This is a genomic window from Actinoplanes subglobosus (genome assembly GCF_042650585.1).
GTDB lineage: Bacteria > Actinomycetota > Actinomycetes > Mycobacteriales > Micromonosporaceae > Actinoplanes > Actinoplanes subglobosus.
This window is the reverse complement of sequence record NZ_JBHSBL010000013.1, coordinates 1-56,343: the sequence shown is the minus strand read 5'-3', so window position 1 is coordinate 56,343 and position 56,343 is coordinate 1. Positions and strand designations below refer to the sequence as shown.

Sequence of the window (56,343 nt, the reverse complement as noted above, 5' to 3'; positions counted from 1 at the left end):
TCCGCAGCCGCCACACGATGTCCTCGCTGAGCAGCACGTCGATCTTGCCGCTGCCGTTCTCGGTACCGTCGGGTTCGGCGCTGACCGACAGCGTCCCGTCCTTGAAGTCGGCGTCGACGTCGAGACCGGAGTCCTTGGGGGTGGTGACCTTGAAGTTGTCGCCGTTCAGGTCGGCGGTGCGGACATCGAGACGGGTGACGCCGGAGGTCAGTTCGAACTTCGCGGCGGTGATCGCCGGCCGCGGTGGCGTCGTCGTCTGCGCCGGTGGCGGCGCCGGTGCCGTGGTCGTCGGCGCGGTGGACGGTGCGACGCTGACCGGAACGGTGGTCGTCTCCGCGACCGGGGGCGTGGTGGTGACTGCGGGCGCGGCCAGTTCCTGCTGGTCACGGGGCGGCTCGGGCCGGGTCAGCAGCAGCGTGCCGGTGATCACCAGCCCGGCCAGCAGCCCGGCCGCGAGCACCGGGCGTTTGCGGTTGCGGGGTTCCTGGGGTTCGATCTCCGGTGGTCTTCGTGCCCGGTCGGGCCAGTAGTCGGAGATGTTCGGCAGCCGCATCGGCATCGGGCGTGGTGTCGGCCCGGGTTCGGCGACCGGGACGGGCTCCTGTCCGTCGACGGGTTCGGCGTGGCCGGACACGTAGCCGGCGATCCGCAGTCTCGGGCGTTGCCCGTCGTTCCGCTCCATCACGCCGGTCTCCCCATCGATGTGATTCCCCGTGCAAGATACGGACACGTAGCGTCGACGGTTCAACAGCGCTATCAGTTAATAACCCTGCGTGGAGATCGCCTAGTCCTCGGCGGCGTCGCCCAGCGCGGGGAGGAGTCTCCCGCAGGCTCGCGATCGCGGCCGCCGTCACCTCCGGTGGTACGTCCCGCAGCCGGGCGGCCTGGGCGGCACTCGCGGCCCGGACCGCCTCTTCGGCCTTCTCCGCCCCGGCGGGGGAGAGGCGCCCGCCCCACCTGCCCCCGAACGTGGACGTCACCGGTGCGGTGGTCACCTGTCTGGGTGTCCCGGATGTGCACACCGTGATCGTCGACGGCACCGTGGTCAAACGCGACGGCCAACTGACCGCTCTCGACCTGCGCGAACTCCGCCACGCCACCCGCCGGATTCTTTCCGTGACGAGTTGAACCTCACACGGTGTGACGATTACCCGGATTCTCCCGCCGTCGCCGGGTAGCGTCTCATCCTCGTGACCAGCCGCCGCCTCTTCCTCGTCCTCGGTGCCGTCGTGGCCGTCCTCGCCACGGTCAACGTCGCCAACAAGTTCGGCCCGCACGGCACCGGCCTGATCGCCGGCCCGCTGGTCGCACTGGGACTGGTGCTCTTCGCCCGCCGGGCCGGCCTCACCTGGCACGATCTGGGACTGTCCCGCCGTACCCTGCTGCCCGGTTTCAAATACGCCGCCGCCGCGGTCGCCGCGGTAGCCGTCGTCTACGCCGTCGGCGCGGCCATCCCGTTCACCCGGCCCGCCTTCCAGGACGTCCGCTACCACCTGCACCTGAGCGCCGCCCTGCTCACGGCGTTCGTGGTGGTCCCGTTCGGGACGGTCCTGCTGGAGGAGGTCGCCTTCCGGGGCGTCCTGATGGGCCTGGTCAACCGTCATCGCGGCGCGGTGTGGGCGAGCGTCACGTCGTCGGCACTGTTCGGCCTGTGGCACATCCTGCCGTCACTGCGCCTCAACAGCGCCAACTCGGCGGTCGGCTCGATCCTCGGCACCGGTGTGACCGGCCAGGCGCTGGCGGTGGCGGGGGCGGTCGCCTTCACCGCACTGGCCGGCTTGCTGCTGTGCGAACTACGCCGCCGCAGCGGAAGCCTCCTGGCCGCCGCGGCCCTGCATTGGGCCACCAACGGCCTGGGCCTACTGATCACCGCCGGCCTGGCCGCGGCCCAGCTCACGTAGCCCGCATCCGAGGCGATCCCGGTCGGGGCGCTCGGCCGGCAGACCCAGGTACCGATGACCGGCTGCCAGAGGCACCACCTGCGCACATCCCAAGGTCATGGGATGCCTGCTGGTGCGGTGACCGTGGACGTCTGCCGGGTTGGTCCTGGCCAATCTTGACCGGTTGACCACCGGAAGCGGTGGAAAAATCGTCAAGATCCGGCGGGGCGACCGGTGAAGGTCGACAGTCACCGCACTCGCGGGTACGCGGAACCTCTTGAGCGCGCGGCATTGCGCTAAGGCGACGACAGGAGCACACGGTGGGTGAATGGTGTTCGCCGACCACTGCTGCCTTGATTCCGCGCGCAGTCAGGTGGCCGCCATCGAGGGCATCGGCACGATGACCAGAGAGCTCATCCGTCAGGGAGGAGGCGTACCCGGCGGGTGGTCAGGCCATCGTAGAGGGACCGGCTCGACGGGAGAAGGATGACGATGGCTGTTGATACTTTCATGGTCTACGTCGGTGTGTATTCCAGCGTTGCCGCCGCGGAGGCGGATTACGACCTGGTGAAAGACCTGCACCGCAAGGTGGGGCTGATCGACGCCTATGACGCTGCGGTGCTCGAACGCCGGTCCGGAGGGAAGACCCGGATAGTCAAGAAGCACGAGACACCGACCCGGGTGGGCGGGGTGCTGGGCGGCGGGTTGGGCCTCGCCACCGGTCTCGTGGTCGCGCTGTTCCCGTTCGCCGCGATCGGGGGCGGTCTGCTGGCGGCGACCACCTCGGGCGGCGCCGTTCTCGGGGCGCTGGCCGGCCACGCGGCAGCCGGGATGAGTCGCCGGGACCTCAAGGAACTCGGCGAGCACCTCGACACCGGAGACGCCGGGCTGGTGGTGATCGCGGTCGCCGACATGGGTGCCAAAGTGGAACGGGCCATGCGCCAGGCGGCCAGGATCGAGGCCAAGGAGCTCAAGGCCGACACTTCACAGATCGAGCAGGATGCCAAGACGGCCGGCGCGTGACGACATGATCGAGGTCCTCGCCGATCTGCGTGGGTCGCCGGCCGAAGCTGTGTGACGCGCGAAACGGGCGGCCCCGGATGGGAGGCCGCCCGTTTCGTCGTGGCGCGTCAGAACCAGACTTTTCGACCACCCACCGGCCGACCGACCGCACCGAGGATCCAGAGCACCGCGCCGATCACCAGGAGGATGACGCCGATCGTGTACAGGATCGACACGTGCAGGAGGTAGCCCAGGAGCAACAAGATGAGACCAACGACCAGCATTACTTTCTCCGTCCGTCCGCGGGGGGATTTCCCGCCGACGCCCTGATACCCAAGGCTTCCGGCGAGCAATCCTCGTCTATCCTCCGTCCGGGTGAGACGAACCCGACTCAGTCCTTGCGCCCGGTGACGGCGACCGTGACACCCAGGTGGACCAGGGAAGGCCGCCGTGGCGAGCGGGCGAACCAGTCGAGTGCCGGTGTCAGGTCGCTGCCGGCAGTGGTGCGACCTCGCGCAGTTCGGCGGTCAGCCGCGCGGCCATGTCCAGCGGCGACTCGGACGGCGACGACGGGGTGGGTTCGAAGAAGGTCACCTTCAACCGGGGGCGGCGCGGGAAACGGGCGATGTCCACGGTGCCGGAGACGGCCGCACAGATGACCCGCGTCTCCGGGACGGCCTGTGCCAGGCGCCCGACACCACTGCGGGCCCGCAACTGCTTCCCTTGCGAACGGGTGCCCTCCGGGAAGATACCGAGACAGCCACCATCGCTGAGGCACTGAACCGCGGCGTCGAGCGCGTCCGTGTCGGCCTGCCCGCGCCGGACCGGAATCTGCCCCATGCCGTCGAGCACCCACCGGAGCGCCGGATTCTTCCAGAGTGACGCCTTGGCGAGGGCCCGGATCTGCCGCTGACGGCGCGCGGCGACAGCGATGACCACCGGATCCCAGGCGCTGTCGTGGTTGGCGGCGACGATCGTCGCACCCTCCAGCGGAACGTCGGCCAGCCCCACCACTTCCAGACGGCCCCACCAGCGGACGATCGGCCCCGCCGCCGTCATCACCGCCCGGTAGACCGGCGAGATCCGCTCATGGTGACCGGCCCCGGCAGCAGAACGATCGCGTCCCATGACCCACTCTCAACGCTCGGAAACGACAGGCGGCCGGGTCACCGGTCCCTCGACCGTTCGCGGCCCTGCCAGCTTAGGTCGTCTCTCCAAGCCGCCGCGCTTCCGCTTCTGCGCCGTCGGCGATCCGGTCCCGCGCGCACCGGTTCACAGCCAGCTTGCGGGTCGGTCCGAGCGGCTCAGCAGACCCTCGACGGCCGTGTCCAGGGCGGCGGCGGTGAACGGCTTGGCGAGGAAGGCGCCGGCGCCGAGGCCGCACGCGTGAGCGTGTGGATCGTCCCGGTTCTGCCCGGTCACGACCATGATCGGCACGTCGCTCACCGGGCGCAGGTGCTCGATCACCTGCCAGCCACTCCATCCCGGCGGATTCACGACTCCGGTGAGCACGAGGTCCGGGTGGGATGCGACGGCCGCGTGTACGCCGCTCTCGCCCTCGAACCGGACCACGACGTCGTGCCCGGCCCGGGCCAGCATGCGCTGAATGATTTCGGTGGTGTTGAGGTCGTCATCGATGATCAGGATCAGCGCCCCGCTGGCCGTGCGGGCGACGACCGGTTCGGCCGGTTGCGCCGCCAGGAAGTCGTCGGTGACGGCGACTGCCGCCTCCGGCGCCCGCGATCCCAACTCCTGCATGCTGTGTTGCCAGTGGGCATGACCGAGGGCCTCGACGAGGTGTCCGGGTAGGGCGGCCAACGTCGCCGCCCGGAGCCCGGTGTCGGTGATCCGCCTCGCGTGTGCGGCGCCTGCCGGGCTGATCCGGGCCAACTCGGCTCGTAATTTGTCCTGCTCTCGTGCGTCGGTGATGGACGTGATGTCCAAGTCGGCGCTCATGATCAGATCCGGAGCGCCGATGCCGACCGCCGCCTCGACCCGTGTGCTCACCGAATCGATTGCGGCGACCACACGGCACACGGCCCGGACGTCGCCCAGACGGTGGTAGGCCTCCGCGACCGACTGCAGGGCGTGGTCGCGGCCGAACCCCTCCGGGAGCGCTCGCGCGGTGCGTTCGGCGGTCGCCGCCCAGCCGGCGGCCCGTGCCGGATCCTTCGCGGCGATCGTCGCGGCCATCCGTGCATGGATCACCGCCCGATTGTCGGCGTCGGCGACATGCCCGGTCACTCGTTCGGCTGCCTCCGTCATCCCGGCCTCGGCCAGTGCCTCGGCGAATCCGTACCGATGGGTGTCCTCGGTCATGCCGGCCTCGATGACGGCGGCCAGTCCCGGCGTGGGCGCTGCCCGGAATATCTCCACCTTCGCGAGCTGGCGTTGCCACTCCTCAGCCTGCTGCTCGGCCAGAGCGAGCGCTTCGTCTACGTTGCCGAGCGCGGCGAGCGGGGCGAGGGTGTCGGCGTCGTTCCACTCGCGGGCTGCCGAGCGGACGAGCCGGGCCGCGGATGCCGGGTCGTGTTCGCCAATTGCCTTGGCCAGGGACAACGCGGCCGCGGCCCGATGGTGGTCGGCATCGAGCCGTTCGCAGAACCGGACCGCCGTGGTGATGTCGAGCGCGGACATCAGCGCGGGTAGTCCGGTCAACAGCTCGTCGCGGCGGTAGGTGTTCGGGTGTTCGTCGTCCAGCGCGGCGTCGGCGAAGGCGCAGCCCCGGGCGAGGTCACCGGCGTGCAGATGTGCGGCAGCGAGCCGAGCGAGCAGGGCACCGCGTTCGGACGGTGGGGCCTCGCGGGCCAGGCGTTCGGCGCGGTCCAGATCGCCCGCGTCGATCATCGCCTCGGTCAGGATCCGGAAGTGATGCTGGCGGGCGTAGACGTCCACGGCGCCACGGGCGGCGGCGCCGGACTCCTCGGCCAGTTCGGCGGCGGACTCCATGCCGTGCCGTGCGGCGGCCTCGGCCAGGGTGGCGAGTGCGTTCGCGCGCCGGTCCGGATCGGCGATCGTCCGGGCCTGGTCGGCGGCTTCGTCGAGGTAGCGGTGTTCATCGGTCGCGTCGGCGAGCACGACCGCCATCGAGGTACGCCAGCATGCGCGCACCTGCCGGGCGGTGTGCCCGGCGAGTTCGGCGTGCCGCGCGGCTGCGCCGGGGTCGCTGGCTCGGGTGGCCGCCGTGCTGATAGCCGCATGCGCCCTGGCCAGGTCGTAGGCGGTACCGGGCGGGTGCGCCCCACCCATCCGGTCGACGATGGCCTCGGCGTCAGCCAGATGGTCGGCTCGCGCGAGGGCGTGGGCGCGGTGCAGTGGGTGGGGGATCTCTTTGGCCAGAGCCGCGGCGTCCTCGGGCGAGCCGGTGTGGGCGGCGACGGCCGCGAGTGCGTAACCGCGCCGGAGCGGATTGGTGATCTCCCTGGCCAGTGCCGTTGCGGCAGGTAGGTCGCCGTGACGCGCGGCGGCTTCGGCCAGGGCCACCAGTGCCTCGGCGCGGTAGAGGTCGTTCTCGATGCGGTCCGTGATCGACCGGGCCCGCATGTGATCTCCAGCGTCGGCCATCGCCCGTGCCGCGGCGGCAAGCGCCTCGGCCCGCCGGAATCGGTCGGCGATCGTCTCAGCAGCGTCCAACGCGGCCTCGGCCGCAGCCCGCGCAGGCTCGGAGCATCCAAGTTCAGCGGAAGCGGAAGGAGAAGGGGAAGCGGCCGCGGAAGGTGACGACAAGGCGGCTGCGGAAGGGGAAGCGGAGGCGGACGGTGAAGAGTCGACGGTGGAGGACGCGGGAGCGGCGGCGGGAGTGAGGTGGCGGGCGACGGTCGAGGCCAGGGCGGCGTGGGTCAACGCCCGGCAGTGACTGTCGGTGATGCCGTCGGCCATGGCGGCGGCACGAACCTGATGGCCGAGCAGAGCCCAGACCGCCGGCAGCCGGACCGGTACGGCGAGATTGCGGGCGGTCAGGGCGTCGCGGTGGAACGCCAGCCGGGCGGCGACCACCAGGTCCGGAACCGGCTGCCGGGCGACCAGGTGCTGTGCCGCGGCGATCTCGGCGAGAGCCGCGGTGTCACCCCCGGTCACCGCGAGCATCCGGTCGTGCCTGGCCCGGTCGGTGCCGAGCGCGACCAGGCCGGGCAGGTCTCCGGCGTCGGCGAGCATCAGCTGATAGGAGCGGAGCAGGTAGTCCGGTGTCGACGGCGGCCAGCCCCGGTCCCGGAAGGTCGACGCCCACGCGGCCAGACGGTCCCGGTACTGGCCGAGCTTGTGGTTGCCGAACCGGTGGACGGCCTGCTCACGGAGTGTCTCGTGGGTGTAGTGGAATACCGAGCCGCGTTCGGCCAGGGTGCGCCCGAAGACGCCGTGCAACAGGGTGTCCAGTTCGTATCGGGCGCGTCCGGTCAACTGCTCCACGTCGTCGCCGGTCAGGCCGCCGCCGGCCGCGGTGACCAGGCCGAGCACCTCCTCGTTCAAACGGTCCGGGCCGGCCAGCGCCTCTTTCAGTTCTTCGGCGGCGAGCAGGGCGACCCGGCGGGCGTACGGCGACGGGGCCAGGTCGCGCACGACGGCGTCGTGCAGCAGATGGTCCGCATCGACGTCGGCGGGCAGTGGGGGATCGGGGCGGCCCGCGACCAGCACCCGCAGGTGGGGTTCGGGGCGTCGGGGCAGTAGCGACGCGATGCTGGCCAGGCCGGAGCCCGGTCGGACGCCGCGGTCCTCGTCGAGGCCGTCGACCAGGATCACCAGGCGGCGCCCGGCGGTGGCCGCCCGTCGCAGTGCGACCCGCAGTAGCTGGCGGCGCATCCCTTCACGGGCGCCGGCGAGTGCGCCCGGCGGCACGGTCTCGCCGGTCAGCGCGGCCAGCTGATCGAGCATCGCGTCACTGAACGCGGTGCTGTCGGACTGTCCGGCGAGCCGTGCCGTCACGAAGAACGACAGCACCCAGGTGTCCGGTGGTGGGTGCAGTGCGAACCAGCTGAACAGGGCGGTCTTCCCGGCCCGCGCCGGTGCCTGCCAGCGGGCGCAGGCGATGTCGCCGCCGCAGAACTCCGCCAGGGTGTCCAGTTCGGTGTCGCGGCCCAGGAGTTCACGGGGCGCGAGGTCGCGTACCCGATCAAGGTATCCGGAACGCTCCCACCAGGTCGGCGTCTCGGTCCGGTCGTCCTGGTGCGCCGCGGCCTTCCGATAGAGGCGCAGCCCTCGGGCGGCTTCGTCGTCGAGGCCGCCGAGCGCGGTCTGCAGCGAGTGGGCCTGGGCGGTGTCGGCCGGGAGGGCGCGGCCGCCGACCAGGAGACCGACCCGGGTCGGTGAGGACAGGCCCATCGCCTTGGCGATGTCGCGCTGACTGCGGAGGCCGTTGTCGCGGTGGATGCGGTCGAGGTGCCGCAGCCAGTCCAGCATCGGCCCGGTTGTCGGCCAGGCGCTCTGGCTGATCGGCTTTCCCCTGCTCACCGCGTCACCACCGTCCCACGATGGCGCAGCCGTCGGGCACCTGTCCGGTCTCGGCCGGAATTCACCCGCCCAGGGGCCCCGCCCTGCCGGGCCACGGGTGATGCCGGGCCGCGGAGTCGCCGGCGTAACGCGGAGGCCAGCGTGAGTGCCGCCGTCAGTGCCTGGCACACCGCTGCGATCACACCGGCGATCACCAGAATGTCGTCCCACATGTCCTGCCTCGTCTCTGTCGGAGCGTCCTGCTCCTCAAGATTCGGGGCGGGCCGCGGGCCCGGGTGTCCACCGCCGTCCTGTCCGCGGCCCGGAGGCCCCGGCGAGTGGGTCGCGGTGGACGGGGACGGGACGGGCGGTGGTCAGATGCTGACGGAGTCGCCGGCCAGGGTGGCCTCCACCAGGGGGCCGGCGCCCAGCGGGAACTCCAGGTGGGCGGCTCCGGCCTTGATCACCAGGACGTGCACGCCCTCGTAGCGCTCGTGTGGGCTGACCTGGATGTCGGTGATCCGGGGGCGGGACAGGACGGTTCGGGCCAGGGACAGGTCGTCCCGGTTGCCGGTGAACCAGTTGCGGCGGTGGATGATCTGGATCTCGCGGTCGTCGGCGACGGTGATCGAGGCGTGCAGGATGGTGGGCCACGCCTTGTCGCGTACTCCGTCGGGGTTGGGAAGAGGGTTGACCACCTGGCGGCCGGCGACGTTGACCAGGCGCATGCCCGGTTCGTCGGCGATCATCCGGTGGTAGTCGGTGAGCAGGCCGATGTCGGCGCGGTCCAGCCGCGGGTCGGCGTGGTGCGGCTCGGCCGCGGTCAGGTTCCGGGCCGGCAGGTAGGAGCGGCGCAGCAGGTACATCAGCTCGCGGACGTGGGGGTTCGCGGCGGCGTTGTAGGCCACCGTGACGATCGGGCCGTCGACGGTGTGCACGGTCATCCGGCCGCTGAGCAGGCGCACACTGTCCGTGATCGCGGCGATGTGGTCGAGCGGGACCAGGACGGTGTCGAAGGTGTCGTCGCGTCGGGCGAGAACCGTGAGGTACTCCTCGTCGAGCGCGATCAGGTAGTCGTACAGGTGCATGGTGGGGTTGGCGTTTCGCCGTTCGATGTCGCGGGGGACCTTGAGCACCATGCGGCATCGCAACGGGTCGATGCCCGCGTCGCGGTAGAGGCGGGGGAGGTCGTCGACGGTGCGGACCTCGTCGATCCACGGACCGAAGCGGTCGAACTCCGGAGTGTTATCAGCGCTGGTCACAAGGGGCGAGCCTAACGCCTCAACGCTTCGCCGACCGGCAGTCCGGCAATCAGGGGGCCGGTGCGAGGACCCAGACCACCTCGGTGTCGCCGGTGGTGGCGTTGGACCAGGTGTGCGGCTCGCGGCCGGGGAAGGTGAAGGCGTCGCCGGCGTCCAGCAGGACGGTCTCCTCGGAGAGCCGGATCTCCAGGCGGCCGCGGACCACGTAGACGAACTCGACCTCGCAGTCGAGGGTGTAGAGCTCCTCGCCGCCGCTGCCGCCCGGCTCGACCGTCGAATGGATCACCTGGAGCTGACTCTGCGTGCCGGGCGTGAGCAGCAACTCGTGGACGTCGTTGCCGCCGAAGTTGATCGGGCGGCCCTCGCCGGCCCGGACCAGCGACGTCGCCGGCGGCTCGAACAGCTCGCCGACGCGGATGCCGAGGACCTCGCAGATCGACACGAGCGACGCCACCGACGGGGAGACCTCGTCGCGCTCGAGGCGGCTGATGAAGCCCTTGTTGAGGGTGGTGGCGTCGGCGACCTGCTGGAGGGTGAGGCCGCGGGCCTGCCGGGCGGCACGCAGCCGCCCGCCGATCGCCGCACCGGAGGCCGGTGGCTGGGCCACCCGCCGGACCTGGCCTGCCATCAACCCTCCAGCTGCATCGCGACCGCCCGCACGGGCGCCCCGTCTGCATTCTCCAAGGCGATCGGGAGGCAGGACACCAGGGGGTCGGGGAAGTCGATCAGTTCCAGGTTGCGGAAGTTCTCCCCGATGACGCCGCCGGCCTGTGCGATCAGGTGGTGCACCGGATAGCCGATCTCCGACGGCGTCTCGTCGATGTTGATCGCGTCGACGCAGAACGTGCGTACGCCCAGGTCGAGCATCCGGCGGCAGGCGTCGGCGTCGAGGAACGGGTGGTCGAAGTAGGCGTCGGTGCCGTAGAACCGCGACCAGCCGGTGCAGATCAGGGCGATCACACCGGGTTTCAGGCCGGCGGGATCGAGGCGATCCCAGGTGATGGGGGTACGGGGTGCCAGCCCCCGGACGTCGAGGACCACGCCGGGCCCGATGAACCGGCTCAGGTCGAGTTCGTGCAGGCGGGGCGCGTCGTCGCGGAAGTGGTAGGGGGCGTCGACGTGTGTACCGGTCTGCGAGCCCATGTCGACGTGCAGCAGGTTGAACCCGTCCCGCGCGATGGTGGCATGCGCGTTCAGCCGGGGTTCAGGGTCGCCCGGATATACCTGTGTCCCGGGGCCGACCGGCACGGACAGATCGACGATGCGGCGGACACGCATGTTTTTCCCTTCGTTAACAGCATGGCAAAACGAGTAGCCCTACATGCAACAGCCGTTGCGTGGGATGAAACTTACGCCTACTCTCCCCGCAACAGCGTTCCTCGGCGAAGGACAACCGCCATGACAGACATACAGCGCCCCAGGGTCACCGAGGTCGAGCAGCACGGCATCGACACCATCCCGGCGGCACACCGGCACTCCCGTCCCCTCGACCTGTTCCGCATCCAGTTCGGCGGGGCCAACACGTTCGCCACCGTCATCCTGGGCACCTTCCCCGTGCTCCTCGGCCTCTCGCTCTGGCAGGCGGTCGCCGCGACCGTGCTCGGCGTCCTGGTCGGGTCGGTCTTCCTCGCCCCGATGGGCCTGTTCGGGCCGCTCACCGGCACCAACAACGCCGTCGCCTCCGGCGCCCACTTCGGCGTCCGCGGCCGGGTCGTCGGCTCCTTCCTGTCCCTGCTCACCGCCATCGCCTTCTACTCGATCTCGGTCTGGGTCAGCGGCGACGCCGTCGTCGGGGCGCTGGTCCGGCTGGCCGGCGTTCAAGATTCCGACCTGCTGCGCGGCGTGGTCTACGCGCTTCTCGGCGCGATCGTCATCGTCGTGGTGATCTACGGCTACGCGTTCATGCTGCTGGTCAACAAGATCGTCGTCTTCGGCAACACCGCGCTCATCCTGCTCGGCATCCTGGCCTACAGCGGCACCCTCGACCTGGGCTACAACCCCGGCCCGGAGGCCTATGCTCTGGGCTCCTTCTGGCCCACGTTCGTGCTGTCGGCCCTGATCGTGATGGGCAACCCGATCTCGTTCGGCGCGTTCCTCGGCGACTGGTCGCGCTACATCCCGGCCGGCACCAAGCCGTCCCGCCTGCTCGCGGCCACCTTCGGCGCCCAGTTCGCGACGCTCGTGCCGTTCCTGTTCGGCGTCTTCACCGCCACCCTGGTCGCCGGCGAGGCCGACTACATCGTCGCGCTGATCAACATCTCACCCGCGTGGTATGCGTTGTTGCTGATCGTGGTGGCGTTCCTCGGCGGCCTGTCCACCGGCATCACCTCGCTCTACGGCACCGGCCTCGACTTCTCCTCGGTGTTCCCGCGCCTCAACCGGGTGCAGGCGTCACTGTTCATCGGCAGCCTCGCGTTCGTCTTCATCCTCGTCGGGCGGCTCGCCTTCGACCTGCTGGCCAGCGTCAACGCGTTCGTCGGCGCGATCGTCATCTGCACCACCCCATGGATGATCATCATGACGATCGGGTATGTGGTGCGCCGCGGCCACTACCGCGAGGCCGACCTCCAGGTGTTCAACCAGGGCCGGGTCGGCGGCGCCTACTGGTTCGGCAACGGGATCAACTGGCGCGGCATGGCCGCCTGGATTCCGGCCGCGATCCTCGGCCTGCTGTTCGCCAACTACCCACCGCTGATCGAGGGCCCGTTCCGCAACGTCGCGGGCGGCGTCGACATCAGCCTCCTGGTGTCGATCGGGACGGCCGCGGTCGCCTACTACGCCCTGATCCGACTCTTCCCCGAGCCCCGCTACGTGTTCGGTCCCGACGGACCCCGCGGCGTCCCGGCCGCCGACGGCGAGATGCCCGGCATCGTCGACGACCACGCCGCCTCCGAGCACCGTGTCAAGGCGCGCACCGGCGCCACCGAGTAAGGAATTCCATGTCCTCCGTTCCCCGTATCGTCCAGGACGGTCGCGTCGGTCAGGTCGACGCGACCGTCGTCCCCCGGTTCGCCGGCCCGGCCACCTTCGCCCGCCTGCCGCGCATCGACGAGGTCTCCGACGTCGACGTGGCGATCATCGGCGTGCCGTTCGACGCCGGTGTCTCCTACCGGCCCGGCGCCCGGTTCGGCCCCGCCCATGTCCGAGAGTCATCACGGTTGCTGCGGCCGTACAACCCGGCTGCCGACGTGTCGCCGTTCGCCAGCCAGCAGGTCGTCGACGCCGGTGACCTGGCCGTCAACCCGTTCTCCCTGGACGAGGCGATCGCTCAGGTCGAGGCCGGTGCGCGGGCCATGCTGGAGCGGGCCGGGCGCCTGGTCACCATCGGCGGCGACCACACCATCGCGCTGCCTCTGCTGCGGGCCGTCGCCGCCCAGCACGGGCCGGTCGCGGTCGTCCACTTCGACGCCCACCTGGACACGTGGGACACCTACTTCGGTGCGGCGCACACCCACGGCACCCCCTTCCGGCGCGCCTCCGAGGAGGGTCTCATCGACCGTTCCGGGTGCCTGCACGTCGGCACCCGCGGCCCCCTCTACTCCAGCCGTGACCTGCACGAAGACCGCGAGCTCGGCTTCCACGTGGTGCCCGGCGTGGAGATCGACGACCTCGGCGCCCGGGGCGTCGCCGAGCGCATCCGCGACCGCGTCGGCGACCGGCCCGTCTACCTCTCCATCGACATCGACGTCCTCGACCCGGCCTTCGCCCCCGGCACCGGCACCCCCGAGGCCGGCGGCATGACCAGCCGCGAGCTGCTCGCCACACTGCGTAGTTTCAGCGAGCTCAACCTGGTCGGCGCTGATGTCGTCGAGGTCGCCCCCGCCTACGACCACGCCGAGATCACGGGCATCGCCGCAGCTCACACCGTCTACGAGATCCTGTCCGCCCTCGCCCCCCGGAAAGACTCGTGACCGTTCTCGACGCGGCCGCCCGCATCGTGGCCGCCTTCGGCGCCCACGACACCGTGGCCTACTTCCGCGGCTTCGCCGCCGACGCGACGTTCGTCTTCCACACCACCGCGCAGCCCATACGGTCGCTGTCCGATTATGAGCAGCTGTGGTACGGATGGGAACGCGACGGTTTCCGGGTGCTCTCGTGCGAGTCCACGGACCAGCACGTGCAGCATCTCGGGGACGACGTCGCGATCTTCACCCACCGGGTCCGCACGGCCGTCCGCATCGACGGGGCCGAGCAGACCCTCGACGAGCGGGAGACCATCGTCTTCCACCAGCGTGACGGACAGTGGCTGGCCGTCCACGAGCACCTGAGCGGAGCCCCCGAGTGAGCCTCTACCAAGTAGTCGACCCCGCGACCGGCACGGTCGTCGCCACCTACCCCACAGCCACCGACGCCGATGTGACAGCGGCCGTCGCCCTCGCGCACGACGCCTACCGCACGTCGTCGCTGACCGTCGCCGAGCGGGCCGCCCTCATCGCCCGGGTCGCCGAGCTGCACATCGAGCGCCGCGACGAGCTGGCCAAGGCCATCCAGCAGGAGATGGGCAAACCCTTCGAGGACGCGCTCGGCGAGGTCGACTTCAGCGCGTCGATCTATCAGTACTATGCCGACAACGCCGCCGAGTTCCTGGCCGACGAGGAGATCAAACTGCTCGACGGCGACGGGTCCGCGGTCATCCAGCGGCGGCCGGTCGGCGTGCTGCTCGGGATCATGCCGTGGAACTATCCGGCCTACCAGGTCGCCCGGTTCGCCGGCCCCAACCTGGTCGCCGGCAACACGATCGTCCTCAAGCACGCGCCGCAGTGCCCGTCGTCGGCCGCCCGGCTCGCGCAGATCTTCGCCGACGCCGGCTTCCCGGACGGCTCCTACGTCAACATCTACGCGACCAACGAGCAGATCGAGCACGTGATCGCCGACCCGCGCGTGCGCGGCGTGTCGCTCACCGGGTCCGAGCGCGCCGGCGCGGCCGTCGCCGAGATCGCCGGCCGCCATCTGAAGAAGGTGGTCCTCGAACTCGGCGGTTCCGACCCGTTCATCGTCCTGGGCAGCGACGACCTCGACGCCACCGTGCAGGCCGCGGTGACCGCCCGCGTCGACAACAACGGGCAGGCCTGCAACGCCGGTAAGCGGTTCATCGTCCACCAGGACCTGTATGACGATTTCGTCAGCCGGTTCACCGCCGCGGTGCTGGCCACCACGGCCGCGCCGCTGTCGTCGGCCGCCGCCGCCGTCCGGCTCGAGGAGCAGGTCACCGACGCTGTCGCCGCCGGCGCGAGCCTCGCCACGGCCGGCGAGCGCGACGGCGCGTGGTATCCGCCGGGCGTGCTGACCGGGGTCGAGAGCTTCCACGACGAGCTGTTCGGGCCGGTCGCCGTGGTGATCCGCGCGCGCGACGAGGACCACGCCGTGGAGATCGCCAACGACACGCCGTACGGTCTTGGCTCCTACGTCTTCACCGGCGACCCCGAGCAGGCCCGCCGGGTCGCCGACCGGCTCGACACCGGCATGGTCTTCATCAACGGTGTCGGAGCCGAGGGCCCGGAGCTGCCCTTCGGCGGTGTGAAACGGTCCGGTTTCGGGCGGGAGCTCGGCCGCTACGGCATCGAGGAGTTCCTCAACCGCAAGCTGATCCGCACCGTCGCCTGACCCCCGCTGGCGCGCAGCCCGGCCCCCTGGGGCTGCGCGCCACCGGCTACGGGGATTCCGCCGGGCCGTGGACCCGGTTGCGGCCGGCCCGTTTGGCGGCGTAAAGGCGTTCGTCGGCTCGCCCCAGGACCACCGTCGGGTCGGTGGACTCGTCGCCCAGGGCCAGGCCGATGCTCACCGTGACCGCGAGGCCCTGCGCCACCGCGGTCCAGTCGTGGGCCGCCACCTGTGCCCGCAGCCGCTGGGCCGTCGTCGTCGCGTCGTGCAGGTCGGTGCCGGCGAGCAGCACCGCGAACTCCTCCCCACCGAAACGCACCACCGCGTCGTCGCCGCGGCAGGCCGAACGCAGCAGACCGGCCAGGCGGCGCAGCACCCGGTCGCCGATCAGGTGTGAGTGCTCGTCGTTGACCCGCTTGAAGTGGTCGACGTCGACCAGCAGGATCGCGTGGCCGGCCAGCCCGTCGGCCATCAGCTCGTCGAGGTGGCGGCGGTTGGCGAGCCCGGTCAGCGGGTCCTCCAGGCTCTGCCGCAGCAACTCCTTGTTGGCGTGCTGCAGCGCCTCGACCCGGGCCCGTTCCTCCTCGGCCGCCGCCTTGGCCTGCGCCGTCTCCAGCCGCACCACGGCGATGCTGCCGCTGCGCTTGGCAGCCTCCGACGCCACCTCCTTCGACAGCGCGTGGAACATCTTGTACGTGTCCAGGGCGCCGCGCAGATCCCCGTGCCGCTCGTAGGCGTCAGCCAGGTGCTCCGCCGCCACCATCGCGCTGTTCTTGCTCTCCGCGGCGGCCAGGGAGGCCCGCAGGTGGACGATCGCCTCCTCGTACCGTCCGGCGGCCAGGCACGCGCTGCCCTGCGAGTCCAGAAGGTGCGTGATGATCGACGGCGAGTCGCGGGCCGGGTCGATCTGCCAGCCGGTGAACAGCTCCAGCGCCTCCTCCACATGGCCGGAGAAGGACAGGCTCTCGGCGAGGTTCCCGAGCGCGATCACCTCGTGCCGGCGGTGGCCCAGCCGCCGGGCGACGACGATCGCCTCCCGGGACTGGCTCTGCGCGAGAACGCTGAGGGCCCGCGCACCGGTCTCGTCACCGGCCGACCGGGCCGCCTCGGCCAGGCACATGTTGGCGCAGGCCATGGTGTCGATCATGGCGCCGTTGGTGACCTCGTCACCGAGGATCCGTGCCATCTCGGCGGCCCGCTCGCTGAACTCGATGCAGACGTCGAACTGCTCCAGGTAGTAATAGACAGTCGCGGCGGTGCCGGTGGCCGTCATCCGCGCGGTCAGGTCACCGCTGGCATCAGCCACCTCCAGCGCCGTGATGATCTCCTCCATCGCGCTCACCGGGTCACCGGTGAACGCGAGGCTCCGCCCGACCGTCGCGTGCAGAATCGCCTCGCTGGCCCGGTCGCCGATTCGCCAGCACAGGTCGAGTGCCTCCCGGGCCAGCGCCAAGGCCTCGACGTGCTCGTCCAGGACGAGATGACAGCGGACGAGCAGGGTCAGGGCCCGGGCCCGCAGTACCGGGTCGTCGCCGTCGGCGACCACCTTCGCCAGCTCCTGAGCCGCGACCGGGTCGGACCGGTCGTAGTGGGCGATGGCCTGCCCGAGCAGGACGTCCGCGCGTGACTGCGCGGGCAGGCGCAGGCCGGTGCCGCCGGCGGTCACGACCGGGCCTGCCCGGCCCGGCCGTCATCGCGGCGTGGGATCCACGGCTGCGGCATCGGCACCCCCGAAGATTCGACGTTTCCCTACCGTCGGCGCGGCCCGGCGGAAGCTGAGGGATGTGTGCGGCCCAGGCCGTCGAGTATCGCGCTCGGCGACAGCGCAGTCCACGCCGAACAGTGAGCCATTTCAACCTGATCTTGCAGGTCAGCTCGGGTCGGCAGGGGCCGGTGATCGATGAGGGCGAGGCTCCAGGTAGGACAGTAAATCGACCGAACCCGTTGCCCCAGCCGGTAGCGCCCACCGCCTGGATGCCACGCTGATCCTGAGCACCCACACCATCATCGAGGGTGCGCACACCGTTCAAGCGGCGGCGGTCCCGTCCGAAGCTGTCACGTCGGCAGTAGGGCGGTCAACCGGGCGCACGCCAAGATCCGCGCCATCGGCAAACACGCCGACGACACCCTCAAGACCTGGAAGATTCTGGCGAAAATCCGCTGCAGCCCGCGCCGAGACCCCGATCATGCAGGCCATCCTCGTCCTGCGCCACGTCGAAGCGAACCGCTGTGCAGGATGAAAGGCTCACTGCTATTGCTGGAGCGGTGAGGTGTGGTTAAGCATCCAGATTATCCAGCCGCACATCACGATGAGGGTAAGTATCGTGCCAAGGAAAAGGACCATAAGTAGCGCGAACTTAAACTTTCCGGGCGGATCTTCCTCAAATCGAGGGTGGTCCTTGTAACTGGCTCTAGTTTTCTCGTTCTCGCGTCGAAGTCTCGCCAGTTCTCCCCGCAGGTTGGCGTGCCACTGCCGACGTTGTCCGTCGTTCATGGGCATGGTGGGGCTCACCTCCGAGTCTCTCAGCTTCTTACAGCTCAAACACACGGCTTTGCGGGACACTCTGTCACGAGTGCTGGCGTTCCGCATGTGAGCGCGACTCTCACGCCAGACGCTCGGAACCTGTCAGTCAACCGAGCGCCGGGTCCGGAGGGCACGGACAAGCCTTCGACGTAGGCCGCCGCGAACGGACATGACCGAGCCTTTTCAACCTGCGTGGCGGTGGGCTTCGATGCGGTGCAGGACGAGGATGGCTCACACGATCGCGGTTGCGCGGCGGGCGAGCAGTGCCTGGCGGCCGGGGGTTCCGTCGGCGCCATCGGGATTTGCGCCCGGCGATGTCCCGGCCGTCGTTGCGGTCCTCGATCATGCCGCGGCCCGGCTCGCGGCGGCCGGGATCCGGCGGTGGCCGCGACGTTTCGATCCGGATTGGGTACGGCCGGCAGTCGACCGTGGGGAGACCTGGCTCGTATGGATCGGGGATTCGGTCGCCGGCACGGTCACCCTGGACTGGCAGGATCGGTTGTGGACCGATCACGCGGTGCGGGCGGCGTACGTTCATCGTCTGGCGGTCGAGCGGTGGGCCGCCGGCGCCGGGATCCTCGTGCTGGACTGGGCCGCCGGCCGTGCCCGCGATCGTGACGCGACCGCGGTGCGGCTCGACTGTGTGGCCGCCAACGCCGGGCTGCGGGCGTACTACGAGCGGGCCGGCTTCCGGCATCGTGGCGATGTCGAGGTCGGGGGCGCGCCGGGGCAGCGCGACGACGGCGGGCCCCGGACGGTGGTCAGCCGTTACGAGCGGAGCGTCCGGATGTCACCGGATGCGGTGGGCGGGGACGCCGGCGGCCGTCAGTAGCAGGGCGATGCCGGCGGAGGTGTGGTCGACGTGGACGGTCACGTGATGGTCGTCGCCGAGGTGGCAGGCCGCGGCCAGGGTGCCCAGGTTGATGGGGTCCAGTTCGCGGACGCCGGCCAGGTCGAGGACCAGGTGGGGCGGGCGGACGTGCCGGATGGCGTGGATCAGGGCCCGTCTCAGCTCGGCGGCGTCCTCGGCGGCCACGAGGGGGCGGAGGTGGATGACGAGGGTTCCGTCGGAGGGGGTGGTGACGTCGAGCGTGCTGGCGGTCATGCCGCACCTCCAGTTACCCGAATGTTTCCGGGCCGTCCACGGTAGGTCTTTCTGCCGTCGACGTCGACCCATGGCGCGTCCGATTCACCGCAGACATGGGGAATTCACAGGGTCCGGGTCGCGCGGTCAGGTGACGACGGGGCTGCGCCGTTCCAGGAGTACCACGTCGCGCCATCGGCCGTGCAGCCGGCCGACCCGTTCGCGGGTGCCGATGACGCGGAAACCGCATGTGGTGTGCAGGGCGAGGCTGCCGGTGTTCTCCGGGAAGACACCGGACTGGATCGTCCAGATCCCGGCCGCCTCGGTGGAGTCGATCAGGGCGGTCAGCAGGGTCCGGCCGATCCCGCGGCGGCCCGCGCCCGGGTGGACGTAGACGGAGTGTTCGACGACGCCGGCGTAGGCGGCACGGTCCGAGACGCGGCGGCACGCGATCCAGCCGGCGACCCGGCCGGTCTCGTCGAGGGCCACGAACCGGTGGCCGGGCAGTTTGCCGGCGGTGAACCGCGCCCAGTCCGGGACGTCGGTCTCGAAGGTGGCGTCGCCGGTGCCGATGCCCAGGCGGTAGATGTCGAGCACCTGGTCAGCGTGGTCGTCGGCCATCTCGGCCAGGCGGATGCCAGTCATCGGGCCATCACCTCCGATGCCATGATCCCGCCGGGGGAGTGGTCATGACAAAGCGGTGCCCGCTCGCATCGAGCGGGCACCGCCGGGGTGGGGACGGAACGTCAGATCTTGCCGGTGCCGGCTCCGGCGACGACCGTGGCCTTGACCGTGTTGTTGGCCTGCGGAGTGTAGGAGTAGGGGATCGCGGCGACGCTGGCGCCGTTGCGCACCTGCTCCGTACCCGAGTTGACCTTGTAGTTGTTGAGGACCTTGATGTTGCCCGGGTCCGAGTCACCGGTCTGGGTGACAGTGGGGTTGGCGACGTTCTCGAAGTAGTTGCGCTCGACGTAGACGCCGGCGTTCATGGTCGACGCGACGCCGTACGACCCGATGTTGCTGTAGTAGTTGTTGAGCACGTGGACCGGGTTGGCGAAGCGGACGCGCGGGTGCCGCTGGCCGGTGCCCTCGAACCAGTTGTGCTTGTAGGTGACGCGCAGTTTGCCGAGGTCCTGGCTGGAGTTGCCGTCGTCGTGGCCGAGCAGCATCGACTTGTCGTGGTTGTGCAGCCGGTTCCAGGAGACGGTGATGTAGTCGGAGCCGCGCTTGATGTCGATCAGGCCGTCGTAGCCGCTGGCCAGGTCGTTGTGGTCGATCCAGATGTTGGTCGAGCCCTCCTGGACGTTGATCGAGTCGTCGCTCGCGTTGCGGAACACCAGGTTGCGGATGATCACGTTGCGGACGCTGGAGAGGTTGAGGCCGCCGCCGGTGATGCCGGAGCTGGAGCCGACGCCGATGACCGTCTTGTTCGAGGCGACGCTGTACATGCCGGAGATGGTGATCAGGCCGGACACCCGCACGGTCTGTGACGTGCTGGAGCTCAGTGCCGACTTGAGCGCGGCCGCGGTGGTCACCGTGACGACCGTCGACGACGAGCCGCCGCTGGTGCCGCCGTTCATGCTGGCGTAGCCGACCGGGGTGGACTCGGCGGCCCACGCCGGGGCCGGGGTGGCGGCGACGAGACCGCCCGCGGCCAGGACGCCGACGGACATTGCGGAGAGGACGGTTCTCCGAGTGGACATGGGGGATCCTCCGTTGGGGGGACGGATGCCGCCCGGGGTGGCGGCACTGGGGTGGACGGCGCCGACCCTGGCCCTGGGGAATGGCGACCTGGCGTGCGGCCGGATCGGTGGGTCCGGCCGTACGCTGCGGGTAAGCGCTTTCCTCGGCTGACGGTAAGCGCTGCAATCGAACTCTGTCAATGAGTGTTGCCGACGGACACTCGGCGCTCAGGTCCCTGCGGTACTGTGTCCGGCACGAAGCCGGGCCGATCGGGGGAGGACAGGCATGCCGGTGCTCACGCATCGCCGCGTCGCCCTCATCGCCGCGATCATGGCCCTGTTCCTGCTCGCCGTGAGCCAGCTGTCGCCCGGCAACGCCGGTCTCAGCTTCGGGCCGGTCGTCGACAGTCCGGTCGTGGTCGCCGTGCAGATCTCCTGCGGCCACGAGCACGACGGTGATCGATCGCAGTCACAGGAGCACAAGCAGGGCGACGCGTGGACACCGGCGGCCGCGCCGTTCCTGCGCCCGCCCGCCGACACGATCGGCGTCCTCCTGCCCGCGCTGCGGACCCTGCCGGCCGTCACCGTCGTCGCCGCCTCGGCGGCCGACGTCACGCCGCTGCCCGACGCGGACCCGGCCCAGCCGGGTGTCCTGCGCATATAACAGCGCGCGCAGATAACAGCGCGCCACCTGCTGTTTTGCGGTAGCCGGCCGGTCGCCGGCTACTGATCTCCGGCCCCACACCACACCACGCGTCGATCGACGTCGAGGGTGTGCGGCCGCCTGTCACCACATCACCGTTCACAGGGGAGAGGACTCGCCATGTCCGCAAAAAAGACCATGAAAGCCACCCGCGCGCTGACCAGAGCACCGGGCATGAGCACCAACCTGAAAGTCACCCTGGGTGTGCTCGGCGCCGCACTCGCCGTACTGCTGCTGATCGTCGCCGTGAACCTCACCGAACCGGAACCGCGCGCCGGATCCGCCGAGGTGGTCCGCGCCGACAGCCACCGGCTGTCCACGGCCGCCGACGGCAAGGTCACCGTCGTCGAGTTCCTCGACTTCGAGTGCGAGGCCTGCGGCGCCGCCTACCCGGGCGTCGAGAGGTTGCGCGCCGAATACGGTGACCGGATCACCTACGTGGTGCGCTACTTCCCGATCGCCAGCCACCCCAACGCCTACAATGCCGCGCACGCCGCCGAGGCGGCCGCCCGCCAGGGCAAATTCGAGGAGATGTACGTCAAACTCTTCGACAACCAGGCGGCGTGGGGGCACACCGAGGAGTCCCGGGCGACGGTCTTCGCCGGGTACGCCAGCGAGCTCGGCCTCGACATGACGAAATACGCCAGCGACGTGACCAGCGCCGACGTCGCCGAGCGGGTGGAATCCGACGCCGCCGACGGCACCGCACTCGGAGTGCAGGGCACGCCGACGTTCTTCGTCAACGGCGAGCGGTTCACCGGCGAACCCTCCTACCAGGGCCTCAAGTCGGCCGTCGACGAGGTGCTGAACTGATGATCACCGACCGGATGATCGGCTGGATCCTCACCGTCACCGGCCTCGGTGGCGCACTCGCCGCGTTCGTGCTGATGGTCGAGAAGGTGGCGCTGCTCAAGGACCCGTCCTACACGCCGAGTTGCTCGATCAACCCGATCCTGTCCTGCGGCTCGATCATGACGACCGCCCAGGCGGAGGTGTTCGGCTTCCCGAACCCGCTGATCGGCGTGGCGGTGTTCCCCGTGGTCGCGGCGACCGGGGTGGCGGTGCTCGCCGGGGCGCGCCTGCCCCGCTGGTGGTGGCTGTCGTTGCAGGCCGGAGCCCTGTTCGGGATCGTCTTCGTGCACTGGCTGGTCGTCCAGAGCCTCTACCGGATCGGGGCGCTCTGCCCGTACTGCATGGTGGTCTGGGTCTTGATGATCGTGATGTTCTGCTATCTCACGCTGCACAACGCCGATCGTGGACACCTGCCGGTGCCCGGCCGGATCGTCCGCCCGCTGCTCGCCGTGCACAGTGCCGTGCCGCTGGCGTGGGTGCTGATCCTCGTCGCGCTGATCGGTGTCCGATTTGCCGACTACTGGCGCACATTGATCTGACCCGCGGAACTTTTTCCGCCCGGGCGGCGACCACCCGGGCGGAAACCAACTGACAATCCTGGAGTCACCCCTGTGTTGAGCGGGATCCTTCCGCGGCGCCCGGCGACGGTCGCGGTCTCCGCGGCCCTCGCCGTCGGCCTACTTTTCGGACTGCTGTGGTACGGCGGAGGCGTCACCACCGAAACCATCCCCGGCCTGCCCGAACCCGGCTGGACACGGTGGCTCCTGCCGGCCGCCGAACTGGCCGGCGAACTGGCCGCCATCGCCACAGTCGGGCTGTTGCTGGCCGCCGTCGTCCTGTCGCCACGGCACGGCCGGCAGCTGTCGGCCGAGTCCTACCGGCGGCTGCGGGCAGCGCGATGGACGGCGCTGCTGTGGGCGGCGGCGACCGGGGCACAGATCTGCCTGACCGTTTCCGATCTCATGGGTCTACCGGTTGCGGAAATCGTGACGCCGACGACCGTCGGGCATTTCGTCACGTCGCTCACCCTCGGTCAGGCACTGCTGGTCACGGCCGGGCTGGCCGTCGCCACCGCGGCCGTCTGCCTGCGGACACTGACCTACGCCGGGAGCGTCTTCGCGCTGGTCACGGCGGTGCTGGGAGTGGTACCGCCGGTGTTCACCGGGCACGCGGCCGCCGGCGGAAACCACCAGGTGGCCGTGTCCGGGCTGCTGATCCACGTGGTCGCGGTGGTGGTGTGGGCCGGTGGGCTCGGTGCACTGCTGCTCAGCGGTCGCGCACCGGCCGCCGCGGTACGCCGTTTCTCGCCGCTGGCCACCTGGTGCGCCGTGGCCGTCATCGGGTCCGGGCTGGTGTCGGCGTGGATCCGGCTGCCCGGGATCGCGGCCGTCGTGACCAGCCGGTACGGGCAGTTGATGCTGCTCAAGGCGGTCGTCCTGGCGGGGATCCTGGTGTTGGGGGTGCTGCAACGGCGTACCGCGATGCCTGCCCTTGACCGTGGCGACCGCCGCGGCTTCATCCTCGTCGCGACGGGGGAGATCCTGCTGTTCGCCGCCGCGATGGGCGCCGCCGTCGCCCTGTCGCGGACGCCACCGGCCGTCGTCGAAGGCGAGGAGTCGGCGGCACAGGCGCTGCTCGGCTTCCCGATGCCCGGCCCGGTCAGCCCCGCCGCCCTGTTCACCGCCTGGCTGCCCGAACCGCTGTACCTGAGCGTGGCCGTCGTCGCCGCCGGCCTCTACCTCGCCGGAGTCCACCGGCTGCGCCGCCGCGGCGACGGCTGGCCGGCCCACCGGACCCTGCTCTTCCTCGCCGGATGCGGCCTGCTCGCGGTGGCCACCAGCAGCGGGCTCGCCCGGTACGCGCCGGTGCTGTTCAGCGTCCACATGGGTCAGCATCTGCTGCTCAACATGGTCGTGCCGATCCTGCTGGTCCTCGCCGCACCGGCGACCCTGGCCCTGCGGGCGCTGCGGCCGGCCACCGATCCCGCCTGGCCCGGGCCGCGCGAGTGGCTGCTCGCCGTGCTGCGCTCCCGGCCGGCCCGGGTGATCGCGCATCCGCTCGTCGCGTTCGTGCTCTACGTCGGCAGCCTCTACGCGATGTACTTCACCGGCCTGTACGAGCTGGCGCTCCGCTCGCATGCCGCGCACCTGGCGATGGTCGGGCACTTCCTGGGGACCGGGTACCTCTTCTTCTCGTGCGTCATCGGTGTCGACCCCGGACCGCGGCGGCCGATCCATCCGCTGCGCGTCGTGATGGTGTTCGCGGCCATGGCCATGCACGCGTTCCTCGGTATCGCGCTGATGGCGTCGACCCGGGTGCTGGCCTCCGCCTGGTACGAGTCGCTGGCCCGGCCGTGGGGCGTGTCGCCGCTCGCCGACCAGCACACCGGTGGTGGGCTGGCCTGGTCGTTCGGGGAGTTGCCGATGGCGGTGGTGCTCGGGGCGCTGCTCGTGCAGTGGATGCGGGCCGACGACCGGGAGGCCCGACGCCGTGACCGGGCCGCCGACCGGGCCGAGGCCGCCGGCGGCACCGATCCCGAACTGGCCGCGTACAACGCGATGCTCGCGGCTCTCGCCGCCCGCGACGGCCGCTCGTCGTGATGCCCGCCGTTCACCGCGCCGACGACAGGCGCCCCCGCGATCTACAGCTGGCCACCTTTGCGCTGCTTGCGGGGCTGGTCGCCGTCGTGCCGCTCGCCTGGGTAGCTGCCGAGCCCGGTTGTCCTTCAAGCCTTTGCCGCGGTCGGTCGAGGGTAGCATCGCCTGCACCATGGACATCAATATTGCGCCGCTGCTGGTCACCGGCGGCTTCACGCTGACCGCATCGATCGCTAGTTCGGCGCTGACGTTGCTCGCCGCGAACCGGCGCGACAGGAGGCAGGCATTCGAGGCTTCCTACTTCCGTAATCTCGAGCATCGCCGCACGTTCGTCGTCGACTTCCTGCTCGTCTATGACCAGCTTCGCCGCAAGCTGTTGGCCGGAACTGCCGATCCCGAGCAGCACGAAGAACTCGGTGAGCTGCGGCGCCGGCTGGGCGAGGCTCGGACGACCCTGGAACTGTTCTGTCGTCCTGAGACCCGTCCGATCATTGCGGAGGCGGAGCGGCTCGGCCGGCGCGCCTGGCTGGGAGTGATTGGACGAGAACCGTTCGAGGTCCACGAGTTCGCCGCGCACGGCCGGGTGATGGAAGAATACAAAGGGGTGATGCTCGCCGCGTTCCGGAAAGATCTTGGCGAGGTCGAGAGCGACCGACAGCCGCCACACAAATAGTGTGCGAGTGGTGGCCGGTGATTCACCGGCTCGTCAGCCGACGAAGGGCTGATACTGCAACGCCTCGTTGATGACTTCGTCCTCGGTGAGTTCGGGCGTGCGCCAGAACAGAAGATCGCTGACTCCGGGATACAACAGCATCTTCTTCAGCTCATCCAGAAGCTCGGCGCTGGCCTCATCCGGCAACGTCGGATCCTTGAGGCGTTGGATGAGAAGGCGCGCACGCTGCCGTTGTGCCGCATCAAGCGTTCGAGCTGCTTCGCGAGGGCCGGTGACCATTCCGGCACGGTAGCCAATGCTCCTACATCCGGATCTGCAATCTGTGCACGCGGCGCGTCGTCGCTGATGGTGTTGCCGCCGTACTCGCCTGGCTCGGCGCTGTGGTCGTTCACCAGCAATCTTGCGGCAACCGCCTGATCCGTCTCCCCGCGGCGGGCCAGTAGCCGTTCTTCGAACTGACTGGGAGTCTGCCGCGACCCGCAGGGTTCGGCCTCTTTGATACGGTCGCCGCAGGCGGAGGGACGGACGAATGCGGCGATTCGAGCGTCTGGACAGCGGTGCCCGGGAGTTCTGGCAGATTCGGCAGGCCGGCATCCGCTGCTTCATCAGTTGGGGGCGCGAGGGCACCCGCCGGGGTGGGGCGACGACGGTCACGCTCAACGACGAGAACCAAGCTCGCGCGCACTACGACCGGAAGATCAAGGCGCAGTTGCGCAAGGGATTCCACGAGGTGGAGCCACTACCGGAGCCCGCCGAGGACCTGGACGCGCTGGTGGCACCGACGCTACGGAAGAGCGTCGACTGGCCGGACTATCGACCGGTGCTCGGTTTCGATGGAGTGCTCTGTCAGGCGATGGTCTTCGAGAGGGCGCCGGGTCAGGGCTTCTACCACTATCTGATCCTTCGCGACGAAGGGCGCAGCGCCGTCGGCTTCAACGTCAAGGAGACGTCCCACGACGCCGGGCAGGTGGCGGCCTTTCTGGAAACCGTCACCCGGCTGCGTGAACTGCCCTTCAACGGTGCGTCGCACCACAAGATCGCACTGGACCGGCCGGCGGCGGCGTTCCGCCACGCGTTGCTGTGTTCACCGGCGCTCGGCGGGCTGGCCGCTGCTTATCCGACCATTGCGCCTCGGGTGGCAACCGCCGTCCCCATCCATGACTGCGAGATCGGGGACATGGATACCGAGGTGCTCGTCGATGCGCGGATCAGCGGGCACGGCGCGCTGCCGTACGCGGACTGGGCTCGTTCCCCGAAGCCGGTGATCGACCTTCGATTCGACATTCGCGACGGCCGGCCGGGCCGGGAGGCGGCGTTCAAGGTTTATCAGCAGTCGGACCTGACTCTGGTGCTGTCGCGGCTTGCCGGCGCGGACTCGCGGAGTTGGGTGGAGATCCGTTCGTTCCATGGATCCGTCTGGCGGGTGACGCCGTCGACCCGGGTCGACGCTGCCGAACTGGAGCACTTCCTTTCGCAACGGCCGATGATGCGATGAGTATCCCCGATCGAAGCTGACCGCCGATCGGGCGGCCTGCCAGCATGACCATGCGGTCCGCGAGGCGGTGACCGTGGTGGCGGATGCTGATCCCCCGCGATGCTTCACGAGTTGTGCCGGAACCTCGTCGACGGTCTTCTGCCGGTCTGGGTACGCAACTTGGCCTACCGGCTCGCGCTTCTACAGCGACCTGATGATCCGGTACTGGTGCGAGAAGCTGCCCAGAACCTTTGGCTGCACGGCCGGATTGGGATGACATTGCCGCAGACCTGGAGCGCCGCGCAACCGCTCTCGAAGGGACCTGACAGGAAGTGGGCGGCCGAGTACTGATCTGTCGCCGACGAGCGTGTGCGCATAGTCGTTCGGTGGCGGCCCGGCTCGAGAGGGCACGGACTAGCACCCGGCCACCAAGCCGACCTGGTGGTGACCGGAGGAACTTCAGGCTGTTCTAGCCGCCGATCGTGCGCCGACCATCATCGCAATGGTTCCGGCGGATGATGAAACAGTCGCATAGCGTGGACGCGGGCGCGACGCTCAGGATTTGCCGCGGTCATTCGCTCGCGCGATGACGACGACGCCGGCGGTCACACCCAGGGCCGGACCCAGCGTGACACCGAGACCGAAGTTGTTGAGCAGGATGCCGGCGGCGGCGCCGAAGGCAGCGCCAAAGGCGACCCAGACCCCGATGTTTGACCAGATCCCGAGACTTGCGTTGCCCCGAGGCTTGTCGTTGCTCGTCATCGGATCTCTCCCCGGACGTCGAGCGGGCAGGTGGACGACCCGGCGGCCCACCGTGGCGAAATGCGCCGCCGTCACTCCCTCGCAAGCTATCACCCGCCGTCAATCGGCAAGTCCTCGCCGAGGAGCGGGCCTCCGTCCGGATCTGCCGCAGTCCGGGTGCCCACGGAGGAGCCCCACCCGTCGAGGTCGGTGTCAGTAGCCTGGTTGCTCTCCGGCGGCCTGCCGAGCCGCTGCCTGTGCAGGGGTGTCGTCGTAGCCCGGCCGAGCAACGAGCGCGGACTGGAAGAAGAAGCCTTGCGTGTCCTCCGGGTCGTCCGTTTCGAACGGTCGCCAGAGCGCGAGATACAGCTCTCGCGCGGTGTACGCGTCGTCGTCCTGGTTCGGTTCGAGAGCGACGTACCGGCGGAGCAGCCTCACGACCTCGAGTGCCGGCGACCCGAAGATGTCGACGTCGCGGTAAAGCACCACGTCGTGTTCATTCGGGCGCCACACTTCGATGGCGTTGACCCGGTCGCGTGTCGGTCCAACGCCGAAGCCGACGCTGAGGCCGAGGCCGCTCGGAAGATTCACGGCGAGCGTACCGTCGGAAGTCGGCGTCAGCGGACCGATCGTCTCGAGTGCCGCCCGTGCCTCGTTCGGCGTCATTCCAAGCCGCAGTGGTCCGACGCCGCGTGGAGGATCGAGCACCATTTCCATGGGCTGATCATCGCAGCCTTGCTGCCTGACTCAGTCGGGACATCCTCAACGGCCGCCGACAGTGCACTTCTTCGAGACGAGTATGCGAAGGACCCATGGCAGGGAGCGCGGCGGGGCTGGCCGGGCCGGATCCGGGTATCACCGGCTGAGTTGTGCTCTGGTGGGCGGCTGGCGCTTCCGATTCGATCCGCCCGGTGTGCAGGGGCGCCGGGGTGTGTGCGGTGGCGCGGCGGCAGCCCGTTCCGGCCGGGTGTCGTAGATTTCGCTACGTCGCGCGGTGGTGGAACGGCCTGCCGGTCGGAGCGAGCGGGTCAGCGGCTCTCGGCGAAGTACTCGTAGTTGTCGGCGTTGTCGACGGCGTTGGCCGGGCTCGACACGGCGAGTTGCTTCGCCGCTGTCTGGCCGTACGCGTGGTCGTCGGTGCCGCCGTTGACGGTGAAGTGGCTGGACTCGTGGATCAGTGTTCCGGCCTTGGAGTCGGTGCCCGTGGCCGGCGCGGTCCAGAACGCGTTGCAGAGGTAGATGATGTAGGGCTGGTCCGGGTAGACGTAGGCGTAGTAGTCCTCGTTGCTGGTGCAGTCGAGCGTCAGGGCCTTGCTGGTCAGCTCGCTGGTGATCTTGCTGTAGGCCGAGGTCACACGCGAGAACCGCGACGAGCTGTAGGTGCCGAACCAGGTGGCGTAGGCGCCTCCGCCGGACGGGTTCGCCGCGAGCCAGGTCTGGGACTTCTGTGAGTACGTTGCGGCGTTGGTGACGGCCGTCTTCAGCGCGGTCTGTTCACTGGTCGTACAGCCGCGGTAGGTGATGCTGACCGCGGCGGCAGCGAGTTTGACCTGCTCGGTGGTCGTCGGTGCGAGGCTGGATGCCTTGTCGGCGCTTCGGATGCCGGCGGTGGTGCGGACGGTGGCGCGACCGGTGTCGACCCGGAGCGTGTCCTGGCGGGTAGCGGTTGCCGCCTTCCGGGCCCGCACCTGGGGCGATGCCAGGGCGACGGTGAAGGTTCCCGGCTGTGACAGGTCATAGTCGCCTGCCAGGTCCACGGTCACGTCGTAGGCGCCACCGGCGGGAATGTGCGTGTAGTCGGCGGCGGTCGGTGCCGCGAGCTTCGCCAGTTTGCCGCGATAGGGCACCGGTACGCCGTCCCTGGTCACGGCCAGGACAGGCTTGGACGCGCGTGCCTGCGGCAGGTCCCGGGAGAGGACGTCGACCGCCGACGATGACGTGTTGCGCACCGTGACGCGTACGGTGAGGGCGTTGCCGGTCACCTGGCCGATCTGGACGGTCGTGGTGAGGCCGGTGGTGCCGGCGGCTGCCACCGTGCTCGCGCCGGCGGCGGCGCCTGCCGGGATCGCGATCCCGACAGCGAGGAACGCCGTCCAGAGCGGACGTCGAGAGATGCGCACGTGGTTTTCCCTTCTCGGCCCTCGACTCCCCGGGGGGTGACACTCCAGGGACAGGAGTGGGGGAGCCGAAGCCCAGACATCAATTGATCTCGATCGTTAGGATCATCTCCCTGCGTCGGTGAATTTCTCTCATCTCTGGTGGGTCATATCGCGTCGGGCGGACCGCGACGGAGATACCGCGGGCCGGACCGACGCGCTACCCGTGGGTGGCGTGTTCGTGGGTGGCGTGGCCCGCGGGCTCCAACTGGAACGTGGAGTGCTCGACGTCGAAGTGCCCGGCCAGGCAGGCCTGCATGGCGTCGAGCAGTTGTGGCGCGTGTCCGTCGTGGAAGCAGGAGTCGTCGACGACGACGTGCGCGGTGAGCACCGGCAGGCCCGACGTGACGGTGTAGACGTGCAGGTCGTGAACGCCGAGCACGTGGTCGAGGCCGGTGATGTGCTGGCGGATCTTCTCCAGGTCGACGCCCTCCGGCGCCGCTTCGAGCAGGATGTTGACCGCCTCGCGCAGCAGTCTGACCGCGCGCGGGGCGATGATCAGGCCGATCAGGATCGACACGATGGCGTCGGCCTGGGTGAAGCCGGTCAGGGCGATCGCCGCGGCGGCGGCCAGAACGCCGACCGACGTGACGGCGTCGGTGGCGACCTCCAGGAACGCCCCGCGCATGTTGAGGCTCGCCTCCCGCGCCCGGTAGAGCAGCGCCACCCCGATCAGGTTGCCGATCAGGCCGATCACACCGAACAGCGCCATCCCGCCGGCCGTGACCGGTGCCGGCTCGAACAGGCGCCGGATGCCCTCGACGAACACGTAGACGCCCATGCCGGCCAGGATCAGGCCGTTGACCGCGGCGGCCAGGATCTCCGCGCGGGCCCAGCCGAACGTCCGCCGACCGGACGCGGGTCGGGCCGCGAGCATGGTCGCGCCCAGCGCCAGCGCCACACCGCCGGCGTCGGCGAGCACGTGCCCGGCGTCGGCCAGCAGGGCGAGGCTGCCGGTGACCACGGCACCGGCGATCTCGATGGCGAAGATGACCACCGAGATCGACAGGGCGCCGATGAGCGCGCCGCGGTGCCCGGCGGTCGCCGTCGCCGGGCCGTGGTCGTGACTGTGTCCGTGCCCCATCAGCTGCTCACTCCCAATCTCATGCACATATGCGCACAACACTATGTATCGTAGCCGTCTGTGTCTACAAGAACAGTTCAGTCCCGCCTCGCGTGGCCGATGTGACCCGCCGTGTCGGCGAGTCGCGTGTCCAGTGTTCTAGCGGTGGTGGCCCTTGCGGTCGGTGGCGTCTCCGGGCCCGCGCGGGCGGTGCCCCGGCTCGAGACGGCGGCCGCGGCCTACCAGGACCGCCTCGACAGTTCGCTGCAGAAGATGGTCGACGCGGTGGTCGGGCCCGGCCGTGCCGTCGTCACCACCAACGCCGAACTCGACCTCGACCAGGTCGAGACGGTCAGCACCACCTACAGCCGTGATCCGTCGGTCGGCGCCCTGGCGGAGCGCCTGAGCAGCCGCGTCTCCGCCGGCGGCGGCAACACCTTTCAAAGCACCGGCGTCGATCGTACGAACGCCCTGAACTCGATCCGGGAGACGCGCCGTACCGCTCCCGGGGCTGTCAAGAGGCTGACCATCGCCGTGGCGGTCGACGCCGCCGCAAGCACGAACATCGACCTGACCCAGCTGCGGAAGCTGGTCAGCGTGGCCGCGGGGACCGACGCCGCTCGCGGGGACACCGTCGTGGTGTCCGCCATGCCGTTCCATACCGCCGAGGCCACCGACGTGGCGGCGGCGGCACCCGACCGGCGTGGGTTGTGGCTGGGAGTGGCGTCAGGAGTGCTGGTGCTGCTCCTGCTGCTGGCCGGGTGGCGGCGTCGCGCGCGTCAGGTCCGGGACGCCGCCGCACGGGAACGACTGCTGGAGGCCCGGGCCGCTCTGGAGGCGCAGCGCCCTCTCGTGGCCGACGCCGTCACCGTCACACGGGCTTCCACCGAGCGGCCCGTCGTCGAGCGGCAGCGCGCGGTCGGCCAGCTGGTCGCCGCAAGCCCGGACCAGGCCGCGGCGGTGCTCCGAGGCTGGACCGGCTCGGCCGGCTGACCGCGACTCCGCGCAGGGCGTGACGCTGCGGCGTACCAAACTAAAGGGTTTAGGTTTTTGCCTTTGGTCTGTAGGGTGATGGCATGGCGCGAGCGAATCTCACCTCGGCCGCCGTCATCCGGGCGGCGGCGGACCTGGCCGACCGGGACGGTTTCGACGCCGTCACACTGTCGGCGCTGGCCCGGGGGTTCGGTGTGCAGACCGCCAGCCTCTACTCGCATGTGCGGGACCGGTCGGCGCTGATCGAGGGCGTGCACCAGCTCGCGCTCGGCGAGCTGGCCGACCGGATCGCGCTGGCCATCGGCGGGCGGTCGGGGCAGGAAGCGCTCACCGCGTTCGCCGACGCCCACCGCGACTACGCCCGGCAGTTCCCCGGCCGGTGGACGGCACTGCAACGGCCCGCCTCGCCCGCCACCGTCCGATCCGAGGGCGCCGGCCGGGTCGCCGCGCTCACCCTGGCGATGCTGCGCGGCTACCCCCTGCCGGAGTCCGAGCTGGTCCACGCCACCCGGCTGCTCGCCGCCACCGTCAACGGGTTCCTCGCATTGCGGGCCAACGACAGTTTCGCGCACCGCGAACCCGCCGCCGGCCTCTCCTGGCTCCGGGCCCTGGAGGTGCTCGACGGCGCCTTCCGCTCCTGGCCTACCGAAGGGAAGATCTGATGTCCGTCCCACCCGAGCTGATCCGCGGGGCCGCCGAGACCGAGGTCACCGCGCGCGGCCTCCGGCCGCACCGGCTTCCCACCTGGGTGCGCGACCAGTTCCCCGACGGGCAGCTGCTGTCGATGGAGAGCCAACCCTCGGGGGTACGGGTCGCGTTCACCACCACCGCCACCCGATTCGAGCTGGTCACCCACCCGACCCGGATCGCCTACGTGGGCGCCGACCGGCCCCGCGGCCGCATCGACGTCCACGTCGACGGTGACCTCGCCGTCCGCGACGTGCTCGACGGCGGCGACCGGATCGAGGTCGACCTCGCCACCGGCACGACCGCCTTCCACGCCGGGCAGCCGCACACCACCACGGTCTCCGGGCTGCCCGCCGGGCGGCACCGGGTCGAGATCTGGCTGCCCCACAACGAGAGTGTCGAGCTGGTCGACCTGCGCGCCGACGGCCCGATCGAGCCCGGCGACACCACCCGGCCGCTGTGGGTGCATCACGGCAGCTCGATCAGCCACGGGTCGAACGCGGTCGCGCCCAGCGAGATCTGGCCGGCCGTCGCCGCCCGCCGGGGCGGGGTCGAGCTGCGCAATCTCGGTCTCGGCGGCAGCGCCATGGCCGACCAGTTCCTGGCCCGGGTGATCCGCGACAGCCCCGCCGACATGATCAGCGTCAAGCTCGGCATCAACGTGGTCAACCTCGACGGCATGCGGGTGCGCACCTTCGTCCCGGCGGTCCACGGGTTCCTCGACACGATCCGCGACGGCCACCCCGAGGTGCCGCTCGTGCTGATCTCGCCGCTGTTCTGCGGCATCCACGAGGACACCGCCGGTCCGGGAGCGATCGACCCGGCCTCGATCGGCTCCGGACAGGTGCGGTTCGTCGCGACCGGGACACCGGGCGACACCGCGCTGGGCCGCCTGACCCTGCAGGTCGTCCGGCGTGAGCTGCGTTCGCTGGCCGAGCGCCGCGCGTCCGACAAGAACCTGCATTTCCTGGAGGGCACCTCGCTGTACGGCGTGGCCGACGCCGCCGAGCTACCCCTGCCCGACGGGTTGCACCCCAGCGCGGAGGCCCACCAGCGGATCGGCGCCCGGTTCGCCGAGTACGCCTTCACCGCCGCCGGCCCGTTCGCCGGCCCGGCCGCCTCCTGACGCGCCCCCGCCGGCGCGGGACGCGCCACCGTCGGTCGCGGTCAACGATGCCTGACGCCGGCCGGCTGGGTGGACAGGACGGCCAGGGCCGCCGCGCTCATCATGCAGACCACGACGACCAGCGCGGCGCCGGAGTGCCGTGGCACGAGGGTGAGCCACAGAATCCCGCCCACCAGGGCCAGCAGGGTCGCCGCCGCCCGCAGCATGCCCGCCGACGGCCGGGGTGGGCCGGTCTGCGGGGTGTGCCAGGCGGCGACGATCGTGTCGAACGGGTCGGCTTCCAGGTGTCGCAGGTCGTCGCCGGCGTCGCTGACGCGGGCGAGGGTGAGCCGGTTGCAGATGTCGGCGACACCCGGCGTCGAGCGGGCCAGCTCCGCCGCGACCGTCCGGGCGTACAGGCTGCTGACGACACCGATCAGGGTGACCACCCGGTTCTGCACCTCGACGGTGACGCACTCACCGCTGAGCCGCGGGTCCCGCAGGACCCGCTCGATCACCCGGCAGGTGAGTTCGACGTCGGATCCCGCGGCGGGACGTACCCGCCGGTTGAGCCATCGGTCGTCCACGATGCCTCCCATCGTCGGTGCGGTCGTCTGACCCGTACAGGATGGTCGTGGCACATGGAGGTTGTTCCGCGAGATCATGTCACTTGTGTGACAGTCGCTAACCGGTCTGGACGATCTTCGCGGTGGCGTAGGTCTCCCATGGGACCGCCGGGCTGGTCGGTGGTTTCGTGGACAGGTCGACGGCCAGGTCGCCGCCGGCGGGGGAGCCGGCCGGTCGCCGGAATTCGAAGCGGTGGGTGACACTGCGGCCCGCTGCCGGGGCTGCGACCCGCACCTCGAACGAGTCCGCCGCCGTGGTCACCGGGGGCCACCGGTCGCCGGTGCGCTCCAGTCCGTCCGGCGGCAGGAACTGCAGGACGACCGACTTGGGCCGACTTCCCCAGCGATGGGTGACGGTCACCTCGACACTGCCGTAGCGGTAGCCGCCGTTCGGTGGGCCGAGTGTCAGGTCGCCGGTGGTGACGCGGATGGCGGTCACCGACGGGTTGAGCGGCATCCGGGACGGGCCACTGACCTGGATGAACCGGCCGGCTCGGAGGGCGTACCCCCGGGTCTGCCATGTCTGTGGGGTGGTGTCGGCGCAGCAGCGCTGGTAGTCGGCGAGCCGGGCGGTCACCATGCCGGACCTGCGGATCCGGAGGCTGTCGTCGCGGATGTCGCGAACCTGCCCGGTGGTGGCGGTGACGCGCCCACGGGAGACGATCCGGCCGTCGCGGTCGCGGTCGTAGGCGACGATCTGTTTGGTGCCGCCTTCGATCATGCAGCCCAGCAGGGCGACGGTCTCGTCGGCGCCGTCGTTGTCGATGTCGCCGTGGGCGGCGGCCAGGATCGTCAGGGACTGCCCGGCCGGTGGCCGGCCGTCGGGGACGTCGGACGGCGTGACCGCCGCCTCGCCGTCGCGGAAACGGACGCGGCCGGAGGGGCACAGGAGGCCGTCGGCGGGCCATCGCGGAACATCCAGCGTGGCGTCACGCAGCGCGGCCAGCGAGATGCGGCCGTCCGGGGGCGGCGACGCCTGCGCCGCGGGCGTGACGACGGCGATCGGCAGTCCGACCGCGAGAGCAACCAGGAATTTGATCATCAAATGATTCATCGTGCTGGGATTTTCTCCCAGAATAGCCCCGTCGGGTGCTGCGAAAAGCTGACTTTCACCCTTTTTGTGTACGCCGCCGGAGTGCCGGTTCGGAGTCGAACGGCTCATCCCCGATGTCGCCGGGTATCACCGGGCGCGACGGCGGCGTAGTCGTGCGGCGGGAAGGTGTACGGGTGACGCAGGAGCAGATTCCGTGCCACCTCGGCGACCGCCGCAAGCTGGTCGAGGCGCCGGATCTGCTGATGAGGGCGGCTCCGGACGCACATGCCGAGCCCGGAGCCGTTTCCCAGGGCCGCCACGCAGAACTCGCCGGGGATGGGCTCGTCGTTCACGATCAGTGATCGGGGATCACCGAAGAGGGTGTGCACCGGGCCCGGAAGCCCGGCGATCATGTCGTCGGGGACGCTGGCCAGCACGATGGTGTCGGGGTCGTGGGCGACCAGAGCACGGATCCGGTCGAGGTGGTCGAGGATGTCCTGGACGGTGGCCGCGACCGCCGGGGCGTGGGCCGCCGTGGCCTCGAACGGCGTGATCACCGGGTCCAGGAACTCGGCACGAGATCGCGGCAGAGCGGCGGCGGCGTCACGGTCGTACCGGTGATGTGCGTGCTGGATCGGTGCGGGCCGGCCGAAGAGCCAGCCCTGTCCCCAGTGCGCGCCCAGCCGTACCGCTTGCGTGAAGTCGTCCTGGGTCTCGATGCCCTCGGCGATGATCCGGGCGCCGGTGCGTTGTGCCTGCTCCCGCACCGCGGCGGCGATCCTCGCGGTGGCCGCGGCGTGCGGATCGCGGACCAGGCTCATGTCCAGTTTGATGATCTCCGGTTCGAGGATCGGGAAGAGCACGAGTGACAGAGGGTCGACGCCGACGTCGTCCAGGGCGATGCTGTGACCGAAGGCCCGCATGACCCCGGCGAGCCGCACCATCGCTCCCGGCGCCATGGTCAGCGCACGCTCGGTGAACTCCATGACCTCGTGGAACGGCAGACCCGCGCCGATGAGCTCGACGAGCCGCGGCGACACCACCTGGTTCATCACGGCGGGCTCGACGTTGACGAACAGCAGGGGCGGCGGTGTCGCGGCCTCGAGGGCGCCTTCGAGGGCGCGCTCGGCGCAGAGCATGTCGAACTCGCCGAGCCGTCCGGCCGCCGACGCGGCGGCGAGCAGCCTGTCCGGGTATCGCAGATCGGTACCGGCCGGGCCTCGGGCGAGGGCTTCGAGTCCGACGACCCCGGTGCTGCTCAGATCCACGATCGGCTGGTAGTGGGGTTCGATCAGGCGCCGATCGATGATCTCCAGGATCGCCGTCCCGTCGTCGACCGCCCGAGGAGAGGCGGGTGTGGTCGGCATGCGTACTCCTCGGCTTGACTGCGTTCCGTACATCGTCGGCGGGCGGCCGGCCGATCTGAGTACTTTGCGCTCGAGCAACACCCGGGCCGCCCTCGCCGCGCGTCGGGGGAATCCGGCGTGGCCGGCGATCCGTTGTTGGAGGATCAACGGCGTGTTCTCGGTACAGGTCGGGCTGTCGAGCGTCGTCGTGCGGCGCGCAGTCCTCACGACGATCGTCGTGGCCGGGTTGACCTATCTGTGGGGCGGGTCCGCGCTGCGCACCCTGCTGCCCCTGGCGTCCGACATGGCGGCTCTCGCGGCCATTCTCGTGTCACTGCATCGTTATCGGGGCACCCATCGCCGGGTCTGGACGGCCACCGCTCCCGGTGTGGCCCTCCTCTCGATCGTGCATTTGCACTGGTTTCTGCGGGTGGGGCTCGGGGGAGCGGCGACCGCCGACAACGTCTGGACCGGTGTGATCCAGGCGATCGCGTGGGCCTGCATGATCACCGGTTGTCTGGCGGCGTTGCGGCGCCGGGCGGCCGGCGCGTCCGGTGGTGTGGTCGAGGCGGCGTTGATCGGCATGGGCCTGACGACCCCGTTGTGGGAGTTCCTCCTTCGTCCGGCACTGCTGACGCTGCACACTCCGGTCGCGGCGCAGGTCGTCATCCTGATCCCGGTCTTCTGCATCACGGCGATCATGGGTGGCCTGTTCAAGCTGGTTCCCGAGGCCGGGGCCGCCCGTAACACCCTGCGGTACATGTTCGTCGCGCTCGGCTGCTCGCTGGTCGGGGTGACGACGCTCATCACCCGGACCGATCCGGTGACCGGCGGCCAGCCGGCCTGGATCGTGCTGTTCTGGGTGGCGGCGATGGTGAGCCTGGCCGGCGCCGCCCTCGATCCGGCCAACGACCACCTGGGTGAGGTGTCTCCGTCGACCGGCGGGACGACGGTCCGGCTGCGGTACGTGGGTGCCGGGTTGCTCCTCGGTCCGGCCGTCGGCGCCGTACCACCGGTGTTTTTCGGGCAGGAGCCGGACGTGGTGCTGCTCTGTGCCGGTCAGGCCGCCATGACGGTGCTGGTGCTGGTGCGACTGAGTCAGCTGGAACGCAGCCGGGCCGCTCAACGGCGCCTGCTGGTGGAGCAGGCCCAGCACGACGAGCTGACCGGCCTGCCGAACCGCCGCCACCTCTTCTCGCTGTTGCAGGAGTTCTCCGGTCGCGGTACGGCGGTGGCGGTGTTGTTCTGCGATCTCAACGACTTCAAACCGATCAACGACAGGCTCGGTCACGAGGCGGGGGACGACGTCCTGAAGGCGGTGGCGGGCCGGCTGCGTGACGCGGTCCGTGCCGATGACGTCGTGGGCCGGCTCGGCGGTGACGAGTTCCTGGTGATCTGTCCCGGTGCCGAGGAGCGTGAGGCCGCGAGCCTGCGTGACCGTGTCGTGTCAGCCCTGCGCGAGCCGATCCGGTGGTCCGGCCATCAGCTTGTGGTGGGCGTCTCGATCGGGGTCGCCGTGGCCCGCGGCAGCGAGTCCGGGGACCAGCTGGTCGCCCGCGCGGACGAGCTGATGTACGCGGCGAAACGGCACGACAAAGCGCGGGCGCAACCGTCTGTGACGGAACCGAATCCAAAAGTCACTAGTACTTTCGGCTAGCTTTACACTCGACTATTCGGCTATCGTTCTGCTGCCGAACGGACATCGGTGCAGGCAGACAGCTGGAGGGCAAGATGACCACGACATCCATCGCGACCGGTGCCATGACGGACACCGCTCAGCTGGACACGATCAGTGACGACCGTGCTTCGGATGTCGCGGGCGACCTCATCAACGCACTGGCCGCGATGCCCGCCGGTCACCCGTCGCGCCCCGCGCTGCGTGACAAGACGATCGAAGCGTGGCTCCCGCTGGCGCGGCATCTCGCCAAGCGCTACTCCGGCCGCGGCGAGCTCACCGACGACCTCGTGCAGACCGCCATGGTCGGGCTGATCAAAGCCGTCGACCGCTTCGACGCGAGCCGGGGTGTCGACTTCGCCGGATATGCGATCCCCACCATCCTCGGCGAGGTCAAGCGCCACTTCCGCGACCGCACCTGGTCGATCCGGGTGCCCCGGCGGCTGCAGGAGCTGCGGCTGGCCATCACCGAGGCCAACAACACCCTGACCCACACCCTCGGCCGTTCGCCGCAGGTCGCCGACATCGCGGCCCACATCGGCATCACCGAGGAGGAGGTTCTCGAAGGGCTGGAGGGCGCCCGCGCCTACAACGCCACCAGCCTGTCGACGCCGATCGGTGCCGACGGCAGCACCGAGCTCGGCGAGACCCTCACCGACGGCACCGACGACTACGAGGCGGTCGACACCCGGACCTCGCTCGGGCCGGCGCTGGCCCAGCTCGACGACCGCGAGCGGAAGATCGTCACCCTGCGTTTCTACGGCAACCTGACCCAGCAGCAGATCGCCGAGCAGATCGGCATCTCCCAGATGCACGTGTCCCGGCTGCTGACCAAGGCGCTGGCCAAGATGCGCGGGCACCTCGACGCCGGCCTCCTCTGACATCCGCCGTCAGCCGCCCCACTGGTGGCGAGGCTCCGCTGCTCAGCCGGGTATCGAAGGCGCTTCATCCACGTGCGGGCGATTCGTGCGGCCAACCGATCGGTTGATGTGGATCACGCTCAAGTCGTGCGGCGTCGATCCGATGGTCGTGAGGTGACCAGGCGCTCCCGCACCACGACGATCGCAGCCGGCCCCATGTCGCGGCTGTGCCCGGACGACTGGGACCTCGAACGTTTCGTGGCGGCGCACGCCGGGATCAACCGCAGCCGCCGGCAGGTCTGTCTCGTGCTGTTGCCGCCGGGCGTACTGATCGCCTGGTGGTGGTCGACGCCCGCGGTGTGGATCGCCGTCGGTCTGTGCCTGGTCCTGGCGGTCGTCAACGACCTGATCGCCCGCTACCGTTCGGTCGTCATCGCCGGCATCCTCATCGCCGGCAGCTTCGAGCTGGCGCTCAGCGCGGTCGTCACCGCCACGGGCGGCATCCACAGCCCGCTTCTCGCGTGGCTGATCCTGCCGGTGATGATGCTCGCCGCCCGATATCGACGGGTCGTGCTGCTCGTCGCCATGTCCAGTGGTGCTCTCGCCGGGGCCGTCGCCTGCCTGCTGGCGGATCTGCTCGGTACCGCGAAGGCGTACCCGAGCCCGCTTCTCGGTCTGACGACCACCGCCCTGGGTGTCGCCACCGGCCTGATCGCGATGAATCTGCAATCCGCGGACATCGCCTCCCGGCAGGACGCCACCACCGACGAACTGACCGGTGCGCTCAACCGCAAAGCGCTCACCCCGCTGTTCGACCGGATGTCGAAGGAGGCCGACGCCCGGGAGAGCCACCTCAGCATGCTGCTGTGCGACCTCGACCACTTCAAGAGCATCAACGATCGGTACGGCCACGCCGTCGGCGACGACGTGTTGTGCCACGCGGCGACCGTGATCCGGCAGGCGATCCGGGCCGAGGACCGAATGTTCCGGATCGGCGGCGAGGAGTTCCTGATCCTGCTGCCGCACGCTGACGCCCCGCTCGCGGCGGGAATCGGCGAACGCATCCGTGCGACGCTGGCGGCCAGCCCCGCCGACGGCATCCCGGTGACCGTCTCGATCGGGTCCGTGACGTCCCCGGGCCGGCTCCGCACCGAGGAACGCGAACTCCAGGAACTCGCCGATCAGGCGCTCTACCAGGCGAAGTCCTCCGGCCGCAACCGGGTGGTCGCCGCCACCCCGCCGTGGACGGCCGACGCCACCGCGGCCTCCCACCCCGCCAGGCTGTGAGGGCGGCGGAAGAAGGTTCGCCGAACTTCCGGTGAATCTCCTCGTGCGGCCGCGCGAATGTGTTACCGGGGAGTTACCGTCCGGATATGCGGCTCGGCGTGCTGGATGTCGGATCGAACACGGTGCACCTTCTCGTCGTGGACGCCCATCGGGGCGGCCATCCCGACCCCATGCGGTCGGAGAAAGCCCAGTTGCGGCTGGCCGAACACATCGAGGCGGGCCGGCTCACCGAGGCCGGGACCGCCCGGCTGGTGCGTGCCGTGGCCCGGGCGAAGGCCACCGCGGCGATCGCGGGTTGCGAGGAACTGGTCGCTTTCGCGACGTCCGCGCTGCGCGACGCCGGCAACTCGGCCGAGGTGCTGTCGCGGGTGCGCACCGAGACGGGCGTCGAGCTGCGGCTCCTGTCCGGCGAGGACGAGGCCCGTTACACCTTTCTGGCGGTACGCCGCTGGTGCGGCTGGTCCGCCGGGCGGCTACTGGTGCTCGACATCGGCGGGGGATCGCTGGAACTGGCGATCGGCCGTGACGAGGACCCCGACGTGGCCCTGTCGGTGCCGCTCGGAGCGGGCCGGCTGACGCGGCAACGGCTGCCCGGTGACCCGCCCGCACGCCGTGACGTCGAGGCGCTCGCCGCCGACCTCGATGTCGTCCTCGCCCCGATCGCCCGCCGGATCCGCGAGATCGGGCCGTACGATCTCGCGGTCGGGACCTCGAAGACGTTCCGCTCGCTCGCCCGGCTCGCCGGTGCCGCCCCGTCGAGTGACGGACCGCGTGCGGTACGGACTCTCACCGATGCCGGGTTGCGTCAGCTGTTCGGCTTCATCAGCCGGATGGCGTCACCGGACCTGGCGGGCCTGGACGGGGTCAGTCCCGGCCGCGCCCACCAGTTGGTGGCGGGCGCGCTGGTGGCCGGGGCGGCCATGCGGGCGCTGTCGGTCGACGAGCTCCGGATCTGTCCCTGGGCTCTGCGCGAAGGGGTGATCCTGCACCGGTTGGACACGCTCGGCGTACCGGCGCCGTCGCAGCGGTCGTGGCCTCTGACCGATCGGCAGCCGCGGCGCGCGCTGAGGGTCGCCCAGTGAACCGTGACGATCACAGCTGCGCGAGCCAGGGATGTCCCGGGTGCACACGGCTGAGCAGCCCCGCCAGGGTGGCACGCTGCACCGCGGACAGGTGGCCGACGGTGGTGTCGAAGTCCGCCTGATCCTTGGGACGCGGGTGCTTGGCCTTGAACAACAGCACCAGCTCGGGCGCGAGATAGGGGACACCGTCCCGAGTGCGGTGGACGATGTCGGCGTACGGGAACCGGATCTCCGGGTCGCGCCGGCAGATCCAGGTGTCACCGTCGTGCGGCTCCCGGAACACGTCGAGCAGATAGTCGCCGGTGCCCGGGTCGCGCAGCCAGGTCTGATGCGTGGCCGACAACTGGTCGGGTGTGGCGTCCGCCCAGATCCGGCCGCTGCCGACCGCATCGAAGACATGGCCCGGGAAGCGGTCGCGGATCTCGGCGAAGGCCCCGGCGGGGATCGCGATCTCGATGTCCCCGTGCTCGCGGGTCTGCTCGCCGCGGAACAGGTCCAGAGCCCAGCCGGCCGCCACACACCAGGGCGTCTGGACTCCGGCCAGGCGTCGCGCGACTTCACCCGGGCCGAAGCAGGAAGCCCAACGGGCGGGCAGGGCGTCGATCTCGTCCGACGACAGCTGCCTGCCGCCGTCGGGCAGGTGCGTGCTCATCTCAGGAACCTACCGGCTGGCAGTCGTGATCTGCGGCCGTCCGGGCCGCACGACATCCAGGTCGAGGATCAGCACCGTCGGCCCAGCCGTTGATATGCACAGTCGCGACGCCTTGCCGTGCCGGACTTGACCTTCCGCGCCACTCCAGGCGTCGTTTGCCACCGATCGCCGGTGAAGACCTTGTGCCGGAGTTGGCCCGCGCGGGATTCTGGACATCCGCGCCGATGTCCAGTGTGGAGGAGGTCCTCGAATGTCCTGGTGGAGCGGCCGCCGGAGGAGGTCGATAGAGGCGGCAGCGGCTCTGCACGAATCGGGCGTCGAGGCGGGCCGCAACGGCGACCTGCGCAACGCGGTGCCTCTGCTGACGAAAGCCCTGGAGATGTACGAGGCACTCGAGCCCGACTATCAGGCGAGCCAGGGCGCCGCCCGCACGCTGTGGCGGCTGGCCACCGTACAGGTGGAGATCGACGGTGCGGCGGTGGCATCCGAAACTGCGGCGAAGGCCGCGAAGCGATGGGAGGCGCTGCTCGCCGGGCCGGGGGCCGCAGACATCACGGTGTTGCGTGAGCTGACTCGCTGCCACACCGACCTCTGCATCCTCAACCTGCAGTCGGGAGCGGGCGAGCAGGCGATCGCCGACGGGAAGCGGGCCGTGGATCTCGCCGAGCGGCTCGTGCGCGACGGTCACCCGGAAGGCCGGACCGAGTTGGGTACGGCGCGGCACAACCTGGCCGTGGCCCTGTTCGAGACCGGCGAGACGGCCGGAGCCGCGAAGGTCGCCGCCGCCGCGGTCATGGTGCGTCAGCAGCTCGCCGAAGCTGCCCCGCATCCGTCGCTGGCCGACTGGGAACACGCCAACTCGCTGGTACTGAGCGGGCGTATCTATCGGGCACTCGGCCAGGCCCCGTTCGCAGCGACCGCGTTCACCCGCGCCCTGGAGCTGGCCTCGTCGCTGGGCCGGGCCGGCGGCGCCATGGCCGTGCACATCCTGCAACAGCTCAGGGACCTGACCGAGGAGCATCCCGGCATCCTCGATCATCTCGCCCTGAGGTCCGACACCGACGGGGCCCCGTGACCGCCGCCGACGACACGTTCGCCGCCATGCTCGGCACCGGGCTCCACCTGCTCGACCGCGGCGACCAGGTGGGCGCCCGCCGTTGGTTCGCGCAGGCCGCCCGTTCCGACGACCCGGCGCTGCTCACCGACCTCGGCGCGATATACCAGGAGTCACTCGGCGATCCGGGCCGCGCCGAGACCTGCTACCGGCGGGCCGCGACCGCCGGCAACACGGACGCCATGAACAGGCTGGGCGTGCTGCTGAAACAGCGCGACGAACTGACCGAGGCCGAGACGTGGCTACTGCGGGCCGCCGAGGGCGGCGACGCTCACGCGCTGAACAATCTCGGCGGGGTGTACGAGCGGCGCGGCGACAACAACCGGGCGATTGAGTATTTCCGGGCTGCGCTCGAGCGCGGCGTGCTGGCAGCGTTCTACCCGCTGGTGATGAAACTGTGGGCGGCGGGCCGGCACGACGAGGCCCTCGGCTGGTACCGGCAGGGTGAACGCTGGGACGCCCCGGAGATCCGCCCGCAACTGGAGTTCCTGGCCAGCCTGCTGGAGCACGGCCCGCCCGCGGGCAGACCCGGCGCGCCGCAGGCACGCGCGAACCGGGGCGTACCGCCGATCACCGTCGACGTCGACGATCCGCTCGGCAGCGCCGAACGAGCCCGCGGTGTCTTCCTGCTCACCGATGATCCGGTGCCGCTCGATCTGGCCCGGGACCTGGCCGCCTTCTCTGCCGAACACGCCCGGCGCGGCGGGGACGACCGGGCCCGTGCCCTGTCTCTGCTCGGTGACCTGGAGCGGCTGCGCTTCGAGCGGGACGGCGACGAGGCACGGCTGGAGGCGGCCGTGCGGTTCGCCCGGACCGCCTACCGGGAGGTTCTGCCCACCGATCCGAGCTACCCGCTGGTGCTGTCCCGGCTGGCGAGCGGCCTGGTGGCGCTGGCCGAGCACACCGGCGAGACCGAGCCGCTGCGCGAGGCGCGGGCACTACACGAGGAAGCGATCGGCGAACTGGCACCCGGCGATCCGCGCTTCGCCGAGTTGTGGACCGGTCACGGCAACGCCCTGCTGGCCGCCGAGTGGGAGGACGACGCCGTACTGGCTCTGCGTGCCGCTGTGGAGGCGACCCCGGCCGGCGACCCGGAGAGGATCGTCCGGCAGGTCCACCTCGCGTTCGCCCTGGTGCCCCGGTTCGAGCGCGGCGGCGTCATGGCCGCCCGCGACGAGGCGCGGGCGCTGCTCGATCGGGCCCGGGCCGAGTTGCCACCCGCCCACCGGCTGCGCGGGAGTGTGGACGCCGCCCTGGACCTGCTCGCCGGCTCGGGCACCCCGGCTCCCGCCACGGCCGAGCAGGCGCTCGACGAGTACCGCCGCACCGGCGAACTCGACCTGCTGCGGCACGGCATCGAGCTGCTGCGCGCCGGACCTGTAGGCGGTGAGACGCGGCGCAGGCTCGGCGTGGCGCTCACCCTGCTGTACCGACGGCTCGGCGATCCGGCGACGCTGGACGAGGCGATCGAATTGCTGGACGCGGACAGTTCGGCGCTGGTGGAGGCGGCGGAGGCGTTGCGGCTGCGGGCCCGCCGTACCGGCGGCGAAGACCTGCGCCGGGCACTGGCCCTGGCCCGGACAGCGGTGCGGCAGACCTCCGCCGAGGACGCCGAGCGTGCCACCCGCCTGCGCGCGCTCGCCGCGATCGTCGTCGAGGTCGGCACGGCCACCCAGGACTCACTGGCGGTACGCGAGGGAGTCGACCTGTTCCGCGCCGCGCTGGCCGAGACACCACCGGACAGTCCCGACCGGCCGGCCGCAGCCGTAGCGCTCGGCACCGCGCTGCTGGCCGCCGCCCGCCACGACCCCGCGCTGCTCGATGAGGCCGTGCGGCTCACCACCGGGGCCGTGACCGCCGTCGGTACCGGGCACCCGGAACGTGCCGCCTTCGAGACGGCCGCGGCGCAGGCGCTGCACCAGCACGCCCTGCACACCGGAGACGCGGATACGGCTGACCGGGCCACCATGGTGGCCCGGTCAGCCGTATCCGCCACCCCGGAGGATCATCCGGACCGGCCGGAACGGCTGGGTGTGCTCTGCCGGATCCTGCTGCACGACGCCGACCTGGACGAAGCGATCCGTGAAGCGGAAGCCTGGACGGCCGCGACTCCCGACTGGCATCCGCGCTGGGGAGAGGCGCGCACCACGCTGGCACGGCTGCTGGCGGCCCGCGCGATCGGCGGCGCCGACCCGGCCGAGCTGCTTGCCGCCGTTGTGGGCCTGCGGGCGGTGGCCACGAACGCGCGGATCGCGGCCACCGAACGAGTGCTTGCGGCCGATCTGTGGGCGACCGTGTGCGGGCTGCTGGGTGACCCGACGCAGCGGGAGGCGTACGCGCTGGCACTCGACCTGCTCCCTCGCACGGCCCGGCGTGGCCTGCCGCGCGCCGACCGCGAGGAGCATCTCGGCTTGTTCGCGGGCCTGGCCTCGCGGGCGGCCGCCCGCGCCCTCGCCGACGGCGACACCGGGCTGGCTCTGCGCTGGCTGGAACAGGGACGTGGGGTGCTGCTCGACCAGGCACTCGGCGTGCGCACCGAACTGGCCGCGCTGCACGAGCGGGAGCCGGGCCTGGCGGAGGAGTTCGCGGCGCTGATCGAGACGCTCGACCCGGACCCTGACCTTCTTGCCGATCCGGCGGAGAGCGCGCATCGTCGAGAAGATCTCGACCGGCGCCTGGACGAGGTGGTGGCCGAGATCCGCCGGCAGCCTGGGCTGGACGGCTTCCTGTCCCCGCCGACCGAGGCCGAGTTGCGGGAACGCTGCGCCGACCGTCTGGTGGCCGTGCTCAACGTGTCGGATGCCCGCTGCGATGCGATCCTGCTGGGCCGGGGCGACCCGGTCGTCGTCCCGCTGCCCGATCTGAGGCTGGCCGAGGTCCGTGAGGCGGCCGCCGGATTCCGCGGGGCGATCAGGGCCGTCCAGCGGGGCACGATCGCTGAACGGCTCGCCGGGCAACGTCTGGTGACGGCGGTCCTGGCCTGGCTGTGGGAAGCAGCGGCACGCCCGGTGCTGGACGCCGCGGGCGTCACCGGCCAGGAGCCTCACCGGCCCCGCATCTGGTGGGTGCCGACCGGTCCACTGGTCGAGCTTCCGCTGCATGCTGCCGGTCGGCACGACGATGACGGCCCCACGGTCCTCGACCGCGTCGTCAGCTCCTACCTGCCCACGATCCGCAGCCTCACCCCGCCGAGACAGCCGGACACCGGAGACAAACCCAGCGTGCTGGTGGTCGCCATGCCCCGCACCCCCGGCGCCGCCGACCTGCCACACGTGGACGCCGAGGTCGAGGCGCTGCGCGCGCTGACGCCGGTGACGGTCCTGGCCGGCGAGCACGCCACCCGGGAGGCAGTGCTACCCGCGCTGGGCAACCACGCCTGGGCACATTTCGCATGTCATGTCAGCGGTGAACCCGAGCGGGGAACCGACATCCGGCTGCTGTTGCACGACCACGAGCACCGCCCGGTCTCGCTGGCCGACATCGTGCGGCTACGGCCCGCATCGGCCGAATTCGCCTATCTCTCGGCGTGCGACACGGCGCGAGCCCCGACGCATCTGGCCGACGAGGCCGTGCACGTGGCCGGCGCTTTCCAGATGGCCGGCTACGGGCAGGTGGTGGCTACGATGTGGCCGGTCGGAGATCAGGCCGCGGCCGAGATCACGGCGGATGTCTACCCCCTGCTACTGGCGGGGGCAACGGCGGCGGAGTCTCTCGACGCGGCGGTCCGGCGGCAGCGCGACCGCTATCCCGCCGCACCGACCAGATGGGCCTCGCACGTACACGTCGGAGCGTAAGGGAGGCGGAGAGTTGAATCCGGTGGGCACGGCAGCCGGCGTGGTCTGCGCCGCGCTGAACGAACCCGGTTTCCGCGAGGTGGTTGCCCGGGCACGGGCATCCGACACCCTCGACCGAGTGGTCGCGGCCCTGAGCATCGACGGCCCAACGGTCCCGACCGGACTCGCCGCTGATCTGGCCCTCCTCGAACGGCAGTTGGCCGCGGCCGGGCTGGACGGCGTTGGTGCACCACCGCGTGGTTACCGTCCGATGCCAGGCGCGCTCGGCCATCCGGTAGTGGAGGTGTTCCGCTGCCCGCAGGGACGGTGCGAACGGATCGCGGCGGGACCGGAGGCCACCGCCGACCCACCCCGCTGCGGCGCGACCGGCCGCCCGCTGCGCGCCACCCGGCTGCCGACGTGACGGGCCTGCTCGCCGAGCTGGGCAAGAAGCTGGCCGACCGCTGGCTCACCGCGCTGATGCTGCCGGGCCTGCTGCTGGTTGCGGTCGCTGTGGTCGGGTTCCGTCTGTCCCATCGCCACCCGTTCGACGTGGCGGCGCTCTCGCGCTGGGTGGACGACACCGCAGCGTCGCCGGTCGGGCGCAGTCAGGGTGCGCTGCTGCTGATCACAGCGGCGGTGCTGCTCGCGGCGGGCGCCGCCGGGCTGGCGGCGGCCGGGCTGGGCGCCGGGTGCGGGCGGTGGTGCGTGGCCGAAGGGTCGTGGCCGCCGGGATCCTGGCTGGCCGCGTGGCGGCGCCGCCGGTGGGAGCAGGCCGACCGGGCGGCCCGGGAAGCACTGCGGGCCGCGGCAGCCGACGTGACGAAACCGCATCCGCCGCTGCGTGCGGCGATCCTGCGCCGGGACCGGATCGCACTGCGCGCCCCGCACCGGCCGACGTTCGTGGGCGACCGGTTCAGTGCGGTGGACCAGCGGGTGGCCGACGCCTACGGCCTCGATCTGCTGGCGGTGTGGCCGCGAATGTGGCTGGTCGTGGACGATCCCGTACGCGCCCAGACGTCGGCGGCCCAGGACGCCTACGCGGCGGCGCTGCGGTTGGCCGGCTGGGGGATTCTCTATCTGGGCCTGGGCGTGATGTGGTGGCCGGCAGCCGTGGTCGGCCTGGTCGTGCTCGCAGTGGCCTGGGTGCGGGTGCGGCAGACTGCCGGGTTGCTGGCCGATCTGGTGGAAGCCACTGTGGACCTGCACGGCCGGACGCTGGCGGACCGTCTCGGGCTGCCGGTGGACGGCCAGCTCACCCGCGCACAGGGGCAGATGGTCACGGCGGCGCTGCGCAAGGATGTTCCGCTGTCGCTACCGGAGTCGTGATCCTCCGCGGAGGATCAAGCCGGCGAACCGCAGGTGGCGGTCTCTGAGGTCGCCGCCGCGGAACGTCTTCACGTCCTCGCGGTAGGCCATCGGCCGAGTTCGTCCTCGGCCTGATGCTCGACGGCCGCTTCCGCACCTGACCCGCGAGGTGCCCAGACTGATCCACGGATGGCCGGCCGCGTACGGCGGCTCGAGATACTCGTCCGCCTCGCTGTCGTGCAGACCCACGATGCGGCGGGTGACCGTGGCGTCGACCTCGACTTCGGCCAGTCTCCCGGCCTTCTGTTCTCCTGACATGGCACCGGCATCATCGCCCGGCCGGCGGCGGGCCGGAGCCGAATCGGCCGCTATCGCCGAACGGGCTTCTCCGTCCGCCGGGGGCCGGTGGCGAGCAGCAGGATGACTGCCGTGTATGCGCAGAGCACGGCGAGTCCGGCCCAACCGGGCAGCGGGAAGTAGCCGGCCGACGGCGCGTAGTGGGCGATCACCTGCGGATACTCGACCGCCGTCTGGCCGACCGCGAAGCCCGCGGCCGGGGTGACACGCAGCAGCCACTCACCGGCCGCGTCGGGTAGCAGCGGCAATGCCGTGATCGCGTAGGGAACCGCGATCGACGACACCGCGACGAGGATCGCGGCCCAGCCACGGCGCAGCCACACACCGAGCCCGTAGGCGAGGACCGCGCACAACGCCAGTACCGCCGCGACGCCGATGACCACGCGGGCGCCGGTCGGCGCCGGCACCGGCTGCATCGGGACGCCGTTGTTCGCCAGGATCGCCACGCCCAGCGGTACGACGATGCCGACGGCGGCCAGTCCGGTGACGAAGGTGGCCGCACCGACGACCGTCGACCGGGCGACGACCAGCCGCCGGGAGGGCGTCGTGCGCGCACCGTGGCGGGCCCCGACGATGAGCACGACGAACAACGCGACCGTCAGGCCCGTCAGGGTGGTCTCGACGGTACGGGCGGCGTCCTCGCCGATCGGACCGATGTCTCCGGTGCCGCTGACCGTGATGACGCCGTCGTTCTCCACGGCTCCTGAGGCGAGGTGGTGCTTCTCCCAGTCGGTGTGGTTCATCTCGCCGACCGGATCGCTGTCCCACGCACCGGCGGCACCGCCGTCGACGGTGACGTTGTCGAAGACGCCGACCGCCTGGGTGAACCGGACCTCCTCGATCGCGCCGCCGAGAGCGACTTTGCGGAGTGTGAGGTCGCCGGGGGAGGTGGCGAAGAGGCCGACCTGCACGGTGTCCGGCAGCCCGTCGAGGGCCGCGGCGCCGACGGTGTGCCACTGCTCGCCGTCGGTGGACTCGGATGCGGTGATCGTGTCGCCCGAGCGGGTCAGGCGCAGCCAGCGCGGGGACTGCGGTGAGACACCGGCCGCACTGCCGGCGGTATCGTGACGGTAGTCGTGTTGGAACCGCACGCCGTGGCCGCCGGTCAGCATGAGTGCCGCGTACGACGATCCCTGCCGGGTGCCGTCCTTGATGATGATCCCGGCCTTCGCCCACGGCACCAGCCCGGACACGATCTCGTCGTGATCGGGCGGGGGATAGGTGATCGTCCCGGTCATCGCGGTCATCCGGACGGTGATGGCGCCCTCGGGACCCAGGTCACGGTGCAGGAACCAGAACCGGTCGCCGACGACGGAGCCGCCGTCGGCGACCGGAACGGCCGGGCACGGACCGTCACACGACGCACGGTGCCCCAGCGTGGCGAGCAGACCCAGCGCGATGACGCCCAGGGCAGCGGCGGCCAGGGCGATCAGGCGGCCCGGGCGGCGGAACGCGGTCCATTCCTGCCGGAGGAGTTCGGTGTTCGACATGCCGTCAGTGATACGGACCGGTCCCTACCACGACCCGAACCGGTGCTGTCACGCCGCTGTTAGGTCGCGCCGGGCATGCTGGCGGCATGAGCAGGCTGCGCATCGGGACCGTGGGAGCACGGTTCACGATCTTGTACGCCATCGTGTTCCTCCTGTCCGGCGTCGGATTGCTGGGTCTGGCCTTCCTGCTGTCCGGTGGCCGGTTCACCGAGGTCGCCCCGGTGGGGAACCGTCCCCCGCAGGGCAGCCTCGCCGCGGCGCAGCAGCGTGTCCGGGACCTGGAGGGTCAGCTTGCCGAGGTGCACGCGCAGCAGTCCCGGCAGATGCTGGTCGGCTCGCTGCTGGCGCTGATCGTCATGGCTGTGGTCTCGGTACTGGTCGGCCGGGTGCTGGCCCGGCGGGTCCTGCGGCCGCTGCGGGCCATCACCGATGCCACCCGGCGCATCTCGGCCGACAGTCTGGACCGCCGACTGGACGTCGCCGGGCCGGTGGACGAGGTGAAGGACCTCGCCGACACCATCGACGAGCTGCTCGCCCGGCTGGAGACGTCGTTCACGGCGCAGCGGCGTTTCGTTGCCAACGCCTCCCATGAGCTGCGTACGCCGTTGGCCACGATGCGGGCATCGGTGGACGTCGCGGTCGCCAAACCGGATCCGGCGGCCTCGACGCTGGCCCTCGCGGATCGTCTGCGCAGGCAGCTCGACCGGGTCGATCACCTGCTCGACGGGTTCCTCGTGCTGGCCCGGGCGCAGCACGGCGCACTGGCCGACACCGCATCGGTCGACCTCGGCGGCCTGGTCGCCGCCGCGGTGCGGGACAGGACCGCCGACGTGGGCCGCAAACGGCTGCGGGTGACGGTGACCGTGCCGCCCGCGACCGTCGCCCAGGGCAGCCCGGCGCTGCTGGCGCGGCTGGTCGGCAACCTCGTGGACAATGCCGTGACCCACAATCAGGACGACGGGTGGATCGAGATCAGCGGATCCACGACCATCCAGGAGACGGTGCTGACCGTCGAAACCGGCGGGCCCGTCCTCGACCAGTCGAAGGTGGACCGCCTGACCCAGCCGTTCGAACGGCTCGGCGGGGACCGTACCGGATCGCCGGGTCTTGGTCTGTCGATCGTCGCGGCCGTCGCCGCGGCTCACGGTGGCCGGATCGTCCTGCTCGCCCGGCCGGAGGGTGGCCTCCGGGTGTCGGTCGTCCTGCCGGCGGGGACGGTCGCGGCATGAGGATCCTGGTGGTCGAGGACGACGACGCGCTGGCCGAGGTGGTCGCCGAAGGTTTGCGGGATCGGGGGATGGCCGTCGACCTGGCGCACGACGGGCTGGTCGCCGCCGCGAAGCTGGACCTGACCGGGTACGACGTGGTGGTCCTGGACCGGGACCTGCCCGGGCTGCACGGTGACACGCTCTGCCGGATGATCACCGAACAGGTGGACCGGCCGATGGTCCTGATGCTGACGGCCGCGAGTGCGCCAGGCGACCGGGTCAGCGGGCTGACGCTGGGCGCCGACGACTATCTCGCCAAGCCGTTCCACTTTCCGGAGCTGATCCTGCGCATCCAGGCCCTGGCTCGCCGCAGACCGCACGCGCGGCCCCGCACGCTGCACGTAGCCGGGATCGTCCTCGACCCGGTCCGCCGCACCGTCGTCCGCGACGGGCGGCAGCTCGACCTGTCGGCGAAGGAGTTCGCGGTGCTGGAGGCGTTTTTGCTGGCCAGCCCGGGCTTCCTGAGCGCCGAGAGCCTGCTCGAGCAGGTGTGGGACGAGAACGCCGACAGTTTCACCAACACCGTGACCGTGACAGTGGGCCGGTTGAGGCGCAAGCTCGGGGAACCGCCGGCCATCGAGACGGCACGTGGGATCGGCTACCGGATCGCCTGAGCGGGCCGTCGATGCAGCATGTGGGCTGCCCGACCCGCGTCGCGGGGCGAGCGTGCCGGCGCGATGGGGCAAGCTGGGGCGCATGACCGATTACGCGTACTCGACCGCTGCCGAACTGGTCACCGCGATGGATGCCGGCGACGTGTCGGCGGTCGAGCTCACCACGGCCGCGATCGCCCGGATCGAACGCCTCGACGGCGACATCAACGCGGTCTGCGTCCCCGACTTCGACCGGGCCCTCGCGGCGGCGGGTGCGGCCGACGCGGCGCGGTCCCGGGGCGAGACCGGGCCGGTGCTCGGTGTCCCGATGACGATCAAGGACTCGATCGACATCGCCGGGCTGCCCACGACCTGGGGATTTCCGATGTTCAAGGATCACACCGCGGCCGTCGACGCGGTGGCGGTCGCCCGGCTCAAGGCGGCCGGAGCCGTGATCCTCGGCAAGACGAACGTGCCGCTCGGGCTCGGCGACTTCCAGTCCTACAACGCGATCCACGGAGCCACGAACAATCCGTGGGACCTCGCGCGTACCCCGGGCGGCTCGTCCGGTGGCCCGGCCGCCGCCCTCGCCGCCGGCTTCGGCGCCCTGTCGATGGGTTCGGACATCGGCGGATCACTGCGGGTGCCGGCACACTTCTCCGGGGTGTACGCCCACAAGCCCTCGGTCGGCCTGCTCCCGTCGCGCGGCCACACCTTCCCCGGCACCCGTCCGCTGCCCGATCTCGGCGGCGACCTGGGTGTCATCGGGCCGATGGCCCGGAGCGCGACCGACCTCGCGATGATGATCCGGCTGCTCGCCGACCCCGACGACGAAGGACTCGGCATCGCCTACCGGACCGCGTTGCGCCCGGCCCGGCACGACGACCTCGGCACGTTCCGGGTCCTCGTGCTGGGGGAGCATCCGCTCGTCCCGGTCTCGTCCGAGGTGCGCGCCGCGATCGACGAACTGGCTGCCGGGCTGGAGGCGTCCGGGGCCACTGTCCTGCGGCGCACCCCGCACCTGCCCGACCTGGCCGAGGGCGCCCGCTCGTACATGCGGCTGCTCCAGTCGACCCTCGCGGCGACCTTCCCGCCGGCGGTCTACGCGGCCGGTCAGGAGGCCGCGGCCGCCCTCGACCCGTCCGACACGTCGCTGGCCGCGGAGCGGACCCGGGGCATGGTCCTGAGCCATCGCGACTGGTTCGCGGCCGACCGGGTCCGCGCCGCCCAGCGGGCCCAGTGGGCGGAACTGTTCTCGCACGTCGACATCGTGGTCGCGCCGGTGTCCTCGACTGCGGCCTTCCCGCACGACCACAGCGAGCCGATGTTCCGCCGTACGATCGCGATCGACGGCGTGCGGCACGACTATTTCGACCAGCTGGTGTGGGGTGGCATCGCGACGGCGCCCGGCCTGCCGTCGACCGCCGTGCCGTTCACCCGGACGGCACAGGGCCTGCCGATCGGCCTGCAGCTGATCGGCCCACTCTTCGAGGACCACACCCCGATCCGTTTCGCCGAGCTGCTCGAACGTGAGTTCGGCGGCTTCACTCCACCGCCGATCGGTCACGACCCGGGAGATCCCGCCTGAGCGGGATCGGCACCCCGCGGATTTCGCCCGAACAGTTCCGCCTCGGCGTCGGTGGCATGCTCGTCCAGCTGCCGCAGCTCGTCGATCTCGATCCGCGCCGCCGATCGATCCGTACCTTGGCGTGATTCGCATGTGGAGGGAGATGCCGGTGTCGCAGGTTGTTCGGTACACGGTGGACGACGGTGCTGTGGTGTTGTTCGAGGTGGAGCCACCGGAGGGGTTCGAGCAGGCGTCCTCGGAGCGGCTGGTGGGCAGGGTCCGGGAGGCGATCGGGCCGGCGGTGGAGGCGGCGAGCGAGGTCCTGGACCGGGTGAAGGTGTGTGCGCCGCATGAGGTGGAGGTGAAGTTCGGGATCAAGGTCTCCGGGACGATGAACTGGATGGTGGCCAAGGCGGCGACCGAGGGCAATTTCGAGGTCACGCTGAAGTGGCAGCCCGGTAACCGTCCGGGCGAGGCTGCCGAGTCGTAGTGGCGTCGTTCGCTGATCCGGGTGATTCGTGGACGCTGGCTGTCCATGATCGGGAGTCTGATGGTGAGGCGGGGTTCGCGCCGTTGGGGACGGCGGTGGCGATCGATGCGCGGCGGGCGCTGACGTGTGCGCATGTGGTGCTCTCGGGTGGTGTTCGTCGCGCCGATCTGTGGGTGTCGTTCCCCAAGTACGGGCCGTGGGATCAGCGATACCGGGTGGCACGGGTCGACTGGAACAAGCAGTCGCCGGAGATCGCGGATGTGGCGGTGCTGCATTTCGATGAGGAGCTTCCGCCGGAGGTGGAGCCGGCGCGATTGCGGGCGCCGATGCCGCGTGATGTGAAGGGTCTGCGCTGGTGGGCGTTCGGGTTCCCGTCCAGTAGCCGGGTGCATGGCAACGAGGCGTCGGGGTTGGTGGGCGCGATGTTGGCGCACGGCCAGGTGCTGCTGGATACGGATTCGTCGTATCCGGTGGAGACCGGGTTCTCCGGTGCGGGGCTGTGGGTGCCGGAGTATCAGGGTGGGGCGGTGATCGGGATCGTCACCCGGGCGCGGCCTCGTGATGCGAAGGTCCGGCCGGGTGACGCGCAGGCGTTGACGTTGGCGGCGGTGGACGGGTTCCTGCCGGATGCCAAGCTGCGGGTGTTGATCGACTGGCGTGCTGTGGATGCCGGTGCGGTGGCGTTGGCGTCGTGGGGGTGGAAGCTCTCGGCTGACCGGGAGGCGCGGCGGCATTTCGGTTCGCGGGCACGGGGAGTGACCGGCGTGGCGGAGCGGGGGTACCGGTTCCGTGGCCGGGACGCGGCGTTGCTGGCGATCTCGGGCTGGCTGGATCGGGAGGTGACCGATCGTCGGGTGCTGGTGGTGACCGGGTCGCCCGGGGTGGGGAAGTCGGCGGTGCTGGGCCGGGTGGTGACCACCGCGGACGCCGGTCTGGCAGCGATGTTGCCGGCCGAGGACGCCGGGGTGCGGGCGCGGGTGGGATCGGTCGCGTGTGCGGTGCACGCGAAGGGCAAGACCGCGTTGGAGGTGGCGCGGGAGATCGCCGCGGCGGCGTCGGCGGGGTTGCCGCAGCGACTGGAGGAACTGGTCGAGTTGATGGCGGTGCGGCTGGATGAGCGGCCGAGCCGGTTCAACGTGGTCGTCGACGCGGTGGATGAGGCGGACACCGCGGAGGAGGCCCGGCTGATTCTGCGGTCGGTGGTGTTGCCGCTGCTGCAGGCCTGCGGGTCGCGTGGTGTTCAGGTCGTGCTCGGGTCCCGCCGGGCGGACGGGCGGGGGCTGCTGCTGGATGTGCCGGCAGGGGCGGCCGAGGTGATCGATCTGGACGATGAACGGTTCTTCGCGCTCGAGGATCTGGCCGGGTACGCGTTGGCGACGTTGCGGATGGCCGGCGACGAGCGGCCCGGCAACCCGTATGACGAGCCGGACAATGCGGTGACCTCCGCCGCGGTGGCGGATCGAATCGCCGCGCTGGCGGGCGGGAACTTTCTGGTGGCGGGGCTGGAGGCCCGCTGGCGGGGGATGTATGACGCGGTGCTGGCCGACCCCGGGTCGGTGGTGTTGACCGCGAGTGTGGATGAGGCGTTGACGGCCTACGTGCAGCGGCTCCCGGCCGTGGAGGGGGTGCCGGCTGATTCGTTGCTGGCCGCGTTGGCGTATGCGGAGGCGCCGGGCTGGACTCTCGCGCTGTGGCACGCCGCGGTGGTCGCGCTGGGCTGCCGGGTCAGCGAGGAGGGCTTGGCCGGTTTCGTCAGGTCTGCGGCAGCGAATTTCCTGGTCGAGTCCTCCGCCGATGGCGAACAGCCGGTGTTCCGGCTGTTCCATCAATCCCTCAACGACGCCTTGCTGCGCCCGCGTGACGACGTCCGGGTCCGCGCCGATGAGGGGGCGCTGACCACGGCGCTGACCCGGTTCGGCCGTGAGCGGGGTTGGGAGCATGCGCCGGAATATCTGCTGCGGTCGCTGCCGGGCCACGCCGCGCGGGCCGGCATGATCGATCACCTGCTCGCCGATGACGCCTATCTGTTGTCGACAGATCTGCTTCGACTGATCCCGGCCGCTGCGGCCGACCGGACGGCAACCGGTCGTCACCGGGTCCATCTGCTTCGCCTGACGCCACAGACCACTGCGGCGTTGCCGCCTGAGCGGGCCGCTCTGTTGTCGCTCACCCAGGCCTTGCAACAACTGCCGGTCTCGTTCACCCATCGGCGGACGCCGTACCAGGCGCAGTGGGCGAGTCTGCCCCCTCGTCACGAACACGCCACCTTGGAGGGCCATACCGGCTGGGTGAACGCGGTGTGTCCGGGGTCAAGCCCCT

51 protein-coding genes and 1 pseudogene (1 of these 52 only partly in view) are annotated in these 56,343 nt (G+C 70.7%); 31 read left to right on the top strand and 21 right to left on the bottom strand.

From position 1 onward, the window contains the following. Positions 1–685, bottom strand: partial view of a hypothetical protein gene (locus ACFO0C_RS12850; RefSeq protein WP_378066810.1) — the 5' portion only. Its footprint begins 347 nt before the window's first position; only the first 685 of its 1,032 coding nucleotides appear in the window; its start codon is at positions 683–685; its stop codon lies beyond the left edge, outside the window. A gap of 284 nt (positions 686–969) precedes the next feature. Here ACFO0C_RS12850 and ACFO0C_RS12845 point away from each other — a divergent pair, with 284 nt between their 5' ends. The 3 genes from ACFO0C_RS12845 to ACFO0C_RS12835 all read left to right on the top strand — a co-directional run bounded on the left by ACFO0C_RS12845 (position 970) and on the right by ACFO0C_RS12835 (position 2,903). After that, positions 970–1,128 carry a hypothetical protein gene (locus tag ACFO0C_RS12845; RefSeq protein WP_378066809.1) on the top strand — a complete coding sequence of 53 codons (159 nt, stop codon included), beginning with the start codon at positions 970–972 and terminating at the stop codon, positions 1,126–1,128. 62 nt (positions 1,129–1,190) lie between these two features. Beyond that, entirely contained in the window at positions 1,191–1,901 is a 711-nt protein-coding gene (locus ACFO0C_RS12840; RefSeq protein WP_378066808.1) for a CPBP family intramembrane glutamic endopeptidase, read from the top strand. Between the two features lie 471 nt (positions 1,902–2,372). Next, complete coding sequence (locus ACFO0C_RS12835; RefSeq protein ID WP_378066807.1) at positions 2,373–2,903, top strand: hypothetical protein; 531 nt, start codon at positions 2,373–2,375, stop codon at positions 2,901–2,903. Between the two features lie 107 nt (positions 2,904–3,010). On the opposite strand, the gene ACFO0C_RS12830 is transcribed toward ACFO0C_RS12835, so the two are convergent. The 6 genes from ACFO0C_RS12830 to ACFO0C_RS12805 all read right to left on the bottom strand — a co-directional run bounded on the left by ACFO0C_RS12830 (position 3,011) and on the right by ACFO0C_RS12805 (position 10,846). Further along, a complete protein-coding gene (locus ACFO0C_RS12830) occupies positions 3,011–3,166 on the bottom strand; it encodes a hypothetical protein (RefSeq protein WP_378066806.1) in 156 nt (51 codons plus the stop codon). Between the two features lie 199 nt (positions 3,167–3,365). Then, the gene (locus tag ACFO0C_RS12825; RefSeq protein WP_378066805.1) at positions 3,366–4,010 is read right to left on the bottom strand and encodes a lysophospholipid acyltransferase family protein; all 645 of its coding nucleotides are present in this window, start codon (positions 4,008–4,010) and stop codon (positions 3,366–3,368) included. Between the two features lie 144 nt (positions 4,011–4,154). Beyond that, entirely contained in the window at positions 4,155–8,327 is a 4,173-nt protein-coding gene (locus ACFO0C_RS12820; RefSeq protein ID WP_378066804.1) for a response regulator, read from the bottom strand. 353 nt (positions 8,328–8,680) lie between these two features. Continuing rightward, a complete protein-coding gene (locus ACFO0C_RS12815; RefSeq protein WP_378066803.1) occupies positions 8,681–9,568 on the bottom strand; it encodes a hypothetical protein in 888 nt (295 codons plus the stop codon). Between the two features lie 49 nt (positions 9,569–9,617). Further along, positions 9,618–10,196 carry a helix-turn-helix domain-containing protein gene (locus ACFO0C_RS12810; protein ID WP_378066802.1) on the bottom strand — a complete coding sequence of 193 codons (579 nt, stop codon included), beginning with the start codon at positions 10,194–10,196 and terminating at the stop codon, positions 9,618–9,620. After that, the gene (locus ACFO0C_RS12805; protein ID WP_378066801.1) at positions 10,196–10,846 is read right to left on the bottom strand and encodes a cyclase family protein; all 651 of its coding nucleotides are present in this window, start codon (positions 10,844–10,846) and stop codon (positions 10,196–10,198) included. Before ACFO0C_RS12805 ends, ACFO0C_RS12810 begins: the two co-directional genes overlap by 1 nt. 120 nt (positions 10,847–10,966) lie before the next feature. Here ACFO0C_RS12805 and ACFO0C_RS12800 point away from each other — a divergent pair, with 120 nt between their 5' ends. The 4 genes from ACFO0C_RS12800 to ACFO0C_RS12785 are packed head-to-tail and all read left to right on the top strand — an operon-like array spanning position 10,967 to position 15,172. Beyond that, complete coding sequence (locus tag ACFO0C_RS12800) at positions 10,967–12,499, top strand: purine-cytosine permease family protein (protein ID WP_378066800.1); 1,533 nt, start codon at positions 10,967–10,969, stop codon at positions 12,497–12,499. An 8-nt stretch (positions 12,500–12,507) separates the two neighbouring features. Next, positions 12,508–13,479: an agmatinase gene (speB, locus tag ACFO0C_RS12795; protein WP_378066799.1), complete on the top strand. Its 972-nt coding sequence runs from the start codon at positions 12,508–12,510 to the stop codon at positions 13,477–13,479. Beyond that, positions 13,476–13,853: a YybH family protein gene (locus ACFO0C_RS12790; protein WP_378066798.1), complete on the top strand. Its 378-nt coding sequence runs from the start codon at positions 13,476–13,478 to the stop codon at positions 13,851–13,853. Before speB ends, ACFO0C_RS12790 begins: the two co-directional genes overlap by 4 nt. Then, the gene (locus ACFO0C_RS12785) at positions 13,850–15,172 is read left to right on the top strand and encodes an NAD-dependent succinate-semialdehyde dehydrogenase (protein ID WP_378066797.1); all 1,323 of its coding nucleotides are present in this window, start codon (positions 13,850–13,852) and stop codon (positions 15,170–15,172) included. The genes ACFO0C_RS12790 and ACFO0C_RS12785 overlap by 4 nt, the downstream gene beginning before the upstream one ends. Before the next feature lie 46 nt (positions 15,173–15,218). On the opposite strand, the gene ACFO0C_RS12780 is transcribed toward ACFO0C_RS12785, so the two are convergent. Then, the gene (locus ACFO0C_RS12780; RefSeq protein ID WP_378066796.1) at positions 15,219–16,835 is read right to left on the bottom strand and encodes a diguanylate cyclase; all 1,617 of its coding nucleotides are present in this window, start codon (positions 16,833–16,835) and stop codon (positions 15,219–15,221) included. 347 nt (positions 16,836–17,182) lie between these two features. On the opposite strand from ACFO0C_RS12780, the pseudogene ACFO0C_RS12775 reads away from it, so the two are divergent. After that, positions 17,183–17,409: pseudogene (locus ACFO0C_RS12775) on the top strand (transposase family protein); the annotation flags it as partial. Between the two features lie 510 nt (positions 17,410–17,919). Further along, the gene (locus ACFO0C_RS12770) at positions 17,920–18,525 is read left to right on the top strand and encodes a GNAT family N-acetyltransferase (protein WP_378066795.1); all 606 of its coding nucleotides are present in this window, start codon (positions 17,920–17,922) and stop codon (positions 18,523–18,525) included. On the opposite strand, the gene ACFO0C_RS12765 is transcribed toward ACFO0C_RS12770, so the two are convergent. The 3 genes from ACFO0C_RS12765 to ACFO0C_RS12755 all read right to left on the bottom strand — a co-directional run bounded on the left by ACFO0C_RS12765 (position 18,484) and on the right by ACFO0C_RS12755 (position 20,480). Then, complete coding sequence (locus ACFO0C_RS12765) at positions 18,484–18,798, bottom strand: STAS domain-containing protein (protein ID WP_378066794.1); 315 nt, start codon at positions 18,796–18,798, stop codon at positions 18,484–18,486. The genes ACFO0C_RS12770 and ACFO0C_RS12765 overlap by 42 nt on opposite strands. A 126-nt stretch (positions 18,799–18,924) precedes the next feature. Next, a complete protein-coding gene (locus tag ACFO0C_RS12760) occupies positions 18,925–19,422 on the bottom strand; it encodes a GNAT family N-acetyltransferase (protein ID WP_378066793.1) in 498 nt (165 codons plus the stop codon). 101 nt (positions 19,423–19,523) lie between these two features. Continuing rightward, the gene (locus tag ACFO0C_RS12755) at positions 19,524–20,480 is read right to left on the bottom strand and encodes a pectate lyase family protein (RefSeq protein WP_378066792.1); all 957 of its coding nucleotides are present in this window, start codon (positions 20,478–20,480) and stop codon (positions 19,524–19,526) included. A gap of 265 nt (positions 20,481–20,745) precedes the next feature. Here ACFO0C_RS12755 and ACFO0C_RS12750 point away from each other — a divergent pair, with 265 nt between their 5' ends. The 5 genes from ACFO0C_RS12750 to ACFO0C_RS12730 all read left to right on the top strand — a co-directional run bounded on the left by ACFO0C_RS12750 (position 20,746) and on the right by ACFO0C_RS12730 (position 25,284). Beyond that, complete coding sequence (locus ACFO0C_RS12750) at positions 20,746–21,123, top strand: hypothetical protein (protein WP_378066791.1); 378 nt, start codon at positions 20,746–20,748, stop codon at positions 21,121–21,123. A gap of 213 nt (positions 21,124–21,336) precedes the next feature. Then, positions 21,337–21,975 carry a DsbA family protein gene (locus tag ACFO0C_RS12745; protein ID WP_378066954.1) on the top strand — a complete coding sequence of 213 codons (639 nt, stop codon included), beginning with the start codon at positions 21,337–21,339 and terminating at the stop codon, positions 21,973–21,975. Next, on the top strand, positions 21,975–22,553 hold the full coding sequence (locus tag ACFO0C_RS12740; protein ID WP_378066790.1) for a vitamin K epoxide reductase family protein: 579 nt from the start codon (positions 21,975–21,977) through the stop codon (positions 22,551–22,553). Before ACFO0C_RS12745 ends, ACFO0C_RS12740 begins: the two co-directional genes overlap by 1 nt. 72 nt (positions 22,554–22,625) lie before the next feature. Beyond that, positions 22,626–24,614, top strand: a complete 1,989-nt coding sequence (locus ACFO0C_RS12735) for a cytochrome c oxidase assembly protein (RefSeq protein ID WP_378066789.1) — start codon at positions 22,626–22,628, stop codon at positions 24,612–24,614. Between the two features lie 169 nt (positions 24,615–24,783). Beyond that, the gene (locus ACFO0C_RS12730) at positions 24,784–25,284 is read left to right on the top strand and encodes a hypothetical protein (protein ID WP_378066788.1); all 501 of its coding nucleotides are present in this window, start codon (positions 24,784–24,786) and stop codon (positions 25,282–25,284) included. A 33-nt stretch (positions 25,285–25,317) separates the two neighbouring features. Here the strand turns inward: ACFO0C_RS12730 and ACFO0C_RS12725 are convergent, their stop codons facing one another. Next, entirely contained in the window at positions 25,318–25,563 is a 246-nt protein-coding gene (locus ACFO0C_RS12725; RefSeq protein ID WP_378066787.1) for an e9imm peptide, read from the bottom strand. Between the two features lie 250 nt (positions 25,564–25,813). Here ACFO0C_RS12725 and ACFO0C_RS12720 point away from each other — a divergent pair, with 250 nt between their 5' ends. Beyond that, positions 25,814–26,779, top strand: a complete 966-nt coding sequence (locus ACFO0C_RS12720; RefSeq protein ID WP_378066786.1) for a WGR domain-containing protein — start codon at positions 25,814–25,816, stop codon at positions 26,777–26,779. Positions 26,780–27,313: 534 nt separating this feature from the next. Here the strand turns inward: ACFO0C_RS12720 and ACFO0C_RS12715 are convergent. The 4 genes from ACFO0C_RS12715 to ACFO0C_RS12700 form a co-directional block, all read right to left on the bottom strand. Continuing rightward, positions 27,314–27,520, bottom strand: a complete 207-nt coding sequence (locus ACFO0C_RS12715; RefSeq protein ID WP_378066785.1) for a hypothetical protein — start codon at positions 27,518–27,520, stop codon at positions 27,314–27,316. 192 nt (positions 27,521–27,712) lie between these two features. Further along, the gene (locus ACFO0C_RS12710; protein ID WP_378066784.1) at positions 27,713–28,216 is read right to left on the bottom strand and encodes a hypothetical protein; all 504 of its coding nucleotides are present in this window, start codon (positions 28,214–28,216) and stop codon (positions 27,713–27,715) included. A 311-nt stretch (positions 28,217–28,527) separates the two neighbouring features. Continuing rightward, a complete protein-coding gene (locus ACFO0C_RS12705; RefSeq protein WP_378066783.1) occupies positions 28,528–29,619 on the bottom strand; it encodes a M35 family metallo-endopeptidase in 1,092 nt (363 codons plus the stop codon). Positions 29,620–29,815: 196 nt separating this feature from the next. After that, positions 29,816–30,739, bottom strand: coding sequence for a cation diffusion facilitator family transporter (locus ACFO0C_RS12700; protein WP_378066782.1), 924 nt, complete (start codon positions 30,737–30,739; stop codon positions 29,816–29,818). Between the two features lie 144 nt (positions 30,740–30,883). Here ACFO0C_RS12700 and ACFO0C_RS12695 point away from each other — a divergent pair, with 144 nt between their 5' ends. The 3 genes from ACFO0C_RS12695 (at position 30,884) to ACFO0C_RS12685 (ending at position 33,524) form a co-directional block, all read left to right on the top strand. After that, positions 30,884–31,711, top strand: coding sequence for a flagellar M-ring protein FliF C-terminal domain-containing protein (locus ACFO0C_RS12695; RefSeq protein ID WP_378066781.1), 828 nt, complete (start codon positions 30,884–30,886; stop codon positions 31,709–31,711). Between the two features lie 83 nt (positions 31,712–31,794). Beyond that, positions 31,795–32,373: a TetR/AcrR family transcriptional regulator gene (locus tag ACFO0C_RS12690; RefSeq protein ID WP_378066780.1), complete on the top strand. Its 579-nt coding sequence runs from the start codon at positions 31,795–31,797 to the stop codon at positions 32,371–32,373. Beyond that, a complete protein-coding gene (locus ACFO0C_RS12685; RefSeq protein WP_378066779.1) occupies positions 32,373–33,524 on the top strand; it encodes a GDSL-type esterase/lipase family protein in 1,152 nt (383 codons plus the stop codon). The genes ACFO0C_RS12690 and ACFO0C_RS12685 overlap by 1 nt, the downstream gene beginning before the upstream one ends. Before the next feature lie 41 nt (positions 33,525–33,565). Here ACFO0C_RS12685 and ACFO0C_RS12680 read toward each other — a convergent pair whose 3' ends face one another. From ACFO0C_RS12680 to ACFO0C_RS12670, 3 genes are all read right to left on the bottom strand, one after another. Then, positions 33,566–34,090: a BON domain-containing protein gene (locus ACFO0C_RS12680; protein WP_378066778.1), complete on the bottom strand. Its 525-nt coding sequence runs from the start codon at positions 34,088–34,090 to the stop codon at positions 33,566–33,568. Positions 34,091–34,187: 97 nt separating this feature from the next. Continuing rightward, a complete protein-coding gene (locus ACFO0C_RS12675; RefSeq protein ID WP_378066777.1) occupies positions 34,188–35,171 on the bottom strand; it encodes a hypothetical protein in 984 nt (327 codons plus the stop codon). 116 nt (positions 35,172–35,287) lie between these two features. Then, entirely contained in the window at positions 35,288–36,529 is a 1,242-nt protein-coding gene (locus ACFO0C_RS12670; RefSeq protein ID WP_378066776.1) for an EAL domain-containing protein, read from the bottom strand. A gap of 151 nt (positions 36,530–36,680) precedes the next feature. Here ACFO0C_RS12670 and ACFO0C_RS12665 point away from each other — a divergent pair, with 151 nt between their 5' ends. The 4 genes from ACFO0C_RS12665 (at position 36,681) to ACFO0C_RS12650 (ending at position 41,412) form a co-directional block, all read left to right on the top strand. Continuing rightward, positions 36,681–38,165, top strand: a complete 1,485-nt coding sequence (locus ACFO0C_RS12665) for a GGDEF domain-containing protein (protein ID WP_378066775.1) — start codon at positions 36,681–36,683, stop codon at positions 38,163–38,165. A gap of 74 nt (positions 38,166–38,239) precedes the next feature. Beyond that, the gene (locus ACFO0C_RS12660; protein ID WP_378066774.1) at positions 38,240–39,064 is read left to right on the top strand and encodes a SigB/SigF/SigG family RNA polymerase sigma factor; all 825 of its coding nucleotides are present in this window, start codon (positions 38,240–38,242) and stop codon (positions 39,062–39,064) included. A gap of 153 nt (positions 39,065–39,217) precedes the next feature. Further along, positions 39,218–40,330 (top strand): GGDEF domain-containing protein, encoded by a 1,113-nt coding sequence (locus tag ACFO0C_RS12655; protein ID WP_378066773.1) that lies wholly within the window; start codon positions 39,218–39,220, stop codon positions 40,328–40,330. 86 nt (positions 40,331–40,416) lie between these two features. Next, the gene (locus ACFO0C_RS12650) at positions 40,417–41,412 is read left to right on the top strand and encodes a Ppx/GppA phosphatase family protein (RefSeq protein ID WP_378066772.1); all 996 of its coding nucleotides are present in this window, start codon (positions 40,417–40,419) and stop codon (positions 41,410–41,412) included. Between the two features lie 10 nt (positions 41,413–41,422). On the opposite strand, the gene ACFO0C_RS12645 is transcribed toward ACFO0C_RS12650, so the two are convergent. Continuing rightward, entirely contained in the window at positions 41,423–42,064 is a 642-nt protein-coding gene (locus tag ACFO0C_RS12645; RefSeq protein WP_378066771.1) for a nucleotidyltransferase domain-containing protein, read from the bottom strand. Between the two features lie 250 nt (positions 42,065–42,314). Here ACFO0C_RS12645 and ACFO0C_RS12640 point away from each other — a divergent pair, with 250 nt between their 5' ends. From ACFO0C_RS12640 to ACFO0C_RS12625, 4 genes are read left to right on the top strand one after another with little or no spacing between them, the layout of a single operon-like run. After that, complete coding sequence (locus tag ACFO0C_RS12640; protein ID WP_378066770.1) at positions 42,315–43,139, top strand: tetratricopeptide repeat protein; 825 nt, start codon at positions 42,315–42,317, stop codon at positions 43,137–43,139. Further along, positions 43,136–46,972 (top strand): CHAT domain-containing protein, encoded by a 3,837-nt coding sequence (locus ACFO0C_RS12635; protein ID WP_378066769.1) that lies wholly within the window; start codon positions 43,136–43,138, stop codon positions 46,970–46,972. The genes ACFO0C_RS12640 and ACFO0C_RS12635 overlap by 4 nt, the downstream gene beginning before the upstream one ends. 22 nt (positions 46,973–46,994) lie before the next feature. Beyond that, the gene (locus ACFO0C_RS12630) at positions 46,995–47,375 is read left to right on the top strand and encodes a hypothetical protein (protein WP_378066768.1); all 381 of its coding nucleotides are present in this window, start codon (positions 46,995–46,997) and stop codon (positions 47,373–47,375) included. Beyond that, positions 47,372–48,280 (top strand): hypothetical protein, encoded by a 909-nt coding sequence (locus ACFO0C_RS12625; RefSeq protein ID WP_378066767.1) that lies wholly within the window; start codon positions 47,372–47,374, stop codon positions 48,278–48,280. Before ACFO0C_RS12630 ends, ACFO0C_RS12625 begins: the two co-directional genes overlap by 4 nt. A 347-nt stretch (positions 48,281–48,627) precedes the next feature. On the opposite strand, the gene ACFO0C_RS12620 is transcribed toward ACFO0C_RS12625, so the two are convergent. Further along, complete coding sequence (locus ACFO0C_RS12620; protein ID WP_378066766.1) at positions 48,628–50,106, bottom strand: hypothetical protein; 1,479 nt, start codon at positions 50,104–50,106, stop codon at positions 48,628–48,630. Between the two features lie 86 nt (positions 50,107–50,192). Here ACFO0C_RS12620 and ACFO0C_RS12615 point away from each other — a divergent pair, with 86 nt between their 5' ends. The 5 genes from ACFO0C_RS12615 to ACFO0C_RS12595 form a co-directional block, all read left to right on the top strand. Next, complete coding sequence (locus ACFO0C_RS12615; RefSeq protein ID WP_378066765.1) at positions 50,193–51,335, top strand: sensor histidine kinase; 1,143 nt, start codon at positions 50,193–50,195, stop codon at positions 51,333–51,335. Then, a complete protein-coding gene (locus ACFO0C_RS12610) occupies positions 51,332–51,988 on the top strand; it encodes a response regulator transcription factor (protein ID WP_378066764.1) in 657 nt (218 codons plus the stop codon). Before ACFO0C_RS12615 ends, ACFO0C_RS12610 begins: the two co-directional genes overlap by 4 nt. Positions 51,989–52,070: 82 nt before the next feature. After that, positions 52,071–53,555, top strand: coding sequence for an amidase (locus ACFO0C_RS12605; protein ID WP_378066763.1), 1,485 nt, complete (start codon positions 52,071–52,073; stop codon positions 53,553–53,555). A gap of 148 nt (positions 53,556–53,703) precedes the next feature. Further along, complete coding sequence (locus ACFO0C_RS12600) at positions 53,704–54,024, top strand: CU044_2847 family protein (RefSeq protein WP_378066762.1); 321 nt, start codon at positions 53,704–53,706, stop codon at positions 54,022–54,024. 95 nt (positions 54,025–54,119) lie between these two features. Then, a partial coding sequence (locus tag ACFO0C_RS12595) for an AAA family ATPase (RefSeq protein WP_378066761.1) occupies positions 54,120–56,343 on the top strand: 2,224 nt, incomplete at its 3' end.

What these genes read in the sequence shown, in the direction of transcription:
- ACFO0C_RS12835 (WP_378066807.1), top strand. Translation starts at nt 2,373, where the DNA reads ATGGCTGTTGATACTTTCATGGTCTACGTCGGTGTGTATTCCAGCGTT.
- ACFO0C_RS12830 (WP_378066806.1), bottom strand. Translation starts at nt 3,166, where the DNA reads ATGCTGGTCGTTGGTCTCATCTTGTTGCTCCTGGGCTACCTCCTGCAC.
- ACFO0C_RS12825 (WP_378066805.1), bottom strand. Translation starts at nt 4,010, where the DNA reads ATGGGACGCGATCGTTCTGCTGCCGGGGCCGGTCACCATGAGCGGATC.
- ACFO0C_RS12810 (WP_378066802.1), bottom strand. Translation starts at nt 10,196, where the DNA reads ATGGCAGGCCAGGTCCGGCGGGTGGCCCAGCCACCGGCCTCCGGTGCG.
- ACFO0C_RS12805 (WP_378066801.1), bottom strand. Translation starts at nt 10,846, where the DNA reads ATGCGTGTCCGCCGCATCGTCGATCTGTCCGTGCCGGTCGGCCCCGGG.
- ACFO0C_RS12800 (WP_378066800.1), top strand. Translation starts at nt 10,967, where the DNA reads ATGACAGACATACAGCGCCCCAGGGTCACCGAGGTCGAGCAGCACGGC.
- speB (WP_378066799.1), top strand. Translation starts at nt 12,508, where the DNA reads ATGTCCTCCGTTCCCCGTATCGTCCAGGACGGTCGCGTCGGTCAGGTC.
- ACFO0C_RS12770 (WP_378066795.1), top strand. Translation starts at nt 17,920, where the DNA reads ATGGCTCACACGATCGCGGTTGCGCGGCGGGCGAGCAGTGCCTGGCGG.
- ACFO0C_RS12765 (WP_378066794.1), bottom strand. Translation starts at nt 18,798, where the DNA reads ATGACCGCCAGCACGCTCGACGTCACCACCCCCTCCGACGGAACCCTC.
- ACFO0C_RS12760 (WP_378066793.1), bottom strand. Translation starts at nt 19,422, where the DNA reads ATGACTGGCATCCGCCTGGCCGAGATGGCCGACGACCACGCTGACCAG.
- ACFO0C_RS12755 (WP_378066792.1), bottom strand. Translation starts at nt 20,480, where the DNA reads ATGTCCACTCGGAGAACCGTCCTCTCCGCAATGTCCGTCGGCGTCCTG.
- ACFO0C_RS12750 (WP_378066791.1), top strand. Translation starts at nt 20,746, where the DNA reads ATGCCGGTGCTCACGCATCGCCGCGTCGCCCTCATCGCCGCGATCATG.
- ACFO0C_RS12745 (WP_378066954.1), top strand. Translation starts at nt 21,337, where the DNA reads ATGAGCACCAACCTGAAAGTCACCCTGGGTGTGCTCGGCGCCGCACTC.
- ACFO0C_RS12740 (WP_378066790.1), top strand. Translation starts at nt 21,975, where the DNA reads ATGATCACCGACCGGATGATCGGCTGGATCCTCACCGTCACCGGCCTC.
- ACFO0C_RS12730 (WP_378066788.1), top strand. Translation starts at nt 24,784, where the DNA reads ATGGACATCAATATTGCGCCGCTGCTGGTCACCGGCGGCTTCACGCTG.
- ACFO0C_RS12725 (WP_378066787.1), bottom strand. Translation starts at nt 25,563, where the DNA reads ATGGTCACCGGCCCTCGCGAAGCAGCTCGAACGCTTGATGCGGCACAA.
- ACFO0C_RS12720 (WP_378066786.1), top strand. Translation starts at nt 25,814, where the DNA reads ATGCGGCGATTCGAGCGTCTGGACAGCGGTGCCCGGGAGTTCTGGCAG.
- ACFO0C_RS12715 (WP_378066785.1), bottom strand. Translation starts at nt 27,520, where the DNA reads ATGACGAGCAACGACAAGCCTCGGGGCAACGCAAGTCTCGGGATCTGG.
- ACFO0C_RS12710 (WP_378066784.1), bottom strand. Translation starts at nt 28,216, where the DNA reads ATGGAAATGGTGCTCGATCCTCCACGCGGCGTCGGACCACTGCGGCTT.
- ACFO0C_RS12700 (WP_378066782.1), bottom strand. Translation starts at nt 30,739, where the DNA reads ATGGGGCACGGACACAGTCACGACCACGGCCCGGCGACGGCGACCGCC.
- ACFO0C_RS12690 (WP_378066780.1), top strand. Translation starts at nt 31,795, where the DNA reads ATGGCGCGAGCGAATCTCACCTCGGCCGCCGTCATCCGGGCGGCGGCG.
- ACFO0C_RS12685 (WP_378066779.1), top strand. Translation starts at nt 32,373, where the DNA reads ATGTCCGTCCCACCCGAGCTGATCCGCGGGGCCGCCGAGACCGAGGTC.
- ACFO0C_RS12675 (WP_378066777.1), bottom strand. Translation starts at nt 35,171, where the DNA reads ATGATCAAATTCCTGGTTGCTCTCGCGGTCGGACTGCCGATCGCCGTC.
- ACFO0C_RS12670 (WP_378066776.1), bottom strand. Translation starts at nt 36,529, where the DNA reads ATGCCGACCACACCCGCCTCTCCTCGGGCGGTCGACGACGGGACGGCG.
- ACFO0C_RS12660 (WP_378066774.1), top strand. Translation starts at nt 38,240, where the DNA reads ATGACCACGACATCCATCGCGACCGGTGCCATGACGGACACCGCTCAG.
- ACFO0C_RS12650 (WP_378066772.1), top strand. Translation starts at nt 40,417, where the DNA reads ATGCGGCTCGGCGTGCTGGATGTCGGATCGAACACGGTGCACCTTCTC.
- ACFO0C_RS12645 (WP_378066771.1), bottom strand. Translation starts at nt 42,064, where the DNA reads ATGAGCACGCACCTGCCCGACGGCGGCAGGCAGCTGTCGTCGGACGAG.
- ACFO0C_RS12640 (WP_378066770.1), top strand. Translation starts at nt 42,315, where the DNA reads ATGTCCTGGTGGAGCGGCCGCCGGAGGAGGTCGATAGAGGCGGCAGCG.
- ACFO0C_RS12620 (WP_378066766.1), bottom strand. Translation starts at nt 50,106, where the DNA reads ATGTCGAACACCGAACTCCTCCGGCAGGAATGGACCGCGTTCCGCCGC.
- ACFO0C_RS12615 (WP_378066765.1), top strand. Translation starts at nt 50,193, where the DNA reads ATGAGCAGGCTGCGCATCGGGACCGTGGGAGCACGGTTCACGATCTTG.
- ACFO0C_RS12610 (WP_378066764.1), top strand. Translation starts at nt 51,332, where the DNA reads ATGAGGATCCTGGTGGTCGAGGACGACGACGCGCTGGCCGAGGTGGTC.
- ACFO0C_RS12605 (WP_378066763.1), top strand. Translation starts at nt 52,071, where the DNA reads ATGACCGATTACGCGTACTCGACCGCTGCCGAACTGGTCACCGCGATG.